58 protein-coding genes and 1 pseudogene (1 of these 59 running past the window's edge) are annotated in these 57671 nt (G+C 46.8%); 31 read left to right on the top strand and 28 right to left on the bottom strand.

What is annotated here, in order from left to right; all coding sequences use genetic code 11:
- Both feoB and E5342_RS00305 read left to right on the top strand, forming a co-directional pair.
- Positions 1–1216, top strand: partial view of a ferrous iron transport protein B gene (feoB, locus tag E5342_RS00315; protein ID WP_135958559.1) — the end only. The gene continues 1274 nt to the left of window position 1, outside the view; 1216 of the gene's 2490 nt are visible here — the last part of the coding sequence; its start codon lies off the left edge, out of view; it ends in the stop codon at positions 1214–1216.
- Between the two features lie 251 nt (positions 1217–1467).
- Positions 1468–2712 carry a metallophosphoesterase family protein gene (locus tag E5342_RS00305; RefSeq protein WP_121734756.1) on the top strand — a complete coding sequence of 415 codons (1245 nt, stop codon included), beginning with the start codon at positions 1468–1470 and terminating at the stop codon, positions 2710–2712.
- A gap of 3 nt (positions 2713–2715) precedes the next feature.
- Here the strand turns inward: E5342_RS00305 and E5342_RS00300 are convergent, their stop codons facing one another.
- A complete protein-coding gene (locus E5342_RS00300; protein ID WP_121734757.1) occupies positions 2716–4032 on the bottom strand; it encodes a UDP-glucose dehydrogenase family protein in 1317 nt (438 codons plus the stop codon).
- A gap of 236 nt (positions 4033–4268) precedes the next feature.
- Here E5342_RS00300 and E5342_RS00295 point away from each other — a divergent pair, with 236 nt between their 5' ends.
- The 6 genes from E5342_RS00295 to E5342_RS00270 all read left to right on the top strand — a co-directional run bounded on the left by E5342_RS00295 (position 4269) and on the right by E5342_RS00270 (position 12390).
- A complete protein-coding gene (locus E5342_RS00295) occupies positions 4269–6089 on the top strand; it encodes an aminotransferase class I/II-fold pyridoxal phosphate-dependent enzyme (protein ID WP_121734758.1) in 1821 nt (606 codons plus the stop codon).
- Between the two features lie 4 nt (positions 6090–6093).
- Positions 6094–7206 (top strand): NAD/NADP octopine/nopaline dehydrogenase family protein, encoded by a 1113-nt coding sequence (locus tag E5342_RS00290; RefSeq protein ID WP_135958558.1) that lies wholly within the window; start codon positions 6094–6096, stop codon positions 7204–7206.
- Between the two features lie 9 nt (positions 7207–7215).
- On the top strand, positions 7216–8478 hold the full coding sequence (locus E5342_RS00285) for an oligosaccharide flippase family protein (protein ID WP_135958557.1): 1263 nt from the start codon (positions 7216–7218) through the stop codon (positions 8476–8478).
- Positions 8479–9207: 729 nt separating this feature from the next.
- Positions 9208–10113, top strand: a complete 906-nt coding sequence (locus E5342_RS00280) for an O-antigen ligase domain-containing protein (protein ID WP_236651329.1) — start codon at positions 9208–9210, stop codon at positions 10111–10113.
- Complete coding sequence (locus tag E5342_RS00275) at positions 10091–11314, top strand: glycosyltransferase family 4 protein (RefSeq protein ID WP_135958556.1); 1224 nt, start codon at positions 10091–10093, stop codon at positions 11312–11314. The genes E5342_RS00280 and E5342_RS00275 overlap by 23 nt, the downstream gene beginning before the upstream one ends.
- Entirely contained in the window at positions 11311–12390 is a 1080-nt protein-coding gene (locus E5342_RS00270) for a glycosyltransferase family 4 protein (RefSeq protein ID WP_135958555.1), read from the top strand. Before E5342_RS00275 ends, E5342_RS00270 begins: the two co-directional genes overlap by 4 nt.
- Positions 12391–12433: 43 nt before the next feature.
- On the opposite strand, the gene E5342_RS00265 is transcribed toward E5342_RS00270, so the two are convergent.
- Genes E5342_RS00265 through E5342_RS00255 form a run of 3 tightly spaced genes read right to left on the bottom strand, consistent with a single transcriptional unit; the run spans position 12434 to position 15728 of the window.
- Positions 12434–13297 (bottom strand): LicD family protein, encoded by an 864-nt coding sequence (locus tag E5342_RS00265; protein WP_121734763.1) that lies wholly within the window; start codon positions 13295–13297, stop codon positions 12434–12436.
- 6 nt (positions 13298–13303) lie between these two features.
- Complete coding sequence (locus E5342_RS00260) at positions 13304–14917, bottom strand: GumC family protein (protein ID WP_135958554.1); 1614 nt, start codon at positions 14915–14917, stop codon at positions 13304–13306.
- 7 nt (positions 14918–14924) lie between these two features.
- Entirely contained in the window at positions 14925–15728 is an 804-nt protein-coding gene (locus E5342_RS00255; RefSeq protein ID WP_121734765.1) for a polysaccharide biosynthesis/export family protein, read from the bottom strand.
- A gap of 196 nt (positions 15729–15924) precedes the next feature.
- Between E5342_RS00255 and E5342_RS00250 the strand changes: the two genes are divergently transcribed.
- Positions 15925–16764 (top strand): CvfB family protein, encoded by an 840-nt coding sequence (locus E5342_RS00250; RefSeq protein WP_121734766.1) that lies wholly within the window; start codon positions 15925–15927, stop codon positions 16762–16764.
- A 95-nt stretch (positions 16765–16859) separates the two neighbouring features.
- Here the strand turns inward: E5342_RS00250 and lepA are convergent, their stop codons facing one another.
- Entirely contained in the window at positions 16860–18647 is a 1788-nt protein-coding gene (gene lepA, locus E5342_RS00245; RefSeq protein ID WP_121734767.1) for a translation elongation factor 4, read from the bottom strand.
- 86 nt (positions 18648–18733) lie between these two features.
- Here lepA and E5342_RS00240 point away from each other — a divergent pair, with 86 nt between their 5' ends.
- The 6 genes from E5342_RS00240 to E5342_RS00215 all read left to right on the top strand — a co-directional run bounded on the left by E5342_RS00240 (position 18734) and on the right by E5342_RS00215 (position 28048).
- Positions 18734–20932, top strand: coding sequence for a tetratricopeptide repeat protein (locus E5342_RS00240; RefSeq protein ID WP_121734768.1), 2199 nt, complete (start codon positions 18734–18736; stop codon positions 20930–20932).
- Between the two features lie 43 nt (positions 20933–20975).
- Positions 20976–21497, top strand: a complete 522-nt coding sequence (locus tag E5342_RS00235) for a GNAT family N-acetyltransferase (RefSeq protein WP_135958553.1) — start codon at positions 20976–20978, stop codon at positions 21495–21497.
- Positions 21498–21787: 290 nt separating this feature from the next.
- Entirely contained in the window at positions 21788–23476 is a 1689-nt protein-coding gene (ettA, locus tag E5342_RS00230; protein ID WP_121734770.1) for an energy-dependent translational throttle protein EttA, read from the top strand.
- Between the two features lie 26 nt (positions 23477–23502).
- Entirely contained in the window at positions 23503–24156 is a 654-nt protein-coding gene (locus tag E5342_RS00225) for a 3-keto-disaccharide hydrolase (protein ID WP_121734771.1), read from the top strand.
- Between the two features lie 130 nt (positions 24157–24286).
- Positions 24287–25567: a serine hydroxymethyltransferase gene (glyA, locus tag E5342_RS00220; RefSeq protein ID WP_135958552.1), complete on the top strand. Its 1281-nt coding sequence runs from the start codon at positions 24287–24289 to the stop codon at positions 25565–25567.
- 129 nt (positions 25568–25696) lie between these two features.
- A complete protein-coding gene (locus E5342_RS00215) occupies positions 25697–28048 on the top strand; it encodes a family 20 glycosylhydrolase (protein ID WP_135958551.1) in 2352 nt (783 codons plus the stop codon).
- A 119-nt stretch (positions 28049–28167) separates the two neighbouring features.
- Here E5342_RS00215 and E5342_RS00210 read toward each other — a convergent pair whose 3' ends face one another.
- Positions 28168–30657, bottom strand: a complete 2490-nt coding sequence (locus tag E5342_RS00210; protein ID WP_135958550.1) for an alpha-L-arabinofuranosidase C-terminal domain-containing protein — start codon at positions 30655–30657, stop codon at positions 28168–28170.
- A gap of 622 nt (positions 30658–31279) precedes the next feature.
- Here E5342_RS00210 and E5342_RS00205 point away from each other — a divergent pair.
- From E5342_RS00205 to E5342_RS00195, 3 genes are read left to right on the top strand one after another with little or no spacing between them, the layout of a single operon-like run.
- Complete coding sequence (locus E5342_RS00205; RefSeq protein WP_121734773.1) at positions 31280–31684, top strand: hypothetical protein; 405 nt, start codon at positions 31280–31282, stop codon at positions 31682–31684.
- 11 nt (positions 31685–31695) lie between these two features.
- Positions 31696–33159 carry a replicative DNA helicase gene (locus E5342_RS00200; RefSeq protein ID WP_121734774.1) on the top strand — a complete coding sequence of 488 codons (1464 nt, stop codon included), beginning with the start codon at positions 31696–31698 and terminating at the stop codon, positions 33157–33159.
- Positions 33153–34871 (top strand): DNA primase, encoded by a 1719-nt coding sequence (locus tag E5342_RS00195; protein ID WP_135958549.1) that lies wholly within the window; start codon positions 33153–33155, stop codon positions 34869–34871. The genes E5342_RS00200 and E5342_RS00195 overlap by 7 nt, the downstream gene beginning before the upstream one ends.
- A gap of 236 nt (positions 34872–35107) precedes the next feature.
- Here the strand turns inward: E5342_RS00195 and E5342_RS00190 are convergent, their stop codons facing one another.
- Positions 35108–35353 carry a DUF6722 family protein gene (locus E5342_RS00190; RefSeq protein WP_121734776.1) on the bottom strand — a complete coding sequence of 82 codons (246 nt, stop codon included), beginning with the start codon at positions 35351–35353 and terminating at the stop codon, positions 35108–35110.
- A gap of 198 nt (positions 35354–35551) precedes the next feature.
- Between E5342_RS00190 and E5342_RS00185 the strand changes: the two genes are divergently transcribed.
- Entirely contained in the window at positions 35552–35992 is a 441-nt protein-coding gene (locus E5342_RS00185; protein WP_135958548.1) for an HU family DNA-binding protein, read from the top strand.
- 55 nt (positions 35993–36047) lie between these two features.
- Here the strand turns inward: E5342_RS00185 and E5342_RS00180 are convergent, their stop codons facing one another.
- Positions 36048–36272: a DUF4248 domain-containing protein gene (locus E5342_RS00180; RefSeq protein ID WP_005856539.1), complete on the bottom strand. Its 225-nt coding sequence runs from the start codon at positions 36270–36272 to the stop codon at positions 36048–36050.
- Between the two features lie 91 nt (positions 36273–36363).
- On the opposite strand from E5342_RS00180, the gene E5342_RS00175 reads away from it, so the two are divergent.
- The 4 genes from E5342_RS00175 to E5342_RS00155 all read left to right on the top strand — a co-directional run bounded on the left by E5342_RS00175 (position 36364) and on the right by E5342_RS00155 (position 39388).
- Positions 36364–36831 (top strand): glucosaminidase domain-containing protein, encoded by a 468-nt coding sequence (locus tag E5342_RS00175; RefSeq protein WP_121734778.1) that lies wholly within the window; start codon positions 36364–36366, stop codon positions 36829–36831.
- 515 nt (positions 36832–37346) lie between these two features.
- The gene (locus E5342_RS00165; RefSeq protein ID WP_121734780.1) at positions 37347–38480 is read left to right on the top strand and encodes a hybrid sensor histidine kinase/response regulator; all 1134 of its coding nucleotides are present in this window, start codon (positions 37347–37349) and stop codon (positions 38478–38480) included.
- Between the two features lie 43 nt (positions 38481–38523).
- Positions 38524–38856 carry a 6-pyruvoyl trahydropterin synthase family protein gene (locus tag E5342_RS00160; protein ID WP_121734781.1) on the top strand — a complete coding sequence of 111 codons (333 nt, stop codon included), beginning with the start codon at positions 38524–38526 and terminating at the stop codon, positions 38854–38856.
- Complete coding sequence (locus E5342_RS00155) at positions 38843–39388, top strand: 7-carboxy-7-deazaguanine synthase QueE (protein ID WP_121734782.1); 546 nt, start codon at positions 38843–38845, stop codon at positions 39386–39388. The genes E5342_RS00160 and E5342_RS00155 overlap by 14 nt, the downstream gene beginning before the upstream one ends.
- A gap of 36 nt (positions 39389–39424) precedes the next feature.
- Here E5342_RS00155 and E5342_RS00150 read toward each other — a convergent pair whose 3' ends face one another.
- The 3 genes from E5342_RS00150 to E5342_RS00140 form a co-directional block, all read right to left on the bottom strand.
- Positions 39425–40771: a dihydroorotase gene (locus E5342_RS00150; protein WP_135958547.1), complete on the bottom strand. Its 1347-nt coding sequence runs from the start codon at positions 40769–40771 to the stop codon at positions 39425–39427.
- A 37-nt stretch (positions 40772–40808) separates the two neighbouring features.
- Positions 40809–41561 (bottom strand): polyprenol monophosphomannose synthase, encoded by a 753-nt coding sequence (locus E5342_RS00145; RefSeq protein WP_121734784.1) that lies wholly within the window; start codon positions 41559–41561, stop codon positions 40809–40811.
- A 71-nt stretch (positions 41562–41632) separates the two neighbouring features.
- Complete coding sequence (locus tag E5342_RS00140; protein ID WP_246867029.1) at positions 41633–41935, bottom strand: hypothetical protein; 303 nt, start codon at positions 41933–41935, stop codon at positions 41633–41635.
- A 143-nt stretch (positions 41936–42078) separates the two neighbouring features.
- On the opposite strand from E5342_RS00140, the gene E5342_RS00135 reads away from it, so the two are divergent.
- The 3 genes from E5342_RS00135 (at position 42079) to E5342_RS00125 (ending at position 43116) form a co-directional block, all read left to right on the top strand.
- Positions 42079–42567: a hypothetical protein gene (locus E5342_RS00135; protein ID WP_135958546.1), complete on the top strand. Its 489-nt coding sequence runs from the start codon at positions 42079–42081 to the stop codon at positions 42565–42567.
- Positions 42568–42632: 65 nt separating this feature from the next.
- On the top strand, positions 42633–42866 hold the full coding sequence (locus E5342_RS00130) for a helix-turn-helix domain-containing protein (protein ID WP_157133602.1): 234 nt from the start codon (positions 42633–42635) through the stop codon (positions 42864–42866).
- A 7-nt stretch (positions 42867–42873) separates the two neighbouring features.
- Complete coding sequence (locus E5342_RS00125) at positions 42874–43116, top strand: DUF2442 domain-containing protein (protein ID WP_070104082.1); 243 nt, start codon at positions 42874–42876, stop codon at positions 43114–43116.
- Positions 43117–43260: 144 nt separating this feature from the next.
- Here E5342_RS00125 and E5342_RS00120 read toward each other — a convergent pair whose 3' ends face one another.
- The 11 genes from E5342_RS00120 to E5342_RS00070 form a co-directional block, all read right to left on the bottom strand.
- A complete protein-coding gene (locus tag E5342_RS00120; protein ID WP_008780367.1) occupies positions 43261–43530 on the bottom strand; it encodes a hypothetical protein in 270 nt (89 codons plus the stop codon).
- Positions 43509–44027: a hypothetical protein gene (locus tag E5342_RS00115; protein ID WP_057316556.1), complete on the bottom strand. Its 519-nt coding sequence runs from the start codon at positions 44025–44027 to the stop codon at positions 43509–43511. The genes E5342_RS00120 and E5342_RS00115 overlap by 22 nt, the downstream gene beginning before the upstream one ends.
- Before the next feature lie 66 nt (positions 44028–44093).
- Entirely contained in the window at positions 44094–44621 is a 528-nt protein-coding gene (locus E5342_RS00110; RefSeq protein WP_057316558.1) for a hypothetical protein, read from the bottom strand.
- A gap of 4 nt (positions 44622–44625) precedes the next feature.
- A complete protein-coding gene (locus E5342_RS00105) occupies positions 44626–45012 on the bottom strand; it encodes a hypothetical protein (RefSeq protein ID WP_057316560.1) in 387 nt (128 codons plus the stop codon).
- Positions 45013–45014: 2 nt separating this feature from the next.
- Complete coding sequence (locus E5342_RS00100) at positions 45015–45497, bottom strand: HK97 gp10 family phage protein (RefSeq protein WP_135958545.1); 483 nt, start codon at positions 45495–45497, stop codon at positions 45015–45017.
- A gap of 3 nt (positions 45498–45500) precedes the next feature.
- Positions 45501–45800: a hypothetical protein gene (locus E5342_RS00095; RefSeq protein ID WP_135958544.1), complete on the bottom strand. Its 300-nt coding sequence runs from the start codon at positions 45798–45800 to the stop codon at positions 45501–45503.
- Positions 45794–46132, bottom strand: coding sequence for a hypothetical protein (locus tag E5342_RS00090; protein ID WP_135958543.1), 339 nt, complete (start codon positions 46130–46132; stop codon positions 45794–45796). Before E5342_RS00090 ends, E5342_RS00095 begins: the two co-directional genes overlap by 7 nt.
- 5 nt (positions 46133–46137) lie before the next feature.
- Positions 46138–47322: a major capsid protein gene (locus tag E5342_RS00085; RefSeq protein WP_057316565.1), complete on the bottom strand. Its 1185-nt coding sequence runs from the start codon at positions 47320–47322 to the stop codon at positions 46138–46140.
- Between the two features lie 18 nt (positions 47323–47340).
- Positions 47341–47943 carry a hypothetical protein gene (locus tag E5342_RS00080; RefSeq protein WP_135958542.1) on the bottom strand — a complete coding sequence of 201 codons (603 nt, stop codon included), beginning with the start codon at positions 47941–47943 and terminating at the stop codon, positions 47341–47343.
- A gap of 20 nt (positions 47944–47963) precedes the next feature.
- Positions 47964–48650 (bottom strand): hypothetical protein, encoded by a 687-nt coding sequence (locus E5342_RS00075; protein ID WP_135958541.1) that lies wholly within the window; start codon positions 48648–48650, stop codon positions 47964–47966.
- 222 nt (positions 48651–48872) lie between these two features.
- The gene (locus E5342_RS00070; protein ID WP_135958540.1) at positions 48873–49370 is read right to left on the bottom strand and encodes a hypothetical protein; all 498 of its coding nucleotides are present in this window, start codon (positions 49368–49370) and stop codon (positions 48873–48875) included.
- A 505-nt stretch (positions 49371–49875) separates the two neighbouring features.
- Between E5342_RS00070 and E5342_RS00065 the strand changes: the two genes are divergently transcribed.
- Together E5342_RS00065 and E5342_RS00060 are read left to right on the top strand one after the other, a co-directional pair.
- On the top strand, positions 49876–50112 hold the full coding sequence (locus E5342_RS00065) for a hypothetical protein (protein WP_135958539.1): 237 nt from the start codon (positions 49876–49878) through the stop codon (positions 50110–50112).
- A 167-nt stretch (positions 50113–50279) separates the two neighbouring features.
- Complete coding sequence (locus E5342_RS00060; protein ID WP_008780355.1) at positions 50280–50831, top strand: phage antirepressor N-terminal domain-containing protein; 552 nt, start codon at positions 50280–50282, stop codon at positions 50829–50831.
- 107 nt (positions 50832–50938) lie between these two features.
- Here E5342_RS00060 and E5342_RS00055 read toward each other — a convergent pair whose 3' ends face one another.
- The 6 genes and pseudogenes from E5342_RS00055 to E5342_RS19540 form a co-directional block, all read right to left on the bottom strand.
- Positions 50939–51982 carry a hypothetical protein gene (locus E5342_RS00055; RefSeq protein WP_246867028.1) on the bottom strand — a complete coding sequence of 348 codons (1044 nt, stop codon included), beginning with the start codon at positions 51980–51982 and terminating at the stop codon, positions 50939–50941.
- 57 nt (positions 51983–52039) lie between these two features.
- Positions 52040–52522 carry a DUF7258 domain-containing protein gene (locus E5342_RS00050; RefSeq protein ID WP_135958538.1) on the bottom strand — a complete coding sequence of 161 codons (483 nt, stop codon included), beginning with the start codon at positions 52520–52522 and terminating at the stop codon, positions 52040–52042.
- Between the two features lie 25 nt (positions 52523–52547).
- Positions 52548–52751, bottom strand: coding sequence for a DUF3873 domain-containing protein (locus E5342_RS00045; RefSeq protein WP_010799829.1), 204 nt, complete (start codon positions 52749–52751; stop codon positions 52548–52550).
- A gap of 19 nt (positions 52752–52770) precedes the next feature.
- Entirely contained in the window at positions 52771–52983 is a 213-nt protein-coding gene (locus E5342_RS00040; RefSeq protein ID WP_135958537.1) for a hypothetical protein, read from the bottom strand.
- Positions 52984–53039: 56 nt separating this feature from the next.
- Complete coding sequence (locus tag E5342_RS00035) at positions 53040–53573, bottom strand: antirestriction protein ArdA (RefSeq protein ID WP_135958536.1); 534 nt, start codon at positions 53571–53573, stop codon at positions 53040–53042.
- 671 nt (positions 53574–54244) lie between these two features.
- Positions 54245–54460: pseudogene (locus E5342_RS19540) on the bottom strand (tyrosine-type recombinase/integrase); the annotation flags it as partial.
- Positions 54461–54739: 279 nt separating this feature from the next.
- Here E5342_RS19540 and E5342_RS00015 point away from each other — a divergent pair.
- Genes E5342_RS00015 through E5342_RS00005 form a run of 3 tightly spaced genes read left to right on the top strand, consistent with a single transcriptional unit; the run spans position 54740 to position 57601 of the window.
- Entirely contained in the window at positions 54740–55969 is a 1230-nt protein-coding gene (locus E5342_RS00015) for a site-specific integrase (RefSeq protein ID WP_135958534.1), read from the top strand.
- A 15-nt stretch (positions 55970–55984) separates the two neighbouring features.
- Complete coding sequence (locus E5342_RS00010; RefSeq protein ID WP_135958533.1) at positions 55985–57205, top strand: site-specific integrase; 1221 nt, start codon at positions 55985–55987, stop codon at positions 57203–57205.
- 21 nt (positions 57206–57226) lie between these two features.
- Complete coding sequence (locus E5342_RS00005; RefSeq protein ID WP_135958532.1) at positions 57227–57601, top strand: hypothetical protein; 375 nt, start codon at positions 57227–57229, stop codon at positions 57599–57601.
- The last annotated feature ends 70 nt before the right edge of the window (positions 57602–57671 follow it).

Raw genomic sequence — 57671 nt, 5'->3', positions numbered from 1 at the left:
TCCGATGGAATGGATAGAGGCATTGGTCGAGGAGATCAGTAATTTCGTGCGCAGCTATATGTCGGAAGGACCTTTGAAAGATCTTCTGGTGGATGGTATCATCGGTGGCGTAGGAGGTGTTATCGTGTTCCTGCCAAATATCTTGATACTGTATATGTTCATATCATTTATGGAAGACTCCGGATATATGGCACGTGCGGCCTTTATCATGGACAAAATCATGCATAAGATGGGACTACACGGAAAATCTTTCATCCCCCTAGTGATGGGATTCGGTTGTAATGTACCCGCTATCATGGCCTCCCGCACGATAGAGAGCCGCAATAGCCGGATGATAACAATGTTGGTTAATCCGTTGATGAGCTGTAGTGCCCGCCTACCGGTTTATGTATTGTTGACCGGGGCGTTTTTCCCAAAGAACGCCAGCTTTGTATTATTAGCTTTATATGTATCTGGAATCTTGCTGGCAGTCATCATGGCTCGTCTTTTCAAACGCTTCCTATTTAACGAAGAGGATGTCCCTTTCGTAATGGAACTCCCCCCCTATCGGATGCCTACCGGCAAATCCATCATGATCCATATGTGGGAGAAAGCGAAACAATACTTGCACAAGATGGGAGGTATCATCTTAGTCGCTTCTATCATCATTTGGTTCTTTGGATATTTCCCCAGACATTCGGAAAGCGGGGATCAGTTTGACCGCCAAATAGCGGAAATCGAAAATACAGAATTGGATTCTCAAGAGAAAACGGATACGATAGAAAAGTTAGAACACTTGAAGACAATCGACCATCAGCAGAATTCGTATATCGGACGTATCGGCCAAACAATTCAACCGATCTTGGCTCCTTTAGGATTCGACTGGAAAATGAGTGTAAGCTTACTTACCGGTATGGCAGCGAAAGAAGTTGTTGTCAGCACGCTGAGCGTATTATACACAGGGAATGCCGATGATGATAGCCAAGCGTTGTCGGAGCGTTTGAAACAAGACCGTAACGCAGAAGATAATTTGATATTCACACCGCTCATAGCGATTAGCTTAATGCTTTTTGTCTTGATTTATTTTCCGTGTATAGCCACTATATCGGCTATTGTCAACGAGTCTGGCTCATGGAAATGGGGTATATTCGTTATCGTATATACTTGTGTCCTAGCATGGACCGTTTCTTTCATCGTTTATCAAACGGGAAATTTCTTTGTGGGTTTATTCAGCTAAGAACTTTCATCTGTCTTATTTAGTTAATATATAGAAGGTAAATTTATAGGTATGTGGCAAGATATAGCAATTTGCGTTATTGGTATCTCGGTTATCGGATATATCGCATATAAGGTTTATCGAATGCTTACGAAGCCAAAATCCAGTGATCCTTGCAGCGGTTGTAGTGGGTGTTCGTTGAAAAAAAAGTTTAGAATGAAAGAATAACAAAATATTTCCTATATTTGCGTTATTCTAATACACCATAGATTATGAATAACAAGGCCTTACAAATATATACTCTTTTTATCCTACTGATCTTATCAGCAGGCTGTAAAGATGGTTGGAAAAACCTCAACTTGCGTAGCGGGGAGAATGAATCTTTTTATTGGGAAAATAATAAGCTTGCAGCTCAGAGGCTAGCAAAAATCATGTACAATAAAACAGATAGTGGAAGTTATGAACGTTTTAAGATCGTCCATATTTCGGATTCCCATTTATCCTCTTGGTCTCCGAGCAATAATTACGAGTTACCGATAAATTTAAGGCAATCTATCCAATTTGCAAATCAACAAGAATTACAAATCAATGCGATAACCGCTACTGGGGATTTTATTTCTATTGATAAGAAAAAGGAAGCGAAAGAATATATGCGTTCATTTCTTCATTACCTTTATGACGAAAATCATATCCCCACTTTTATTTGTACAGGGAACCACGACAGTAATTCCGAAGAAGAGGTAGGTAACACTTTCTTATACAAAAATGAAATCAATGAATTATTATTCAGTAACAGTAACTATTCGATGAACCGAAACAGTTCTGAGAATTATTATTACTCAGATCTGCCAAACCCTCAAGGAGGAACAATCCGCTTCATTGCCCTTGATATGTTAGACCAACCAGCATCCCAATATAATACCTTATCTTACGCATATTTCTCACAGAAACAAATAGACTGGCTTATAAACACTGCATTGAAAAATGGTATGACAGACCATCATAGCGTTATTATCTTAACTCATTATCCATTTCAACGCCGTAGTGTAAATAACGATACCTATTTATGTGATGGGGATTACGTCCATGCGTGGAATATGATTCCCGAAATCATCGAAGCTTTTCGTACTCGTTCCTCATTAGAAAAAATATATCCAAATCAAATCGACCTAGCCTCCATCAATGTCAAGGCAGATTTCAGTGATCGCAAAGGAGAATTTATCTGCTATCTAGGTGGACATATCCACTGCAATGCCTATTTTGACGTGACTGGATTAGAAAATGAAAGTACAAAACTTGTTCCGCAAAAAATGATCCTTTGTACCAATCAAGCTCCAAGTGAAAAAGGATTGATATACAATAAGGTTATACGAGAAGAGGATAGCCTATCAAGTAACAGTTTTTGTATTTATGCTGTAGACACAAAAGAAAAGAAGATTTACATCACCTACTTCGGTGCCTATAAACCTTCTAATGATCGTAACTATCCGGAGATTCATACAATCTCATATAATTAAAATTTATCGACCTATACAATGATAGGTAAAGCCGGCTTCCTCTAACTCTGTCTTATCATAAATATTGCGTCCGTCTAAAATTAAAGGCGTGGACATCAATTTCTTAATAACAGACCAAGAGGGCATACGAAACTCTTTCCATTCCGTAACAAGCAACAGTGCGTCTGCATCTATCACAGTCTCATAAATATCTTTACCGTATGAAATCATCCCAGCGGGTAAACGTCTTTGAGCCTCGGGAATAGCAACCGGATCATAAGCAGAAACTATACATCCCGCTTCTTTCAACTTTTTGATTAAGATTAGTGAAGGAGCCTCTCGCATATCATCCGTTTCCGGTTTAAATGCCAATCCCCATAAAGCGATTCGCTTACCTTGTATATCTCCTCTAAAATGTTTCATTAATTTACGGAACAATATCGATTTCTGCTCCTCATTTACGATTTCCACCGCTTCTAGGATACGCATTTGATAACCACTATTAGCTGCGGTCTTCACAAGCGCCTTTACGTCTTTTGGAAAACAAGATCCACCATAACCACAACCCGCATATAAAAAACGGCTACCTATACGGGCATCCGTACCAATACCTTTACGCACCATATTCACATCTGCCCCCACGATCTCGCACAGATTAGCGATATCATTCATAAAGCTAATACGAGTCGCAAGCATAGCGTTCGCCGCATATTTCGTCATTTCAGCGGAAGGGACATCCATAAAAATTACCCGGAAATTATTTAACAAGAACGGACGGTATAATTTCGACATCAACTTTTGGGCACGTTCAGACTCAACCCCGACAACAACTCGGTCCGGACTCATAAAATCCTTGATAGCCGCACCTTCTTTCAAGAATTCCGGATTAGAAGCGATATCAAATTCAATACTCACATCCCGCAAAGCTTGTTCCTCTTTAATCGCTTTCTTGATCTTCTGGGCAGTACCTACCGGAACCGTACTTTTCGTAACAACCAAGATATATTTATTCATATAGCGTCCTACCGTACGGGCAACCTCAAGCACATACTTCAAGTCTGCGCTACCATCTTCATCGGGAGGTGTACCAACCGCACAAAACAACACCTCGACCTCATTCAAACATTCTTTTAAATCAGTCATAAAATGAAGACGACCTGCTTGGAAATTGCGTGCCACCATCTCGTCTAGCCCCGGTTCATAGATAGGAACTACGCCTTTTTTTAAATTCTCAATCTTTGCCTTATCCACGTCCACACAAAAGACCTCAGTCCCCATTTCCGCAAAACAAGTACCCGTTACCAGCCCGACATAGCCTGTACCTACAATCGCTATTTTCATTTATATCTATTACTTATGTTTCACACGTACTTTAAAGAGATACAAAAGTACGATTAATCCAAGAATTATACATAACTTTGACGACATTTTAATGAAAGGATAAAAAAGGACGGTACTTCATACAATAAAACAAGGTTTAAACGTTCTTTTAAAAGAAAAAGTATCCGGCTCAATAATTAGGATGTGTTTTGCAGCGTTTACTGCAGCCGGTGCATCTTTAAAACAAAAAGATTTTTATGCAAGCGATAATATTAGCAGCAGGAATGGGTAAACGCCTTGGCGAATTGACCAGGGAGAACACAAAGTGCATGATCAAGGTACACGAGCAAACCCTGATCGAACGCATGATAAAACAATTAAGTGAGCTGGGTATAAGCCGTATCATACTTGTCATTGGATACAAGGGAGACAAAGTAAGAGCCTTGATAGGCGACAGGATCGATAATACACCTATCTTATATATCGAGAATCAGGTATATGACAAGACTAACAATATATACTCTCTTTATCTGGCGAAAAATTATTTGGTAGAACAAGAAACTCTCCTCCTTGAATCAGACTTGATCTTTGCGGATGATATCCTTAAAAAATTGGTGGCCGACCCCAATCCTAACGTTGCGGTTGTAACCAAATACCAAAGCTGGATGGACGGAACAGTGGTCACCTTGGACGAAGAGAATAATATCCTGAACTTCATCTCCAAGAAAGCGTTCGAGTTCAACCACCAAGATACCTATTACAAGACTGTAAATATTTACAAATTCAGTAAGGAATTTTCCACGAACAAGTACGTGCCTTTTCTGGAAGCCTACTGCAAAGCTTTAGGTAATAAAGAGTACTACGAGCAAGTGCTGAAAGTAATTTCTCTATTAAACAAACCGGATCTCAAAGCTTTGAATATAGGTTCGGAAAAATGGTACGAGATTGACGATCAGCAAGATTTGCATAATGCAGAAGCTCTGTTTTCTGAAGGAAAACAAGCGTTAACCTTATACAGCAAACGGTTTGGTGGATATTGGCGTTTCCCTATGTTACTGGATTTCTGCTACTTAGTAAACCCCTATTTTCCAAATAGCCGCCTTAAAGACGAGATGAGGGTTAATTTCGATACGCTATTGGCCGAATATCCCTCAGGAATGCAAGTGAACGCACTATTAGCCGCCCGTTATGCGGAAATCTCACCAGAGCAAATCATCGTAGGGAATGGAGCGGCAGAATTGATCAGTTGCTTCTTGAGAACCTCACCAGCAAAAGGTAAGACCGGAGTGATCCTGCCTACTTTCGAAGAATATCCAAACAGGCTGGATCCTAAAGAACTGGAATATTTCACTCCCAACAATCGAGATTTTTCTTATACGGCTTCTGATGTCATTTCTTATTTCAGCAAGAAATCCATCAAGCAGCTCTTGATAATTAATCCAGATAATCCATCAGGTAATCTACTGTCTAAAGCCGAATTGATCTCCTTGATCGAATGGAGCAAGTCAAACAATATAAGGATCATTATTGATGAATCGTTCCTCGACTTCGCCAAACCAGACAATAAACTCTCTCTACTAAACAAGGAGATATTGGATGCGAATCCTCACTTAATCACAATAAAAAGCATATCCAAGTCGTATGGAGTACCAGGGTTGAGGCTCGGATTTCTTGCATCTGGCGACAAGGAATTGATCTGTTCATTGAAGAAGGAGATCTCGATTTGGAATATAAACTCCTTCGCCGAGTTTTACATGCAGATTTTCATAAAACACAAGGAAGATTACGAAAAGGCATGCATCAAGTTCCAAAAAGAAAGGGAACGTTTTCTCTCTAGGCTGAAGGAAGTATCTTTCCTGAGGGTAATCCCTTCGGCTGCCAATTATTTCCTTTGTGAGGTAATTGACTACTATACAACCGAAGAACTTTGTAGTTTTCTATTGGAGAGAAGCAATATCCTCATAAAAAATTGCGCAACAAAAGCCGGATTCAAAGGGATGCAGTACGTCCGGATAGCCATTCGCAACCAAGAGGAGAATGATCGGTTAGTAGAGGCTTTATTACAACTAAACAAGTAAATATATGCGTAATTATCATACTGTATGTATTTGTGGAGGAGGAGGCTTAGGGCATACTTTAGCCGCAAAAATCAGCAAGAATGGTTATCAAGTCCATCTATTGACCGGACATCCTGCACGATGGTCTAAGCACATCCTTGTAGAGGATTGCAATCAAGTCACCATAAATGGAGAGATAACTCAAATATCTGATCGACCTGAAGAAGTAATCCCCTCTGCGGACATCATCCTTTTATGTGTTCCCGGTTACCTCATTCAGCAAACACTCCACGCCATCGCCCCTTACGTGAGCCCTGGTACAGAGATAGGATCCGTCATTAGCAGTGGCGGCTTTTTCTGGATGGCCTGCCATGAGCTTGGCAAAGAACAACGGCTATTCGGTTTCCAACGAGTACCCTATATCAGCAGGGTAAGGGAATACGGACGGAGCGCAGAACTGAAAGGATACAAATCAATGTTAAAAATAGGAGGAAACAGCAATAGCGACCTGGAGGAGTTGACCTCTTTTTTCTCAAAAGCATTAGAAACTCCGACAATCGCATTGGGACATTACCTGGAAGCCACGTTGACAAACAGTAACCCCCTATTGCATCCATCCCGCATCTATGGAATGCTATCACCGTTCGACACAGATACTTACGACAAAGAATTCCTATTCTACGAGGAATGGGATGATAGAAGTTCTGAAGTCTTGATCGAATGCGATTCCGAATTCCAACGGATCCTTTCACGGCTCCCCATCCACCAAGAAGAGATTCCCTCATTGCTCCAATACTACGAATCGGAAGATGTAACGTCACTGACAAGGAAGATCCGATCAATCGAGGCGTTCAAAGGAATCAAGATGGCAATGGTAGCCCAAGGAGACAGATTCAAGGTTGATTATACAAATCGTTACTTTACGGAAGACATACCCTTTGGCTTGCTCATCATCAAATCTTTGGGAAACTTGCTAAAGGAAGATACCCCCATGATTGACCAAGTGATCCTTTGGATACAAGAACGAATGAGAAAACAATACCTCATCGCCGGAACATTGAAAGGCAAGGATATAGGAGAATCGGGAGTTATTCAAAATTTCAATATAAACACACTTGATGACTTATATAATCTTTAATATATAAGAATGGATATAAAGAAGAGATTCAAGAATCCTATGGTCATAAACTTCATCTCCTTGGTTTTGCTCCAAGGAGTGAATTATCTATTGCCCCTATTATCTTTTCCTTACTTATTCAGGGTGCTGGGGGTGGAAAGGTATGGACTAGCTACCTTTGGCTACTCATTGATGCAATATTTTGTCATGTTTACGGACTTTGGTTTTAATTTGTCCGCCACCAAATACATCTCCGAACACAGGAGCGACCTACAGAAGATCAATACCTATCTGAACAGTGCCATGATCGGACGTTTCATCCTATGCGTCATCAGCTTCCTGTTTTTATTAGCCTTGGTCTCGTGTGTCGACAAATTCAAGATAGACTCCTCCCTCTATCTGCTGTATTTCGGCATCATCCTTGGCAACGTCATGTTTCCCATGTGGTTCTTCCAAGGCATGGAAAACATGAAATACATCACCGTGTTCAATATCGTGGCAAAATCGCTCAGCTTCATTCCCTTTTTTATTTTCATACGAAAGCCGGAAGATTACCTATACGTACCGATATGTTATAGTACCGGATTCATACTCGCAGGACTCGTAAGCCTATATATCATATATGTAAAGATGAAAATGCGCTGGTACATCACCTCGTCCAGCCAAATTAAGAATGCACTGAAAGAAAGTTCCACTTATTTTCTTTCCCGACTGTCCACTTCCTTGTTCACTACCAGCAACTCTTTCTTGCTTGGATTAGTGGGCGGAAACACCGCTGTCGGATATTATTCGGCCGCCGAGAAACTATACCAAGCCTACAACCAATTACTATCCCCCTTCACAGGTGTATTGTTTCCGCACATAGCAAAAAGCCGCAATGTATCCTTCTTCAAGAAAATATTCTACTGGATTACATTTGCAAACTTTTTTTGCGTGACTGCCGCCCTCTTCTTATCTACTTATATGTTACAGATCGTTTACGGTACAGCCGATTCAAATATCTTAGAAGTTTTCCGCACGTTATTGTGCGCATGTTTTGTCACGATGCCCTCCATGCTCCTAGGCTATCCTTTCTTGGCAGCCATGGGATATCCGTTATATACGAACTACACGGTTATGGCCACTTCGGCTGTCCACATCACAGGATTAGCCATTCTCTACATTATGGGAATGATCTCTCCCATTACAGTAGCCATGATGGTAGTATTGTCCGAGACGCTTCTCATCCTTTTTCGTATTAAAGGTGTATGTAAATTCAAGCTTTTCAAAAACACAAAAAATTCTGACACTTGACATCCTTATTGAATAGAAAAAGCCTGTATTCAGAGAATATATACTTAGCAAAGTAAGATATCTTGTCCATTCTTAAAATCACCTGTCATTTTTCGGGCAGTTAAACAATTTCACTTGTCAATAAACTCACGACTCTCCTGGCTTACTTGTCACACACTGATAAAACCTACAGAAAAGCTTGTCATCAAAGGAAGCCCGAATATATAGAGTGATCCATATCGGACAAATAGTAAAGACCAATCTTCAAGCGTTTTTCAACATAGAAAAAAGCAAATAAATGCAAAAAGGATAACAATACATGGTTAATTCCAAGAATAAATTATAACTTTGTTTTTTAATAAAACATATACAAGTTACTCAGCGTATTCTTATTAAAGCATGATACAATATTTGATTAATAAACACTTTTTCAATCTGCTTATTTTAACCTTGACTTTTGGTATATTATTATACGATGCCATTGGTTTTGATTATACAGATGAAATTTGTGCCTTATTCCTATTTATCCTCTTTAGCATATATCTATTTTCCACATCGGACTGGAACTTTAACAAGGGTTTCTTAACAACCATTGGTATATTCTTATTCTACTTTTGCTACTCTTTATACATTGGTAGTAATACAAAAACGGCAATCATATCAGATATGTTAATTCAGATAAAGCCTTATCTCGCTTTTTTCTGTGTATATTCAATGATGCCAAGATTCAGTGATTCCCAAAAAAATATCATGAAATCTATTTGTCTTATATTTTGGCTTCTGCTACTTTCAATAGGATTAGGAACAATTGTTAAACCAAGAATTTTGTTTAACCTAATGGGACATCCCACTTATTATGCCGCAGCCGTAATATGTGTTTCTTTTTGTTATTTATATTGTAGTAAATTCACCAATCTAGAAAAAATCACATTCATCGCTTTATTATCTATAGGTTTAATCTCTAGTAGATCTAAATTCTATGGTTTTTTTGCTCTTACAGCATTTATCACATTCTATTTTTCTAATATCAAACAATTTAAATTAGATGCCAAAAACATAACGATCCTATTATTTATGATCATCGCAATTTTGTTCGTTGCTAAGGAAAAAATATATTTCTATTTCTATCAAACTTTAACAAGTGAGGTGGACAAAGATATGATCGCCCGCTATGTCCTATATACAACTGCCCCACAAATATTAATTGATTATTTCCCGTTCGGTAGCGGGTTTGCCAGCTTCGGGACATTTTCTTCGGGAGTATATTATTCAAATATCTATTCGAAATATGGAATTGACGGGGTATGGGGCATGAGTAAAGATTTTTACAATTATATAGCAGATACTTATTACCCCTCTTTAGCCCAATTCGGTATTGTAGGGATTATCTTATACATCACGTTTTGGGTTTATATTTTAACGAAGGCGATAAAATTTCATAAGAAGACTTATAACATGAAGTGTTTATCTATGGTATTGATGATCATTGGTTTCTTTATCATTGAAGGTACTACCGACTCAACATTTACAACGCATAGAGGCTTTTTTGTCCTTATGTTATTAGGTTTAATATTATCAGATTTGAAGAACGGAGTGACAGATGAAATTCATCCAAATACAAAAGAGTTACAAGATGAAAATACTTCAGATAAATAAATATTTTTTCAAAAAGGGAGGTGCTGAAACCGTCTTTTTCAACACAATCCAGCTCCTCGAGAGACATGGGCACACAGTTATCCCATTCAGTCTTAAGAATAAGAAGAACGAACCTTCTCCTTATGAGTCGTATTTTGTAGACTATCCTGAACTATCGGAGTCTTCTCTACCAAAAAAAATAAAGAATTTACCGGCTTTCATCTATAATAAAGAAGCCGCACGTAAATTAGAGAAGTTGATCCAAAAGGAAAAACCGGATGTAGCGCACATACATCTGATGTTTAATAGTATGTCTGTATCGATCTTACCAATCCTCAAGAAATACAATATTCCTATTATCATGAGTGTCCACGACTATCGTTTAGTCTGTCCTGCATACACATTCACAGATGGAAAAAGGAATTTTTGTGAGCGTTGTAAGACCGGGAATTACTACAATTGCATAACACACAAATGCTCAAAAGGTAACCTCATCAACAGTTTCATGTTGAGTATGGATAGTTATTTCCGATCAAAATTCTATTCTCCGATCGATTACATCAATCGATTTATATTTGTCAGCAAATTCTCGATGAATAAGCATATTCAAGTAGAGAACCGATTCAAGGATAAATGTACCTATTTGTACAATTTTACCCCGAAGGTAAAAGATTACAGCTCAACAAAAGGAGATTATATCTTTTTCTTTGGAAGAATATCCGAGGAAAAGGGTATCCTCACCTTATTGAATGCGATCGAGCAAGTTCCTGATATAAAATTAAAATTAGCCGGAACCGGACCTTTATTGGAGCAACTAAAGTCTCAAAGCCCTCCAAACGCAGAGTTTCTAGGATTCAAACAAGGAGAAGAACTGCGGGAACTTATCCACAAAGCCTCTTTTGTTGTAGTCTCATCCGAATGCTATGAGAATAACCCGATGACAATCATTGAATCCTATATGATAGGAACTCCTGTCATTGGCAGTAATTTGGGAGGAATACCAGAGCTGATTATTGAAAACAAAACCGGATATACATTCAAGCCAAAATCATCCGATGATCTAAAAGAAACGATTACAAAGGCTTGTTCTATATCTGAGGAAGAATATGCGAGAATGTCGGATGAGGCACAGAAATTCGCGATGGATAACTTCTCGGAAGAAAACCATTATCAAAGACTCATCAAAAACTATCAACTCATTATCGATCAGAATAAGCGATGAAAAATGTTTATGTATTTGGAACAAGAGGTTTTCCAAATGTACAAGGAGGCGTAGAGAAACATTGTGAGCAACTTTATCCGGAACTGACTTCTAAATATAACATTTCTATATTCAGGAGGATTCCATTCTTAAAGAAAAATGCGGAAAAAGTATATAAAGGTATCCAATTCATAGATCTACCTTCTACACGTATAAAAGGGTTTGAGCCTTTTTTCCATTCATTCTTGTGCACCATATATTGTATTGTTAAGAGACCGGATATCGTACATATCCATAACATTGGTCCCGGAATGTTCATACCACTCCTTAAACTCGCTGGGTTAAAAGTTGTCCTTACGTATCATAGCGCAAACTATGAACATAAGAAATGGAATTACATATCCCGAAAAATATTAAAATTCAGCGAATGGATAGCTGTTAATGGTTCCACTGCCGTAATCTTTGTCAATAAAAAGCAAATGTGTCTTTTCAATGATAAAATTCAGCGTAAATCCACTTATATTCCGAATGGAGTATATCGCAAGCAACTAGCGACAAGGACTGATTATATAGAGAAACTAGGGTTACAACCTCAAAAATACATTTTAGCAGTTGGACGTATTACACAGGAGAAAGGATTTGATTATCTCATTGATAGCTACGTACGATCTTTACCTCATGACTTCAAGCTCGTTTTAGCTGGAGGAGTAGACCATAGCTCCTCCTATTCGTCCGAGATCAGTAAAAGAGCCCAAAAACAGAATGTAATCATGCCCGGATATGTGGATGGAGAATTTCTAAGGCAATTATACTCCCATGCCAGACTCTTTGTATTACCTTCTTATAATGAAGGCTTCCCATTAGTGCTTTTAGAAGCTATGAGTTATCATCTACCTATATTGGCAAGTGATATACCCGCTAATAAACTACTTGAGCTAAATCCAGGGGACTATTTCAAAACAGGGAGTGCTTTGGATTTATCTAAGCACATAAAACAAAAACTGGCTCAAGAATTTACCAGAGTAGACTATCCACTCCACGAGTATACGTGGCAGAATGTCAGCGACAAAGTAACTACAATCTTTGACAAGATATAAAAATATCCCTCAAAATACTATTTAGTTATTTTGAGGGATATTTCTATATAATCGGCTTTATTTCATGAGCATGTTGCGCAGCCAAACGCAGCTTCTCAGGAGGTGGAGTCATATAATTAGGGCCATATAATGTCGTTAAATATACATCAGGTCTATGAGGCGCAAAAAACTTTGAATCCTCAAAGTCTATCTCTACCACAGGAAAGATATCGTCAAATCGAAGATATCTTTTCCACAAGGTATCAAAACCATGACCAAGGCGACAGTCTGTACCTAATCCCCGATTCTTATCAATGAGCTTCTTCGCTAATTTCATATATTGAAGAACCAGTTTATGGAATACAGGATGAAAAAAAGCCAATATTTTTTTATCAATAGACTCATCCTTGAAATATATCGCATCCAAGCTCTTGCATATAAACGTATTATAGGCCTTCACCATTTTCTCAAACACAAAGGGTAATTTTTGCTTATGATAACGATCCATAGGAAATATATCTATAAACAATCCCTTTTCGCACTCTTCATCCTCATATCCCGGAGATAATATAAAGCTTTTCTTGTCCCTTACCTTACAAGGTAAAGGCAAATAATGGTAATGAGGATCAGTCTCTCTGGTCTGCAACATCATATCTTCTGGAAACTCATTCACAGCAATCTTTACAAAACGCTCATAATCTTCACGAATCATACAGATATCCAAATCATCATCCCAAGGAATGAAACCTTTATGGCGAACCGCACCTAACAAGGTACCCGAACACATCCAATAAGAAATATCATGCTTTCGACATATATAATCAATAATCTTAAGCATCCTCAACATCACTAATTGCGCTTGACGCAATACGGTTTCTCCTTCTTGACGATTGTCAGGATATAGTTTCGAGAAATCAACTACACTCATAAGATACTACTTAGAACCTTTACTTTGCTTTTTATATTCTTGGATAAGAAGAGACGATTGCTTTCTTACAAATAAATAAGATATAGGTATCACCAATGTTAGTACCAGCATTCCTATAAGCGCAAATAACTTACGAGGGCCTACAGGCTTACTCTTCACATAGGCAGGATCAATCACCCGAGCCTTATCTCTTGTCTGACCTAAGATAAGAGCGGTCTCCTCTCGCTTCTGAAGCAATATCAAATAAACGCCTTGAATAATTTCCTGCCTACGTTTCAACTCTATAAACTGTCTTTCCGCAACTGGATAATCATTCATCTTTTTATATATTTCTTGTTCTTTCGCTTTTACATCCTTTATTGATAACTGCATACCTTTTTGAGCGTTACCAATGGTTTTTATAACACTACCTCGTAATTTATCAGCTTGCTCAGTCAAAGTTCCAACCAAGGGGTTATTGATACTAGAATTCTGAATTACCCGGGCACGTTCTAACAAAACTTCATTATAGCTAGTTAACGCACTTCCTTTCTCTCCTTCTTGAGCAGACAATAAGACAGGAACCAAATTATATTTATTCGTAGGATCCTTCACGAATTCATCCATCATATTGATGATATTGGATTGAGCCTCCAATTCTATCAACTTTGTTTGTAGTTCTTTCATTTGCTCTACATAGAATTGAACATCATGTTCAATATCCATCAATCGGTTCTTACTTTTATATTCTTCAATCTGACTTTCGACAGCGGCAAGTTCCGCTACAATATTCTCAATCCTCCCATCTAAGAAAACCAAAGATTTACGAGCCTCTCCTTTTTTATACGCCTCAGCTTCCTTGTTATAGATCGCAATTAATGTATCTAGCATATCTGTACCCCGATTCTTTTCGTAATCAGTGCAACTCAACTCTATTACGTTTGAGGTCTTGGAGCTTTCTTCTATTAAAAATTCTTTTTCCAAATCCTCTGCGACCCAACCCGCAGGATTATATGTGATATCGAGCTTTACAGAGGTGATATTTTTTTTTTCCGGCGCAAAGTCCAATGTGAAGTTTCCCATCGGTAACTCAATGGAAGCAGGCAATGATGGGAAACTAAAATATTTCTTTTTCATATTAACAGACTCCGCAGAAACCTCTGCCTTTCCATTTTTTACGGAAACCGAGAACTCCACAGCTTCAGCCAAACGGGCGTTTGTAGCAGAATCGGCAACCATCTTTAAAGGAGATTCATCATATAAACGATAGCCCAAAGAAAATGGTTCACAATAATCCACATTCACGCCTAATTTCAGAACCATATCCCGAAGCATTTTATTAGAAGTCAATGTCATTAGTTCATCATCTATATTAACGACACCACCAGAAACAGATCCCAGCCCAAAAGATTTCATCAATCCGGCGGCCTCTCCTAATCCAAAGCCACCTCCTCCAAGGTCTTTATCTTCCTGTATTTGGATACGGGCCATCATCTCATATGTACGAGGGTAATAAATCAGATATAAAACCGCAGGTATTATAGAAAACAAGAATACCCCTAAAAATAATTTCCAATGCAATAGATATCTTACGATAATACTTTTAAGTCCGATTGTTTCGTTGTCTTTCACTTCCATCATCTAATTATTATTTAGTAATAGCCAATATAACAGTCGTTATCACAGATACAGCGCTCAAGATTGAGGAGAACACGGTTATACTATATTGTTGGGCCTGACTGTAACGGGCGTTTCTCTTCTTCGCATTATTCGGTTCTACATAAACAACATCATTTTGTTGAAGATAATAATAGGGGGAAGTAAATATATCCGGCTCAGTAATATCCAAACGAGCGAACTCCTTCTCCCCATTATTGTCTCGTATAACCAAGATGTTCTTACGGTTCGCGTTAATTGTCAAATCACCGACTTGGCCTATAGCATCTAAAATTGAAAGACGATCATTTTTCACGGAAATCGCACCGGGCCGAGAGACCTCACCCATCATCGTGACCTTATAATTTACAATCTGTACATTAACCAAGGCATCTTTCACATAAGGGGAGATCATTTCTTGCATTTTATCACTGAGTTGTTGCTTGGTCAATCCCACCACGCAGATCTTTCCCAAAACAGGGAAATTTATGTCACCATCCCGATCAACCAAATACGTCCTTAATTGGCCAGAAGAAACCGTCGTAGTCTCACCTTGAGTCGCATAGGCATATACAGGGGGATTAAAGGGAGTAACAACAGTCGGATCCCATGCCGTAACGGTTATCGTAAGCAAGTCATCAGGGCAAATCTTCGAGGTATAAGCTTGATTCATCTTACTTACCTGTTCGGGGGTTAAGGCATCCACTCCTTGGAAATAAGCGACATCTTTAGGAACAGAACAAGCCCCTAACAATAAGACAAAGCATGCCACTACTGATACTAATTTTACTCTCATAATCTTTGTTTTCTTCAAATAAGGTACAAATATACGTTTTTTAGTTTGAACATGAGGTCTCAAAAGGACCACAAGTATAAAGATACTTCTATAACGATGCAATTGTCTAGATATTGCTGCATGCCAAATCAAAATTATAGTTGTTTTACCGCTTTTTTCATGATTATTGCGTAAGTTTGTGACAAAACAAAAATATATGGTTGAGATAGGAAAATATAACACGCTGAAAATAGTGAAAGACCTGGACTTCGGGGTTTATTTGGATGGCGGTAACGGGGTGGAGATATTGTTGCCGAATCGTTACGTACCTAAAGACGTGAAGCCCGGGGATGAGATCGAGGTGTTTATTTATCATGATAACGAAGGGAGGTTGATCGCTACTACCGCACGTCCTCTGGCAACGGTCGGGGAGTTCCAGTTCATGGAAGTAAAAGACGTGAATAATGCCGGCGCATTTTTGGAATGGGGAATCATGAAAGATTTGCTCGTTCCTTTCAAGGAGCAGAAAATGCCGATGAGAGAGGGGAAATGGTACTTGGTCTATGTCCGGTTGGATCATGTGACAGGACGTATCATGGCATCCGCACGTATCGAGAAGTTCTTGAACAATATCCCTATCGATTACGAGCAGAATCAAGAGGTTCGGTTATTGGTAGCCGATGAGACGGATCTTGGCTATAAAGTGATCATCAATAACCAGCATTGGGGATTGATCTATTATAATGAGGTATTCCAGCGTCTTGAGAAGGGCGAGCACCTGAAAGGCTATATAAAAGAGATACGTGAGGATGACAAGATAGACGTGAGCCTAACGCCGCAAGGCTACCAAAAGGTAGAAGGGATCGCTGGCGTCATTCTGGAAGCAATGAAAACACAGGGGGGATACATCCCGGTACACGACAAGAGCGATCCGGACGTGATCTATTCCTTATTCCGCTGTAGCAAGAAAGCTTTCAAACAAGCGATCGGGGCACTCTATAAGCAACATCTTATCATGCTGGAAGATGGCGGGATACGGCTCGTGAATAAGAAGTGACCCATTTATATAAAAAAGTCAATGGAATCTGTTACAGAATCCATTGACTTTTCTTTATAAATCCATTGAGTTAGTGAATGGATTCCTTTGACTTTCTAATCCAGCTTCAATACGGCCAAGAACGCTTTTTGCGGAACTTCTACCGTACCGATCTGCTTCATTCGTTTCTTTCCCTCTTTCTGTTTTTCCAGCAATTTACGCTTACGGGAGATATCGCCTCCATAACATTTCGCCGTCACGTCTTTACGGACAGCCTTGATCGTCTCACGAGCGATGATCTTAGCGCCTATCGCCGCTTGGATAGCGATATCGAATTGCTGGCGGGGGATCAACTCTTTCAGCTTCTCACACATACGACGTCCGAAAGTAACGCTATTATCCACGTGTGTCAATGTAGACAAGGCGTCTACCGGCTCACCGTTCAACAGGATATCTAATTTAACTAATTTGCTCGGACGGAAATCATGCAAATGGTAATCGAAAGAAGCATACCCTTTTGAAATACTCTTCAACTTATCATAGAAATCAATTACGATCTCGCCCAACGGCAAGTCATAATGAATCTCGACGCGATCACCAGAAATATATTCTTGCTTAAGCAGGACGCCACGCTTACCCAAACAAAGAGTCATGATCGGACCGATATAAGTAGTGTTCGTGATCACGGAAGCACGGATAAACGGTTCGTCTATATGATCAATCAAGGTCGGGTCCGGCAAGCCTCCCGGATTATGCACCTCGATCTCCTCCCCTTTCTTTGTATGCACGATATAAGAAACGTTCGGTACAGTGGTTATCACATCCATATTGAACTCACGATCCAAACGCTCCTGAACAATCTCCATATGCAACAAGCCCAAGAAACCGCAACGGAACCCAAACCCCAGCGCGGCGGAACTCTCCGGCTGGAAAGTCAAGGAAGCGTCGTTCAACTGCAATTTCTCCAATGACGCACGAAGATTCTCGAAATCCTCGCTATCGATCGGATAGACACCGGCGAAGACCATCGGCTTCACCTCCTCAAAACCGGCGATCGCGTCTTTAGCCGGGCGAGACACATGAGTGATTGTATCACCGACACGCACCTCCCGGGACGTCTTGATGCCGGAAATGATATATCCTACGTCTCCCGTCCGGATCTCCTCACGGGGGCACATATCTAATTTCAATATACCAACCTCGTCGGCGTCATACTCTTTTCCCGTAGCGACAAACTTCACATGGTCACCTTTACGGATCACGCCGTTTACCACCTTGAAGTAAGCGATAATGCCACGGAACGGATTAAATACGGAGTCAAAAATCAGGCACTGCAACGGAGCCTCCGGGTCACCTTTCGGAGCTGGGACCTTCTCCACGATCGTATTCAAGATCTCAGTCACTCCCTCACCTGTCTTTCCGCTCGCCCGTAAGATATCCTCACGAGGACAGCCTAACAGTTCCACGATCTGGTCCTCGACCTCCTCCGGCATGGCGCTAGGCAGGTCAATCTTGTTCATCACCGGAATAATCTCTAAGTCATTCTCTATCGCCATATACAGGTTAGAGATGGTTTGCGCCTGAATACCTTGGGCCGCGTCCACGATCAACAACGCACCCTCGCAAGCGGCGATAGAGCGGGAAACCTCATACGAGAAGTCCACGTGCCCCGGAGTATCGATCAGGTTCAGTATATATTCTTCACCCTTATAATTATACTTCATCTGGATCGCATGGCTCTTGATCGTAATACCACGCTCACGCTCCAAATCCATATCATCAAGGACTTGAGCTTGCATGTCTTTACCTTCTACTGTCTTGGTATACTCAAGCAAACGGTCTGCCAAGGTACTTTTCCCATGGTCAATATGAGCAATAATACAGAAATTGCGGATATTCTTCATCTGCTAAATTTATTTTTAGGTACGCGAAGATAGGAAATTTAGCCTAAATACTATACTTTTGGCATACCATTTGTTGTTAATAGTATATGACAATACAAGAAATAAATAAAGCATACAACCGAATTATCGGTTCATTAGACGAAAAAGAGCTAAAGAACGCGTTCGATTTTCTCCAAAGTCTAATAGCGGGAATACGTGAGTACTCATTCCAAGACAGGTTGAACGAGCTACAAGATACTTATAAATATATGTTGCGATACCGGATCGAGGGGGCTAAAGATCCGATGCAAGACCAAATATACAACAACTTGATCGCATCCAGCTATGAGTTCGCGGATATAGTGAAGCACAAGGCCTTATCAGTAGATTCGCCTCTCTCCTATTATAGTCGTAGACGAATGATGCAAAAGGAGCTTACTAACTATGGCCAGCTCCACGAGATTTTGAGAAACGCTTCTCTGGCGAAGATAGAGACTCCGACCGGAACCATTACGGAGCAGCAGCAAATCGAATCTGCCACGATCCTATTATTCAATAAGATCTGGACCTCGAATCCGCTCAACAAGGAAGAAACAGCCTCTATCAGAAGCCTATTGAACGACCAAGAGTTGCCTTTTATCATCGGTAGCCAAATCGTATCGGCATTAATGCTGGGGTTGCAAGCCGCTTTCGATAAGGAGAAACTGCTATTATTATTTGATGCGGCCAATCTCCAAGAAGACGAGATTCGTTACCGTGCGTTGATCGGGATTCTCCTGACGCTCTATACCTATAGAAAACGTACGGCGTTATATCCGCAGATAGCGGATCGGCTAGCGGCTTTATCTGAGGGATTCCCTAATTTCACGAAAGCGATCCGCACGATTACCCTCCGTTTTATCCTAGCCCGTGAGACGGAGAAGATCACCCGTAAGCTACAAGACGAGATCATTCCGGAGATGATCAAGCTAGGCCCCAAAATCAGTCAAAAGATAAACTTGAAGGATATCACTCCAGAAAATCTCGGAAACGAGATGAATCCTGAGTGGAAAAATATGTTATCGAACAGTTCCCTAGGGAAGAAGATGGAGGAGTTCAGCGAACTACAACAAGAAGGAGCGGACGTAATGCACTCTACTTTCGTGCACCTAAAGCATTTCCCCTTTTTCCGGGAACTGGGTAACTGGTTCATGCCATTCACGACCGAGCATTCCGCTTTCGGCAATCAGTTGAGCAAGAATCAAACGGAAAAGGATATGCTAGATTCCATGACTCTTGCGGCATTCATGTGTAATTCCGATAAATATTCCTTATATTTCAGCATGATGCAATTGCCGGATCAAGCCCGTCAAATGATGATGGGACAGTTTGGTAGTCAAGCCTCCGAGATGATTCAGCAAACCAAGGAGGAATTGATAAGTAAACGGGGAAAACTGGAAATCATATCCAGACAATACATACAGGATTTGTATCGTTTCTTCAAACTTTATCCGGGACATCTGGATTTTGATGACATATTTACATCTGCGCTAGACTTTCATAACCTGCCAATTTTGCAGCCTTACGTCAGTGACGAGGAAAGTCTGACAACTATCGCGGAGTATTACCTCCGGAAGAATTACTTCCTCGATGCGCTCACGATCTACAATCGTTTATCCAACGCAAATCAAGAAAGTGACATCTTATTCCAGAAAATCGGTTATTGCAAACAAATGAATGGCGATATACAAGGCGCTTTGGAGGCTTATTTACATGCTGATCTTATCAATCCGGACAGTAAATGGGTTATTCGCCGGATCGCCGGTTGTTACCGTACCTTAAAGCAACCGGAAGAAGCGTTGAAATACTATCATCGTTACGAGGCTTTCAATCCGAATGATTTATCGATCCAAATATGTATCGGCCACTGCCACCTTGAACTCAAGGACTACAATGAGGCGCTGAAATATTATTTCAAGGTAGATTATCTGGACAATAAAAGCACGAAGGCTTGGCGTCCGATCGCTTGGTGTTCTTTCTTGACCGGTAAATACGATCAGGCCCGTAATTATTACAAAAAGATCATGGATAATCAACCCAACACCCAAGATTTCTTGAATGCGGGACATACGGAATGGGCATTGCAGAATATCAAGGGAGCGCTTGCTTTTTATAAAAAAGCCGTGGAGAAAGAGTCCGGTGATTTCTCGAAGTTCCAAGAGCAGTTCAATCAAGATATCCCCGATCTTCTTGTAGCGGGAATCGAGGAGGCGGAAGTGCCGTTGATGATGGATCAACTCCGGTACTCCTTGAGCAATATATTCTAAATCCAGCCATCCAACAATTTGAGAAGATAAAAAGAAATATCGCATGAAAGAGATGATACTAGAGACAAAACGACTCCTATTAAGGGAATTAAAACAAGATGATTTTGATGATATCTGTAAGCTTTTACAAGATCCGATCGTAATGTACGCCTACGAGGGAGCGTTCAGTAAAAAAGAGGTACAAGAATGGCTTGACAAGCAATTAAGGAGGTATCAAAACGATGGTTTTGGCTTATGGGGGATGATAGAGAAAGGCAGCGGAGAGCTTATCGGCCAATGTGGTCTCACCTATCAAGAATTCAACGGTCAACAGGTTCCGGAGATCGGTTATTTGCTTAGGGCGGAATACTGGCATAAAGGTTATGCTACCGAGGCCGCCATAGCTTGTAAGGAATACGCCTTCAATATTCTTAGCTTCGACAAAGTGTACTCCATCATACGGGACACAAATATCCCCTCTCAAAAAGTAGCATTAAGAAACGATATGAGGGAAATCGCGAATTTCATAAAACATTATCGCAATATTGATATGCTTCATTTAGTATTCTGCGTGAATAAGTTATAGTTATCAAGCGGAAAGAAAGGGTTATGAGCCTACTCCCCCAATATCCTTGAAATTCATTTTTTATCATCATGCCAAAGCCTTAGGGGGTACAACTTAGGTTACAAACGCTTTTCTGTCATCTTTTGGCTGTTCATCGTCTGCCTAAAACTACGATTTAAGGATACGACTTTCTTTTGATAGCGGTTGCCCTGCCTATGATCTTTGTCAATTTGTAAAATAAAAGATATTTACGTAGATTTGTACACCATTATTTTAAGTTAAGGAATCAATTAACACACAAAAAAAATTATATGGCAGACGATAAGAAGATTATTTTCTCGATGGTAGGCGTGAACAAGATCTTTCCGCCTCAAAAACAGGTTTTAAAGAATATATATCTGTCCTTTTTCTATGGGGCGAAGATCGGAATCATCGGATTGAATGGTTCCGGTAAATCTACGTTGCTGAAGATTATCGCCGGTATCGATAAGGATTATCAGGGAGAGGTGGTCTTCTCCCCCGGGTATTCCGTAGGGTATCTGGAGCAGGACCCTAAGTTGGAGCCGGGCAAGACCGTGAAGGAGATCGTGCAGGAAGGCGTGCAGGAGATCGTGGACACCTTGAAGGAATATGAGGAGGTGAACGAGCGATTCGGCGATCCGGAGGTGCTGGAAGACCCGGATAAGATGGATGCCTTGATCAACCGCCAGGCGGAGTTGCAGGACAAGATCGACGCTACGGACGCATGGAACCTCGACAGCCGCCTGGAACGTGCCATGGACGCTTTGCGTTGTCCGCCGGAGGATCAGGTGGTGGATACGTTGTCCGGAGGCGAGCGTCGCCGGGTGGCCCTTTGCCGATTGCTGCTCCAGCAGCCGGACGTATTGCTGTTGGATGAGCCGACCAACCACTTGGACGCCGAGTCGATCGACTGGCTGGAGCAACACCTGCAACAATATGCCGGTACCGTTATCTGCATCACGCACGACCGTTACTTCCTAGACCACGTGGCCGGATGGATCCTTGAGCTGGATCGTGGCGAGGGCATCCCTTGGAAAGGCAATTACTCCTCTTGGCTAGACCAGAAAACGAAGCGTATGGCTCAGGAAGAGAAGCAAGCCAGCAAGCGTCGTAAGACCTTGGAGCGCGAGCTGGAATGGATCAATATGGCGCCGAAGGCACGTCATGCCAAAGGCAAGGCTCGCCTGAACTCGTACGAGGCCCTCTTGAACGAGGACCAGAAGGAGCGTGAGGCTAAGCTGGAGATCTTCATCCCGAACGGCCCTCGCTTGGGCAATAAGGTGATCGAGGCACAGCACGTGGCGAAGGCGTTCGGCGATAAGCTGCTGTTCGATGATTTGAACTTCATGCTTCCCCCGAACGGTATCGTGGGAGTCATCGGGCCAAACGGTGCCGGTAAGACTACCTTATTTAAGATGATCATGGGCATGGAAAGCATCGACAAGGGGACCTTCGAGGTGGGCGAGACCGTACAAGTAGGTTACGCCGACCAGACCCATAAGGATATAGACCCGAAAAAGACCGTTTACCAAGTCGTATCCGGCGGACAAGAATTCATCCGTATGGGCGGCAAGGAGGTGAACGCACGCGCTTACCTGTCTAAATTCAATTTCGCGGGAGCGGATCAAGAGAAGCTATGCGGCGTACTCTCCGGAGGAGAGCGTAACCGCCTGCATCTGGCGCTGACGCTGAAAGCGGACGCCAACGTATTGCTGCTCGACGAGCCTACCAACGATATCGACGTGAACACGCTGCGTGCCTTGGAGGAGGGCCTGGAGAACTTCGCCGGTTGCGCCGTAGTCGTCTCTCACGACCGTTGGTTCTTGGACCGTATCTGTACGCATATCCTGTCGTTCGAGGGCGATTCCAACGTGGTCTTCTACGAAGGGACCTATTCCGAGTACGAGGAATACAAACGTAAGACCTTGGGCGACGCCGAGCCGAAACGGGTACGCTATCGCAAACTAATCGTTGATTAATCATACTATAAATAGAGTTTAATGCCATGAAAAAAAGAATGCTATCTTTGGCTGTATTAGCCGCTTCCCTCTTCTGTCTCCCCAATGGGGCGAACGCGCAGAAGACCAAGAAACTGTTCAACGGGAAAGACCTGTCTAACTGGAATTTCGTAGTCGACAAAAACTCCGTCCCCGCCGATCAGGTCTATTCCGTACGCGACGGTAAGATCTTCATCACCGGCCAGCCTTTCGGCTATATGTACACCAAGGAGAAATACAGCGACTATAAATTGCACGTGGAATGGCGTTGGCCGAATGGGGATTCCAACGCCAACAGCGGTATCTTCTTACACATCGTAGATTTCCAGAATCCCTTCCCGAACAGTATCGAATGCAACCTGCAAGCCGGGAGGGCCGGATTGTTCGTATTGCTGGGAGGCTCCGACCTTGTCGAGTACCAGCAACGCCCGGGAGAGGAACGTCCCTTCTTCCCTGTCGTAAAGAACGTGAACCCGTCTAGCGAGAAACCCGCCGGAGAGTGGAACGAGGCGAACATCTTCGTGAAAGACGGCGTCATCACCGTTTACATCAACGGCGTATACCAGAACACCGGAACCAACAAGGTGAAGGAAGGCCATATCGGGCTACAGAGCGAGGGTAAGGAGGTTGAGTTCAGAAACGTAACCCTCACCAAGTGGTAAGCGGAACCGCTTCCGGCGCATCCGTAATAATTAAACGGAATCTTTTAAATAGTATTAAATAATATAGTACTTTCGCGAGGATTCCTTTTCAATGAGGAACATATCATTGCAATAACCAATTTAAGAGGTAATGAAAAGAGACAACATCATTTTTGACATTATCGAGAAGGAGCACCAACGCCAATTGAAAGGCATTGAGTTGATCGCTTCCGAGAACTTTGTCAGCGACCAGGTCATGCAGGCCATGGGAAGCTGTCTGACCAACAAATACGCCGAGGGATATCCCGGCAAGCGTTATTATGGGGGTTGCGAGGTAGTAGACCAAAGCGAGACGATCGCTATCGAACGGTTGAAAAAGCTATTCAACGCCGAATGGGCCAACGTGCAGCCTCACTCCGGGGCGCAGGCCAACGCAGCCGTATTCTTCGCCGTATTGAATCCGGGCGACACGTTCCTCGGGTTGAACCTGTCGCATGGCGGACACCTGTCCCACGGTTCACCCGTAAATAGCTCCGGCGTTCTCTATCACGCTACCGAATATAATGTAAAGGAAGATACCGGACGGGTGGACTACGACCAGATGGAGGAAGTAGCCCTTCGCAAGAAACCGAAATTGATCGTTGGCGGCGGTTCCGCTTATTCCCGTGACTGGGATTACAAACGTATGCGCGAGATTGCCGACAAGGTAGGCGCCTTATTGATGATCGATATGGCTCACCCGGCAGGCCTGATCGCCGCCGGTTTGTTGAACAACCCGCTGGAGTACGCTCACATCGTAACGTCTACGACGCATAAGACCCTGCGGGGTCCTCGCGGCGGTATCATCCTGCTGGGTAAGGATTTCGAGAACCCTTGGGGAAAGAAGACACCGAAAGGCGAGATCAAGAAGATGTCTCAGTTGTTGGACTCCGCCGTATTCCCGGGTATCCAGGGCGGTCCGCTGGAGCATGTGATTGCGGCCAAGGCCGTAGCCTTCGGAGAGGCTTTGGAGCCGGAATACAAGACGTACCAAGCACAGGTGAAAGCGAACGCCGCCGCTATGGCCAAGGCCTTCACGGACAAAGGGTACAAGATCATCTCCGGCGGTACGGACAACCACAGCATGCTGATCGACCTGCGCACGAAGTTCCCCGACCTGACCGGCAAGGTGGCCGAGAAAGCCTTGGTAGCCGCCGACATCACGGTGAACAAGAACATGGTTCCGTTCGACAGCCGCTCGGCCTTCCAGACCTCCGGTATCCGTGTGGGTACGCCCGCTATCACGACCCGTGGCGCTAAAGAGCCGCTTATGGGCGAGATCGTGGAACTGATCGACACCGTATTGGCCGCTCCCGAATGCGATAAGACCATCGGCGCCGTTCGCGAGAAGGTGAACGGTATCATGAAGGAATATCCTATCTTCGCGTGGTAAATAGGAAATTGAGAATTGAGAATCGAAAAGGATGCCAAACGGCATCTTATCTTCAACTCTCAATTCTCTTTTTAAACTCTCAAAAACATCTAAACAATATTCAATTTTCAACTTTCAATTTTTAATTCTATGAAAAAGCTCCTTGCTACAATCTGCGCCGGCGCCGTGCTGGGCCTGATGGCCTCGTGTGATGATGCTCCCGGTGAAGCGAAAGCTTACAACCAAGGTATCAACATCATCCCGACACCGGTCAGCCTTACGCAGAACGAGGGAAACTTCAAGCTAAACAAAAACACGAGGATCTACGCTTCCACCCCGGAGGCGAAAACCGTAGCCGAGTTCTTCGCGGCTAAAATGAACACGGCGACAGGCTACCAGATAGCTACCGCCGACAAAGAGACCTCCGACGGTATCTCGTTGGTTATCGACGGTGCTCTGGACGTAAACGACGAGGGATACACGCTCGACGTAGCCGACAGCGGCGTCCGTATCAAGGCCAAGACCCCTCAAGGTCTTTTCTACGGTATGCAATCGTTCCTGCAATTGCTGCCCGCCGAGATCGAAAGCCCTTCCGCCGTGAAAGGTATCGCATGGACCGCTCCGGCCGTATCTATCAAGGACGAGCCTCGATTCGGCTACCGCGGTATCATGCTCGACCCCTGCCGCCATTTCATCCCGGTAGAGAATATCAAGAAGCAGCTGGACGTATTGGCCTTGTTCAAGATCAACCGCATGCATTGGCACCTGACCGACGACCAAGGATGGCGTATCGAGATCAAGAAGTACCCGAAACTGACCGGGATCGGCTCTAAGCGCATCGATGGCGAGGGCACCGAGTACGGAGGCTTCTATACCCAAGAGGAGGTGAAGGATATCGTTCGATACGCGGCGGATCGTTTCATCACGATCGTTCCCGAGATAGAGCTTCCGGGACACGAGATGGCCGCTATCGCCGCCTATCCGGAGCTGTCTTGCGAGGGTAAGCAGGGTACTCCCCGTATCATCTGGGGCGTGGAAGACATCGTATTATGCGCCGGCAAGGAAGAGCCCTTCCAGTTCTTCGAGGACGTGATCGCCGAGGTAGCCCCCCTATTCCCGGGCGAGTATTTCCATATCGGAGGCGATGAGTGCCCGAAGACGAGCTGGGAGAAATGCCCGCTTTGCCAGGCCCGTATCCGCAAGGAAGGCTTGAAAGGCGACAAGGAGCATACGGCCGAGGAGAAATTGCAGAGCTATTTCGTGCAACGCATGGAGAAGGTCGTAAACAAGCACGGCAAGAAGATGATCGGATGGGACGAGATCCTCGAGGGAGGTCTGGCTCCATCGGCCACGGTAATGTCTTGGCGAGGTGAGGAAGGCGGTATCGCCGCCGCTAGCATGAACCACGAGGTAATCATGACCCCCAGCAGCGAGGGCATGTATATCGACCAGTTCCAAGGCGACTACAAGATCAGCCCGGTATCTATCGGAGGACTGACCACGGCGGAGCGGGTCTACAAGTACAACCCCGTGCCCGACACGCTGGCGGCCGCCGGCAAAGGGCATTTCATCAAGGGCGTGCAATGCAACGTATGGAGCGAGTACCTTTATAACACGGACATCATGGAGTACCGTATCTATCCTCGTATCCTAGCCCTCTCCGAGATCGCTTGGAGCCCGCTGGACCGGAAGGATTACAAGGACTTCGAACGCCGTCTGGACAACGCTCAGGTCCGCCTGGACGGACACGGTATCAACTACTACATCCCGCAGCCCGAGCAGCCGAACGGTTCTTGCGACTTCGTGGCTTTCACGGACAAGGCTACCCTGACATTCACCACGAACCGCCCGATGAAGATGGTCTACACGCTGGATGGTACCGAACCTACCCCGGAATCTACCGTATATACGGCTCCTTTCGACATCACCGAGACTACGACCGTGAAGATCGCTTCCCTGTTGCCTTCCGGCAAGATGGGTAAGCCTCGCACGATCCTCGTGGAGAAACAAGCGCCGGCTCCCGCCAAGGAGGTAGCCAAGACGACCCCGGGCCTCAATATGGAGGTATTCGATGGCATGTACCTGAGCGTAAAGGATCTGGAGGCCGCTCAGAAGACCGGTAAGAAACAGGCCATCAAGACGACCCGTGAGCTGACCAACCAAGTGCCCGCCCCCGAGTCCATGCGAGGCGTGAAGCAATACGCCGCCATCGCTACCGGCTACGTAGACATCCCCGAGGATGGCGTTTATTACATCTCTTCCGATCTGGAGGAGGTATGGATCGACGGCAAATTGATGGTCAACAACGGTGGCGAGGTAAAACGCTTCTCCCGTCATGACACCTCCGCCGCCTTGGCAAAGGGCTTGCACGAGATCAAGCTGGTATTCCTCGGGCACATCATCGGAGGCTGGCCATCCAACTGGAACGACGGCAGCGTAAAACTCCGTAAATCGGATGCCGAGAAATTCACCCCGATCACGGCCGATATGCTGAGCCATTGATCCTGATATAGATTAAACACAGTAGTGCCTTATCATGGACACTACTGTTCCATTCCAGACACTACCGTATTCCATCCTAAACACTACTCTGTTTAGTCGCGAACACGGTAGTGTTTTTTTTATTCGATCCTTAGTCTCAAGATCGTCACGGAATTAGGCGGGAAATTATAGATAAGCGGGCCGCTTACCGGGAATACGACAGGCTCGGTGACAGGCACTACGGCATCCGGGTTCTCGAACGTATTACGAGCCTCCGGTTCCCCCCTCAATTGGATCAGCTCCGCCTCGCCCAGGATATTCACCCCCTCGATACGCAAAGAGGTCTTCTCCTCGTGGCGGGTCGTATTCACGACCTTCAGGTAAATCATCCGGTTCTCCTTGTCGACGGTAGCCACGGATACCAACGACGGGATCGGACGCATATCCACCTCATGCAGCAATACGCCGTCCACATAGCAACGGACGCGCTCGTACTCGCACGTCATGCGAACCGTATACCACCGGTTACTCTCAAAAGGGAACCGCACGGGAGAGACCAAGCTATCCCTCACGTCGCCTACCTGATGGTACAGCTCGCTCGTTCCCGCCCCGATCGTCAGGGCGATATAATCCGCCTGCTCGTCCGTCCGCCCGTTGTCGCGGAGGCGAAGCTGTATCTGCCCGCTACCTTTCGTACGCCGGACGGTAGCCGTATATTCATAGGCGTAGCTCGTAGAATCGCCGAACAATACCCGATTCCACCGGTTGGCCTCCGGCACCAACGTACCAGCCTGCGGGACCCTCCATCCCCCGCTCGCCACGGAGATATCCGATACGGGCACGCCGTCGATCCGCACGTCCTCGAACTCATAGCTATTGTCGAACATCTCGACACCCGCCCGGCCCGTACGCGCTTGCGGCTTCTCGTAGGTATCCACGATCGTCTTCAGCACCTCGTCCCCCCGGTGGCGGGCAAACATCTTTAATAAATGATAGGAAGGAGAGACCACCGCCTGATGGGTGTTGAAGGAGATCAACGGATGGCGCTGGTTCTCGAACCCGGCGTTGCCCAATACGGGGGCATACGCCAAGCGGCGTACCATATCCGGGTTCTCCTCCGCCCCGACCAAGAAACAGGCCTCGGCCACCGCCGCCCGGAGCGTACCGGCCAAGGGCCGCTCCGTCGTCCCGAACTCCCCGATAAACACCGCCGGCAGACGCCGGGAATACCGGTCGCTATCAAACCGGCCGGAGTTCGAGAGGAAGAAATGCTCCCCGGCGTAATAATGGGAATCCACCCACTCGCCACGGCCCCGCTTCGCGAGGGGCGAACTGCTGATAACGGTAATCTCCGGATAGGCCTCCTTGATCGCCTCGCGGAAAAGCTCGAAGCGCCTGGAATACTCCCCGCCATAGTTCTCGCTGCCGATCTCTACATACTTCAGGTTGAAAGGTTCCGGATGCCCGTTCCTCGCACGCAGGGCACCCAGGTGGGAGCCCGCCGGGGCGTTCGCGTAGGCGATAGCGTCCAAGGCGTCTCCCGTGAGCTTATCCATCGCCGTGATATCCTCGTAGCGGGGCCGGCGACTTTGGCTCGTGATCCCGCTATTGATAACGTAGATAGGCTCCGCCCCCATATCCTCGCACATTTGCAAGTACTCGTGGTAGCCCATGCCGTTCGTCGTGCCATAGGCCCATACGTTCCAGAAATGCCTACGCTCCGAGATATCGCCCAGCGTCTCCCTCCAGACAGGATACGTGCCCGCCGTATACCCCTCCGCGAAACTGCCTCCGGGGAAACGGACAAAACGAGGGGCCAAGGAATCGACCAGCGCCGCCAAGTCCGGCCGCAGCCCGTTCTTCCGTCCCTTCCACGTATCCTTTGGGAAGAGGGATACCACATCCAGCCAGAACACGGCGGCGGTATCCGCCGTGATCGTCAAGACAGCGTTCGGCGCGTCCTCCGTAGCCGTAAACGTATGCCTGTATCGTTTCCACTCGTACAGCGGCGCTACCTGAAACACGTCGCTCAAGACCTTATCAGCCATCGAGTCCTCCAAGGCCACCCGGATGGTACGGGGCTGCGCATTCGCCCCCTTGGCGAAAAACGAGAGATCGTATCGTTCCCCCTTGCGGATCGGTATCCCCCGGTATCCCTCGGCTATCACGCCTCCGCGCCCCGGCTCGCCGGAAGCCGCCACGTCCACGAGCAACGACCGCCGGTTCTTATCATTCACCAGCTCCTTCATATCCGGGTATATCCGCGTGTTGGCGGCAACCCGCCTCCATCCCGGCACGGAATCCTCCCGCATGAAAGGGATCGCCCAGCCATTCGGGGTAATCAAGACGTTCCGGGCGGCGTCGTAAGGGCAGTTCAACGGCGGTACGCCATCCTCGAAGCTCCGGTTCCGGATCAGCTCCGCGTACAGCCCCCCATCGATCCCGTGGTTGATCTCCTCCATGGTCAAGCCATACAGATCCGGGTTCACGGGAACCGCCAGGCCATCCACCTCCACGGTTATCGCGGAGAGCACCGGCATCTCCGGCCGGCAAGAGGACAAGCCCATCCCGGCAATAGCGCCAACCAATAAACGAACAACATCAAAACCTATATATTTCCTCCAACGCATCTTCGAATACTCATCTTTATGTATGATGAGTACAAATTTAATCAAAAAATCGTAAGGATGATCACGCCAACCGAAATATTCTCGCAACCATTCAAAAAACAGAAAGGGATAATACCCTAAATATTAGCATTGATAATCACTTAAAATAGCGTTCGTCATACGGCACATTACCCCTTCCTAAATTTAGCGATTTATTTCCAATAAAAAGAATAAAAAAACATATTTATAAACATATTATTTCAAGCGGAAAATAAGTTGCATTTATCAAATATTATGCCGATCTTCGCAGAAACATTTTTCAATTAATAAACCATCACAATCTACATAAAAAAGAGTGGGACATCCCTTCCGTTACGATTTACGTCCATTGTGAAAAAACATTCGAAGTAAAATGAATCCAAAAGAAAAGCGGCAACGAAACGTTGCCTATTCATTATCTCTTTATAAGAGAATTTATATTTATATATATAGCCGTGCGAATATCAGTGCGAAAAACAGTGACGGTTTTGAGCCAAACGCAAACAAATCAATTCTTTATCGATGCGAAAGTAAGTGCGAGAATCAGTGCGAGTCCAAACATGAGTACAAACACGCCCTCTCACGGGCATAACCATATCATACCATGAGTAAATTTTTCACGCCGGATGAGATCCGTAGAAAAGGATACATCCGCTATCCGAAAATCTTCCTTGACCTGTTGCTAAGAGACTACAACAAGGGCCCCAAGAACTCCGTAGCCACCGGAATCATGCTATACCTGTACAGCAGGGCGGCATACAGCGCGTACCAGCACCAGTGGCAAGGCATGCAGTTCACGATCCACAAGGGACAGTGTATCGTAAAGATACCGGAGCTTGCCAACAGGCTCGGCTGCAGCGTCTACGCCATCCGGAAGGGGCTGGACTTCCTCGTACAGAAGAACGTCGTCGTCAAGAGGAAACTCCCCAGGGGGCTGGCGGTGGAGATCGTCGGCTACCAAGACTTCCTCTTCAAAGGCGATCATGCCGAACCTGACAACCAAGAATAACACGAACCGACATGAAACACCAACAATCAAAAACATCCGCCCCCGCCGGACTTCCCGCCAGCCTCACGCTGCCCGAAGAGCGGAAAGCGGAGAAAGCCCTGCTCTTCGGGCTGCTGGCCTCACGCAAGAGCCTTCCCGAGATCGCCTTCAGGATAACGCCCGAGATGTTCACCCACCCGGATATCGCCCTGGCCATAGAGGCCTACCTCAACCTGCACGGGAAGGGGGAAGGAACGGATATACTCTCGGTGGAGAAAGAGATACGGAGGCTCTCGCCGGAGAGGGCCGGGCAACTGCCCGACCTCTTCGAGCTGGCCCGGCAAGACGGCTACATGGAGGTAGGCGGAGAGTTCGTCCGGCAGCATTGCCGGCACGTAAGGGAGGCTTTCGTGGCAAGGCGGCTTATCCTGAGGTGCCACGAGCTGGCGCATAAGGCGGCGGCCGACGACCGAGATACGCAAAAGCTGATATCGGAACTGGGAACGGTGGCCGACGAGCTGGGCGAGCAACTCTCCCTCACCCACGAGATACCGGACATGCCTACCGCCACCGCCGAGGCCATGGCACGGGTACGGGAGATTCGCGAGCGGGTAGCCCGGGGCGGTACGGCGGGCATACACACCGGGCTGGGGGGACTGGACAGGCTTATGGGAGGGTTGCGGGCAGGCTCGCTCCACGTGTTCGCCGCCCGCCCGGGCATGGGAAAGACGGCCTTCGCCCTTTTCATGGCGGTGAACGCCGCCAAGCAAGGGATACCGGTTTGCATCTACAGCCTGGAGATGTCGAGGGAACAGCTGATCTTCAGGATGCTGGGCCAGATAGCCGGCGTGGAGCCTTCGAAGATCACCAAGGGAACCGCCACCGAGGAGGAGATGAGAGCCTTGGAGGAGGCGAGCCGGCAGCTGAAAGAACTGCCGATATGCATCAACCAACGCTCGGACATCCAGATAGACGAGATACGCTGCGACATCTCCCTCAGGAGGCGGCAAGGGAAATGCTCCCTCGCCATCATCGATTACTTGCAGCTGGTAAACCGGGACGACAAGGGGAAGACCCCGAACGAGGCCATCTCGAACATCACCCGCAAGGCCAAGATCACGGCGATGGACGAGGAGATACCGATCGTGCTGCTCTGCCAGCTGAACCGCAATTGCGAGACGAGGGGGGCCTACTCCTTCAGGCACCAGCTATCCGACCTCAGAGACTCCGGCTCTATCGAGCAGGACGCCGATACGGTGTCCTTCATCAGCCGCCTCGCCGTGGTGAACATACACGAGGACCCGGATACGCACCTGCCCACCCGGGGGCGGGGCACGATCCTGCTGGCCAAGAACCGCCAAGGCGAGCTGGGACACGTGCGCTTCATGCACAACGAGGGCGTGACCTCCTTCTGGGACGACACCGAGCCGGCGCGCGTCCGCAAGACCCGGGCGGCGGAGCCTAAAACGAAAGGAAAGGGCCTCTTCGAATGCTGACGGGCGATACGCTGCGCAAGGTGCGGGAGACGGCCCGCATCGACGAGGTAGCCTCCGGTTACCTCACGCTACACCGCTCGGGGAAGGACTTCGTGGCGCTGTGCCCGTTCCACGACGAGCGGCATCCCTCCTTCCGCGTCTCCCCCGCGAGGAACATCGGGAAGTGCTTCAGCTGCGGCGAGGCGGCGGACCCGATACGGCTCATAAGGCACATGGAGGGATGCGGCTTCGAGGAGGCGGTGCGCCTGCTGGCAAGCAGGTACGGCATCGAGGTGGAGGAGACCGCCGGAACCCGTGACCGCCGGCGGGACGAGCGGGAAGCGCTGCTGCGGGCGAACGAGGCTTTCGCCGGCCGCCTATTGCCGGGCCACCCCGTAGGCACGGCACGCACGGAAGCGGATCGCCAAGGGCTGGAAGAGACCTACCGCGGCTTCGGCGTGGGGCTTTGCCCGCCCGACGCCCCCCCGGCGTTCCGCCCCTTCCTCGGCCGACTCGTCTTCCCGGTACACACCACCGGGGGGCAGGTGGCCGGGTTCGCCGGACGGAGCCTTGCCCCGTCGGAGAAGGGGCGGAAATACGTCAACTCCCCCGACAGTCCCGCCTACCACAAGGGGCATATCCTCTACGGCCTGCACAAGGCGGTGAAAGCCATACGCTCCGAGGGGCGCATCCTGCTTTGCGAGGGATACAAGGACGTGCTCGCCTTCCACGCCTCCGGCATACGGTACGCCGTGGGACTATGCGGCACGGCGCTCACCGAGGAGCATGTCCGGACGATACGGAGGCTGGCCGGGCGGGTGACGCTCTCCCTCGACCCCGACCGGGCGGGACGGCAGAACACGGTCCGGTGCGCCCATACGCTCCTGTCCGCAGGGTGCGCCGTCAGCCTGCTTCCCCTGCCCGACGGCATGGACCCGGACGAGGTGTACCGCCGGAAAGGGAGCGGCGAGCTGGCACGCCTGGCACGGGAGGATACCCTCGATTACCTCTCCTACCGCATCCGCCAAGCGGCCTCCCGCCCCCGCACGGACACCGCCGCCATCAACGGGACGCTGGGCGAGATCGGCCTCCTCTCTTCCCCGCTGGCCGTATACCGAAGACTTGGGGAGCTATCCGGGGCGACGGGTATACCGACGGAGGTACTGCGGCAGGAAATCTCCGTCGCCACAGGCCCGAAAAACGTACCGGTACCGATGCCGAAGAAGGAAGCCGCAGGCCTCACGCCTGCCCTGCCACGAGAAAGGGCGTTACTGCGTTTTTGCCTCACGCACCACGGCCGGATGTTCTACGACCCCGACGGAAACGGGATTTCCCTGCCCGCATGGGTCTCCGGCGAACTGGCGGACAACGAGCTTCCCCTGGAGGACCCGGAGCACGCACGCTTGCTCCACCTCCTCGCCGAGGGCAAGCATCCGGACGGGATAGCGGACGAGCGGCTCTCCGCCCTTGTCCTCTCCCTCCGGGCCTCCGCGCCGCAGGACATGGAGCCGGTGCCTAACGAACAGCTTCCCGGCGAGACCCGCTTCCAAGTGCTCCTCTACGGCGAGTCCTTCGCACGCCGGAAGCTAGCCCGGGCCTTGGAGTCCGTCCGCACGGCGACGACACCCGAAGAGCGCCTGCGCCTACAAGCCACGCTCGAGGGACACTTCGCCCTGAGCGACCGCATCGCCCGGGAATTGCAAAGCCAAAGTATCCTGCCGGAGGGGATATAGGGGGGAGACAAAAAAAACACTACCGTGTTTGGCCCCGGACACTATTGTGCCGGGAAGCCAACACAGTAGTATCCGGGGCGAAACACAGTAGTGTCCGGACCGTAAATACGATAGCCCTTTTATTTCATGCTATCCAACCAACGCTTGCCGGATGGCGTGTACATCCAAACGATAAACACCACAAGTATCAATAGCATTACCCCGAAAAGAAATGTCAATGGATTCATAGCTCTTTATTATTTCAAGATTTTATTACCACAGAAAGCTAACCCGACAGAGAGCAAGATCCCTACCATGAACATTCCAATCATACTTATCTTTATCTTTTCCGATTGGAATAACATAGCTATTCCACCCAGCACCAATGCCGTGAACGTCAGTTTTGACAAATCGTAAAAATATTTGCCCAACGTCTCACGCTGGCACTTCGCCCGTTCACGGGACTCACCTCTCACGTCTCGCCGCTTGTCTTTCTCTTTCATACCGTAAATTTTTCATGTCAACCGAATTTTGATTGGGCAAACATACGCTTATTTCGTTAGAAAACCAAGCGTTATTCACTCAAAATCCACCTCTTTACCCCCATTCACCCGACCTCGCCCCCCTTCGTCCCCGTTGGCCGGAATCCCGCCGGCGGCATGTCGTACCTTTACGACGTAATCAAAAAAACACCAGACATTATGCCGATCAAGTACCGATTAGTCTTACGAAAAGACATGACCAAGGGAGCCGCCGCCGACTCCAAATTGTATTACGCCGTGAACAAGTCCACCGGCACCTGCGATTTCGAGGAGCTGTGCGACCAGATCGCCGACCGCAGCACCGCCTCCCGGGGCGACGTGCACGTCGTGATGGACGGCCTGCTCTACGTCCTCAAGCAACGCCTCCAGAAAGGGGAGACCATCCAGCTGGGCGATCTCGGGCACTTCCAAGCCGTGATCGGCAGCAAGGGCACCAAGCTGGAGGCCGATTTCAACACCTCCCTCATCAAACGCCCCCGCATCGTCTTCCGCCCGAGCGTGGTATTGAAAAACACCACGAACCTGATGAAGTTCGAGAAGATCGTGCCCGACGCACCCGCGCCGGGAGAAGGCGAGAGCGAATCCCCGGACGAAATCTGAGAAATCGAGAATTGAGAATTCAATCTCCCCCAACTAATTCTCAATTCTCAATTCCCTAGGGTTCCCCAAGGTGCGACACGATGCACTCCCGCTGGCGGGGCGACAAGATCCGTTGGCGGGGATGCCATCCGCACTCCTCCAGCCGCTCCATCAACTTCCCGCTGACACGTATCCACCGGGATAGCTTGTCCGAGGCTTTCTTCTTCGACAATAAGGGAAAATAACTCATCGCTATATCACAAAAATAATAGGCGCCCACACCGGTCTCCCGCTTTTCCATACTGATGTTGTTTATTTATTAACTTATTCAAAGATAGTAATTTAATATCAATTTTCCAAGAAAAATCAAACCATAATCCATCATATATATCATGAAACAAGCCTATATCTCCGCCCACCTCGCCGACGCCCGCTCCGCCGCTGCCCGCTTCCACCTGAACCCCATCGTCCTCCTTGCCCAAGCCGCCCTGGAAAGCGGCTGGGGCACCTCCCGCCTAGCCCGTGAGGCCAACAACCATTTCGGCATCACCGGCTACGGGGCGAGCAACGCCTTCTGGCACGGGGGCCGCGTCACCGCCCGGTACAAACGGGGCGAGCTGCTGTTCCGCCGCTACGACTCGGCACGCAACTCCTACCTCGACTTCGCCCGCCTCCTCGTCCGCTCCTACCCGCAAGCCGCCGCCATGAGCCGTTTCCCCGCCGACTACGCCAAGGCCATCGCCTACAGCCCCTACATCAGCGAGCTGAACGGCGACAACCGGGAACGCTACCGGGAGACGCTGGTACAGCTCTGCCGCGAGATCGAACCGATTTGCTCATCCCTAATAAACCACAATTGATATGAACAAGATACGACAAATACTAGCCTTCGTCCGCATCCTGCTGGGTTTCTTGCTAAACCTAGGATCTAACACGCCTAAAAAACAACCGCCCCATGACACGACCGACAACCCCGCCGGGCCCACGCCCCCCCTTCCCCCACTTCCGCCTGCTCGCCTTGGCCAGCCTCTTCCTGCTGGCGGCGCTCTCCCTCCTGCTGGACATGCGGGAGGCGGCGCTGGCGGCCATCGGGGCGATACTCTCGCTCTCGTCCACCCCTCGCCCGGCCCCTTAAACCTGCTGGGCTGGGGGCTGATACTCCTGGCGGCGCTGGGTTCGCTGGGAAAGATATGGCCCCCTTAGGCGAGAAAATCCCCCCCGAGGCACGGGCGCACGGGAAAAGCCAAACAAGGCCCGGGATAAAAAATTAGAAAAATAGATGGACAAATAGTAGTTATATGTCGACTTTAATTAATACTTTCGCGCCATTCAGATTATTTGAATATCAAGAAAATCGGAACACTATTTAGATACAATGGATAAATTGGCCTCAGAGTATAAAGTTCTTATCGTAGATGATGTCCCCATGAACGTCATGCTGGTACAAGCCGTACTGAAGAAAGAGGGATACACGCTCTTGACTTGCGACAACGGGATAAAAGCGCTACGCATAGCTAACGAGAAACACCCAAATCTGATATTACTCGATATCATGATGCCCGAGATGGACGGATATGAGGTCCTCCAGCATCTGAAAAGCAATCCCGAGACTACGGATATACCCGTGATTATCATGTCCGCCCTAAGCGATATGCAAAGCATCGTGAAAGGCTACCAATTGGGCGCCACCGAATACGTCACGAAGCCTTTCCAACGGGAGGAGCTGGTGAAGAGGGTGGCCCACCGCTACGAGCTTTACAGCATCAAGCGCATCAAGGCCGAGCTGGAGCACACGATCGAGTCCAGGGATACGCTATACTCCGTTATCGCCAATGACCTGCGTTCCCCGCTAGGCTCGTTGAAAATGATGAATAACGCTATCCTGACGATGGTGGACAAGGAACGGGTAGGCGACGAGGCGTACGAGATGATCCAGATGATGAACAAGACCTCCGAGGAAGTCTTCCTCCTGCTGGACAACCTGCTGAAATGGGCCAAGAGCCGCTTGAACAAGCAACGCCTGTATAAGCAACAGACCGACATAAACAGTATCATCAACAGCACCGCCAAGACGTATATCCCGATGGCGGCGCAAAAAGGCGTGAAGATTATCTTGGAGAACCCGGATAAAGAGCTGGTAGGCCGAGTCGATATCGATATGCTCAAGACGATTATCCGCAACCTGGTCTCTAACGCCATGAAGTTTAGTTTCGAGGGGGGTACGATCACCGTATCCTCACGCTCCGAGGGGGATCTCGTGACCGTTAGGGTGAAAGATACCGGCAAGGGCATCAAGAAAGAGGATCAAGACAAGCTCCTGAAACAAGACTCGCATTTCACGACCTACGGGACGAAGAACGAGAAAGGCTCCGGCCTGGGATTGATGCTTTGCAAGGACTTCGTGGAACTTCATGGAGGAAAGCTTTGGTTCGAGTCCGAGGGCGAGGGCAAAGGGACGACCTTCCTGTTCTCGATGAAAGCGCTGAACCAAGAGGATGTGCCGAGGTGACATCAGGTACAGTATTATTTATCGTATAAACATTAAGTACAGTATGTATACCGTAATTAAACGCATGGAGATCTCCGCTTCCCACAGCTTGAGATTGTCCTACCCCAGCAAATGCGAGAATCTGCATGGTCACAATTGGATGATCACGGTCTATTGCCGCTCCAAGGAATTAAACGCCGATGGCATGGTGGTCGATTTCAGTCATATCAAGAGAGCGGTGAAATCCCTGTTGGACCACCAGAACCTGAACGATATCCTGCCTTTCAACCCGACGGCGGAGAACATAGCCTTTTGGGTATACGAGCAGATCCCGTCTTGTTTCAAGGTAGAGGTAAAAGAGTCTGAGGGTAATACGGCGATCTATGAGGAAGATTAACGAGATATTCTATAGCTTGCAAGGCGAGGGGTTCCATACGGGGACTCCCGCCGTATTCGTCCGCTTCTCTGGTTGCAACCTGAGATGTGGCTTCTGCGACACCCGCCACGAGGAGGGCGTGATGATGACGGACGAGGAGATCGTGGAGAAGGTATCTTCCTTTCCCGCACGGATGGTGATCCTGACGGGAGGAGAACCTAGCCTCTGGATCGACAAGTCGCTCATATCCCGCTTGCGTGAGGCGGGGAAACAGGTCTGTATCGAGACCAACGGCACACGCCCCCTGCCCGACGGCATCGACTGGGTGACTTGCTCGCCCAAGGAGAACGCCCCGGTGGTATTGGAAAGGATCGACGAGATAAAGGTGGTTTATACCGGGCAAGACCTGTCCGCCTATGCGGAAATGCCCGCACGGTACCATTTCCTGCAACCCTGCTCCTGCCGGAACACGGAAGAAGTAGTGGATTACATCCTCCGGCATCCCCGGTGGAGGCTAAGCCTGCAAACCCATAAACTGATCGATATCCGATAGATAGGATGAGACGGGGCATCTCCCCCGTCTCCATTACTATAGATAACGGACTTCCTTACCCCTCACGGCGTCGTTCACCTCGCCGTCGCCATAGGCCAACTCGCCATTCACGAAAGTCTTCCATACGCCATGGTGGAACGTATAGCCCTCGAAAGGAGACCAGCCGCATTTGTACAAGATATTCTCCTTCGATACCGTCCAAGTCCGCTCCGGATCGATCAATACGATATCGGCGTAGTACCCGGGACGGATGTATCCCCTCCTATCGATACGAAACAGCTCCGCCGGCATATGCGCCATCTTTTCGACCACCTTCTCGTACGTGAAACGGCCTTCCATCGCCAGCTCCAACATCGTGATCAAGGAGTGCTGGATAAGCGGTCCTCCGGAAGCCGCCTTCAGGCAAGAGCCTCGCTTCTCCTCCGGCAGGTGCGGGGCATGGTCGGTAGCCACGATATCGATCGTATTGTTATTGACCGCCTCACGCAGCGCCGCGCGATCCTCGATCGTCTTGATAGCGGGATTCCACTTGATACGATTACCGAACCTAGCGTAGTCGCCGTCATGAAACCACAGATGGTGCACGCAGACCTCGCCGGTTATCTTTTTCTCGCTCAAGGGAAGACGGTTACTGAGCAACGATAATTCCTTCTCCGTGGAGAGATGCAGGATATGCAAACGGGAATCCAAGCGGGTAGCCAGTTCAACCGCCTCGGCCGAGCATTGGTAGCAGGCCTCCTCGCTACGGATCTTGCTATGGAAAGAGATATCCAGATCCTCGCCATGCAGGTTCGTGTAATACCGGATATTACGCCGGATCACCTCCTCTTTCTCCGCATGGATGGCGATCAGCATACCGGCCTCGCCGAAGATACGCTCCAACGAGTCTTTCTTGTCCACCAGCATATTTCCCGTAGACGAGCCGAGGAAGAGTTTCAGTCCCGGCACACGGCTACGATCCAGCCTGCGGATCTCGTCCATATTATCGTTTGTCCCACCGAAGAAGAAGGAGTAATTCGCACGGGAGACCTCGGCGGCACGGTTGAATTTCCATTCCAGGTCGGCGATCGTCGTGGTCTGCGGCTTCGTGTTCGGCATGTCCATGAAGGTCGTCACGCCACCGGCCACGGCCGCACGGCTCTCGGTCCCGATATCCCCCTTATGGGTAAGCCCGGGGTCCCGGAAATGCACCTGATCGTCGATGACGCCCGGTATCAACCATTTCCTCGTAGCGTCGATCACTTGGTTCGCCTCGGCACGCACGTTCCCGGGAACCTCCCCCTCGAACACCGCCGCAATCTTATCCCCCTCCACCAGCACCGAGCCGATAAAAGAACGGCCCTCGTTGATGATTCTCGGATTCTGGATTATTATTTTATTCATCTTTCTTATCCTATTATAAATTGTCAAACTCTGTTTCTCATTGGGCATGGCTCGCATGTTTCCTCGGATACTTCCTGAAGAAACTCCACCATTTCAATTGAAGGACGCCGAATAAAGCCTCCCCGAATATCGAAGAGTTCATCTTGGAGACACCCAAGGCACGGTTGATAAAGATGATCGGCACCTCCACGAGCTTGAAGCCGCACTTATAAGCCGTAAACTTCATCTCCACCTGAAAGGCGTATCCCTTGAAATGAACACGGTCCAGATCGATCGTCTCCAGTACCTCACGACGGTAACATTTAAAGCCCGCCGTCGTATCCTGTATCTTCATGCCCGTGACGATACGGACATACACCGAGGCGAAATAAGACATCAACACACGCCCCAACGGCCAGTTCACCACATTCACCCCGTTGCAATACCTCGACCCGATGGCCACGTCGGCACCCTGCCCGGTACAAGCGGCGTATAATTTCGGCAGGTCATTGGGATTATGGCTGAAATCGGCGTCCATCTCGAAAATAAAATCATATTTATGCTCGATAGCCCATTTGAAACCCCGGATATAAGCGGTACCCAGCCCCAGCTTCCCTTTACGCTCCACAATGAAAAGACGCTCAGGGAACTCCTTCTGCAGGCCTTTCACGATAGCCGCCGTCCCATCCGGAGAACCATCATCGATCACCAAGATATGAAACGCTTTCTCCAGCCCAAACACGGCACGAACGATATTCTCAATATTCTCCTTCTCGTTGTATGTAGGAATAATGACGATACTGTCTGACATATACTTTAATCAATTAATTTTCAACTCATTATATATACGACTGTAAACTATTTGTAAATTACCCTCCAAAGTTACATATTTTTTCCGTGTAAATCTATCATCCAGTCAGGCCATTCATCCGTCACCTGCGTGGAAATGGTCGCTACTTCCAGCATGTTCTTGCGGAACTCCTTCTCGAAGTCGTATGAGCTCTTCGCGGCCTTGGCGAACGCCGTCGCCGCACTGATACCGATACCACCGAATACGTCAAAAGAGGTGATCTCACCGGCCAAGGTCTTGATAATCCCTATAGCCTCCCGTTTCCCTTCGTATAAACCGGAGTTGTCGATACCAATAGCCATAAATAAGGCTCCGTCCCTATTTCTGATTCCCATAATGCGTTTATGGTAAAATATAGGATAGCCTTTCATGTGAGACTGTCAACCGTTAAAAATTCACTTATAAGTTATCTTTTTCGACATTTTCTTTTGCCTTGTCGCTTTTTCTTCGTTCTTTTGTAAAAAGAAAAAAATTCATCGTGGAACTTGAGATTGTCAAAATAAAGCAACTGTCGGGAAAGAAGACTCAAATATATTCTGTCATTCTCAATCAAGAGGCTCAGAGCGTTTTTGAACAATTTCTTCAGAACAACTATTCTGAATATCCAACCGAAATAGAAGATATCGTATCTAAATTGAAAATTATGGCTACAAAAACTGGGGCAGCCGAACATTTTTTCAAGCTAAACGAAGGGAAACCCGGTGATGGTGTCTGCGCCCTATTTGATAGTCCTGATAAAAAATTAAGAATCTATTGTATTCGATTTGCTAACGTTGCTATCGTTGTTGGAGGTGGAGGATACAAACCCAAAAACATTAGAGCTTATCAAGAAAGTTCTTCCTTAAAAAAAGAAGCTGAAACAGTGGTTCGAATATCCAGAATCATATCAGAAGCCATCAAAAACAAGGATATACATCTCGATGATAACGGTTTTTTCTTAGGTAATTTAAAATTGAAGGAGGAATAAATATGAACAATACATCTATTTTGGATACAGTACTTGGCAATATAGACACGAAAAGAGCCAAGAACATGGAAAGACGTATGATGCTTGCCGTAAAAATAGCAGAAGGTATCAAAAGGAAAGGTCTATCCCAAAAGGAATTTGCCGAGAAAATGTGTAAACGTCCCTCTGAGATATCCAAATGGTTAAGAGGTGACCACAACTTTACAACCAGCACTCTTTTTGATATTGAAGATGTTTTGAATATCCATCTTATAGATATCAACGAATATTCTCATGCAGCTTGTCCGGCCTCGATATAATAAAAAAATGAATGGAACACCCCCTGCGGGAGTAACAATGATTAATGCACACGGTATCCTCCTTTTCGTAGGAGGGAAGGAATATTATCTATCGTATGACAGATACCCTTGGTTCAGAAATGCAAAAGTATCGGATGTATTGGACGTGACCATACCGGACGAGGATTCGTTGCGTTGGGACGCAATTGATGTGGATCTTGAGATTGACAGCATAATCCATCCGGAGCGTTACCCAATTACTTTTCGCTAGAAGACACCGCTCTGGTTATCGAGCAGACACTCTGAAGATCTTGACACATTTACAGAGAACAAAAACCGACCAGCCTCACGGTTCGTCGGTTTTTTTACAACCAAAATCACTATGACAAACGTTCTCTACGCAAAGTAATATATATCATACCGGGCTCATTCTTCGAACCCTTTTCTTTTTTCCCGTATCGAAATCGATTACCTCGACCCACTCGCCATGATTATCCCCGGATTCATCATCGTCCACGAGCAGTGATTTGTTCCGGTCGTTCACCAAGTAACCATGTTCCCGTAGCATGGACATGACAAGCGCCAGATCGCTGTCCAATGTCCGCTCATGCGTATACCCGAACGCCTCGTTACATAGTACAAGGAACATGAAGCTACTTTGCGTCACCGGCTCCGACCTACCCAAGTCTCGTTGTTTTCTTGAAGGGCTATTATCTCCTCTTCGCTTAACGGGCTCACAGCTTCCAATGCTATGATAGTACGAGAAAAAGGGTTACAACCCAGACGAAAGAGAATAGCGTTCAAAAGGATATACAGGTCTTCCCATGTACAATTATCCTTCAATACCTCCCGGAACCAAGCGGGCATGTCCCCTTTCTTGTTATGGATACCCAAACATACGATCTCAAAGATCAACTCGTCATATTTCGCCATCAACTCCGACAGTACACTATCAAACGTAACATCCTTATGAGCCACGATAGCATCCTTGTCCGCCTTGTCAATCCGCAAGAGTAACGGCCGTATCCTAAACCCGGTCCTTACCGTGATCGGGGTGATAACGATACTATCACCAACGTTCTTACCCGCCGGGATCGTCTCCGGCTTGAACTCGAAAGGAATCACGACTGACCGACTTGTCACCACGTCGCTCTCAATCTGTAGTGCTCGCTTTACGCTCATGATTTTCCTCTAAAATATAAGAGCCCCGGCAAAAACCGAGGCTCTAGACAACCTAAACAAAAAACATCATTCCGTGTCTTCCGATACGGCCTTCACCGCCCTGCTATACGGGGACGCTTGTTTGCCAGCCGCAGATACCGGTGTCATGATCGTGGCCTTTACCAATAAGAGATCGCAATTCTCCTTATCCGGGGCTTGGCTGATCTTCCCGAACACAGAGCACTTGACAAAGACATATTCCGTGAACTTACCTTGGTACGGTAGGCTCTGTAGCCTGATCGTCTTCAATATCGAGGGCGTAGACAAGGGAGCCTCCCATTTATCACCGGAAACGGTTCCCCCGCAAAACATTTTCATCTCGTCGCTCGTAGGAGAAGGGATAGTGAACTCTATACTGGAAGGATCTCCTTTCCGACTCACCACCGCCCAAGGATCCTCATGTCCCATGGACGTAAAACTAAGCTCCTTGGCATCCGAGAAATTGAACGTCACCGTATCCACGTCAACGCATTGGGTGAACTCGGTACCGGCCACGCCATCCCCGGGTTCCGCAACTCCTAAATACGCCACATCCAGCGCTAAACTTCTTTCCATATCACTAATCTAATTCTGTTATAACCTCTAATCTAATATTCGTACAATCGAAGCCATCCTTGGCCTCGCCCATAGGCTCAGACCAGACGATCCGAGATTTCCAATACATCCCCAACGGCGGCTTGATATCCCGCAACACGAACCTCACGCCTCGTACGGTCTCTATCATCAACTGTCGATCCGATACGCCTTTCGAGGGTCTCTTGACGAAGATATTGATATTTATCGATCCCTTGTTGACATAATCTTTCCCATTCAAGGCCAGAGAGCGGATCGTGATATGATTTCTTTTCTCGCCATCGCCGGATTGATCCTTATACAGGATAAAGCCCGTACTCGCCGGCTCAACCGCATTATATACAATATCCACTATATCAAACTGATCTGCCATGTTCAATATCCTTTCTCAGCGAGTTTATCAAATAACGTTCGACTCTGTTTCTTGATCCAATCCTCGGCATGTTCCGTGGCAACGGAGATAACATCCAGATTTTCGATTGCTTCCACATACTTGGCATAAGGCATAGCGGCTACACCTATCAATACCCAGCCATTCTTATAAAGGGGTAATAATTCTGATACGAGCCTTTTAGCCTCTCTCAATCCCGTATGTTTATCGGTACCTTTCTCATCTGACAACTCGTAGTTCTCGGTCAATATATCGCCATCCTTAACGATCACATAGCCGATTGAACTACGAAGATTGCCGGTATGATCCTGATAGTTCCCTTTTTTTCGAGCGATCTTCACGAACTCTTCCCCGGCACGTTGCAATAACTTGTATATCCGCTCTTCCGCCCGATCCACATAGTAATCGAACCAACGCCCTACTTCCCTATCACTCCACATTGGAGTCAAACCACCTTTCCTTGCCATAAGCTACACATAGATTACAGAGTGAGTCTGAAACGGTTCCCAGCTAATGATATCCACATCGAGAGCGATACTGTCAATCCGGATATGCTTCGCGTTTTCCACAGGACGGGCTTTGGTCGAGAACTCACCGTGTACGATAAATTCCTTCCCATCAGCATTCCGCTTCAACTGCTGTCCACTATTGGACGGGTAGTATTGCCCTGTAACCTCTATTTCCGTCGGTTTACCGGCAACCCATTCCCCTTTGACTAATTGGCAGGATTGAATCGTCACTATCGCTGTATGTGAATATCGCTTTACCATCTGTTTCTCGCCCTTCCTTTGGGTACCTCGATCTTATTGCCTATCAGTTCCGCTTTCTCAGGTTCTCCTCCCTCCCGGTATAGTCGTTTCGCCGTAGCGTCATACCATGCACGGGGATACGTGATAGAGAGCTTGTTTTCCGTGAAGTCCGGCAGACCGCCGACCATGGAATAAAGGTCGGCGGCCACCAGCTTTTGTTTTCGGATATCGATCGTCTTACTATCTTCTGTACCTTCAAAACCGCGTCCCGGCAAAACGACGTTATCCAAAAGATCTTCACAGTCAGCCAGACCGGGATAAGCGAGTATCGTATCTCGAATCGTCTTAGCCATGATTGTTATTCTCCGTTTTCAGTATCCTGAATCGTTTGATCCTCCGGTTCGACGGTTTCACCCAAGAATGTCGCCGGGATATCATCCGTACCCTCGGTATCCTCGGAAGCGTTCCAATCCTTCCCATCCACTTTCATGATGAACATGGCATCCGGATCATTCACGACAGGAATAGCGTTCGCTTCCGCTTTCGTCCATTCCTTGAACGGTTCCAGCTCAGACCATTTGGTTACCAAGATCCAATCCTGCTTAACCATGAGAGCGATTTTCTGCAAGGTAGCGGAAGACTCGGCGGCGATCGGCCCATGCTGAATGTCACCCACCTTCAAATCCTCCAAGAAGCATACACGCTTACGCTCCCAAGGATTGATCGTCTTACGACGATGGGCACTATCCTCGATACGGACAGCCGGGTTCACGGTAATGATCTTCACCGGGATCTCCTGCTCGGCCAGATACTCGTTGATGAGATTCTTTGTCACCAATATCTTGGAGGACGAATTAACCCATGCCTTTAACGTGTCGAACGTGGATTTCTGTTTCTTTAGCAAAGAGAAATCAGCCACATGCATTACAACGTAACGGATCGTCACCCCTTCGGCAGAAGCGGCCACAACCGTATCCTCAATATCCTGCAATCCATTGGCCGTTGTAGCGTTACTCCAGTCCGTAGTAGATTTACGCTGGTTCTTCTTCGGCATACCGCAACCGACAAACTCAGCCGTAACGACACCGCCATTGTTCTTTGCCGACAAATGGAAACCCGCACGGCTCATGAGCTGCATACACCACCATTCGAAACGGGCACGAACGGAGTTATACACGAAATCCTGATCCTTGAAACCCAGATTCAACAATGCCAACTGGTCCGCGTCACCTTGCGCGTCACGTTCCAATTGCTTGTACTCGTTGTAATCGCTCTCGTTCATGCCACGCTTGACGGCTGTCTTCGGGATATCGCCGGACAGCTTGCTGATCACCTCACGGGTCTTCTGCGGTGCGGAAGCGTCGAAAGAGATCACGTCTGCCATTACCGGAGCGCCTTTCTCACCGGTCAGAGTCTCCCACTTCAACGAGGTCTTTCTTTTCACCCCGAAGAAGTTCGGGAAGACAACCGGTTTCACATGACGGGTATTCAAACGGGCCGCCATGTTCTTTTTATTCACTTGCTTAATTAAACTTCTTTCCATATATCTGATTTTAATGGATTACACAAAACGGATAAACGACATTAATACCTTCAAGTCCTTATCTACCGGGAACGGCATACAGGATTCGTTTACCGTACCTCTTACCAATAACCCGGACTGCTGGTTGGCAACAGTCAAGTCGACTTTATTCATCGTGACAACCAATTCGCCATCATAAGGCAACTTGGCGGCTTTCGCAGCCTGTTTGTCTTTAGCCTGAACCAATACCTGACCTTTTGCGGCAGCACCGATAGTCGCTTCCAACGTGATCGTATCAAACTCCGCATTACTCTTATCAATAACCGTGATCTTATCGGACGCGCCTGTCAAAGCTCCACCAATCGTCACGAAGTCACCCACACCAAACAGATGATTCTTGGACACCTTATAAGTAGTTTCATTGCCAGCATCGGAAGCCATCGCCGTCTTCAATACATGATACAGCCCCGTTTCCGGATCTTTCACCACGATCACGATCGGAGGAAGCTCGTCCAACGACTTGCCATTGAACAAAGCGTTCCGCAAATCCCGGCGGTCAATCGTCCCACCGCCGATCACATCCTCAATAATCTTTTCAATTCCGGGAGGATACTGGAATTCTCTTTCTCTTTTTCTGTACATAACGTTACACTTTTCTTGGATTATTCAATACCCAGGTTCACCACACCGGGATTATTTGCGCTCTTGTCGGCATCCTGATCCATCAGCTTCGCCCAATCCGCCTCGGAACGCTCCGGAAGATTCATGGAACCGGGAGCGTAATCACCACGGGCCACGGCATCATCGATCGCCTTTTGCTGGATTTCGGTAAACTCTTCGGAAAGCGCCTTGATTTGATCCTCGATAGAGGTTTCCGAAGCCAAGTCCACACGTCCCAGCCAGTTATCCGGAAGACCAGCATCTTTCAACTGCTTACGGACTGTTTCTTTCTTAGCCTCGTTTGCCGAATTGGTAATGGAATCGCCCACCTTCTTAGCCATATCATCGACGCTCTTCCTCATACTTTCCAGATAAGCTTTCAGTTCCGGGCTAAGATCCTTCAACAGCTCTTCTTCCGTTTTCTTGTTCTTATCCGGATCTTCTACCGGTTTACCATCCTTCAACCCATGCTTGGCTTCATAAGCGGCGACAGCGGCCGTTTCAGCCGTAGTCTTAGCTTCATTCTCCGCTTCTTGGATTGCCGGAAGAATATTATCCTTGAACAGGTCCACGAAAGCCTCCATCCCCTCGGCTTTCTCAATCTTGAACGTCTTTTGAATACGTTCCGCATACTTCTCCGGCACGCCTTTTGTCTTACATGCCGCCTTGATTAAATCTAAAATTGTCATAAGAGTTTTCTGTTTAAAATATAAGGGAGAGAAAGAAAATTCCGGGTATAAAAAAAGCCCACCGGACAACCGGCAGGCTTCATTTCAATTATTCCTATAAGAATCTATCTTGTCAAATTATGTGATTGGATCTAAGCCATTGTTTGCCAGAAGGCGTAAGGCAATAGATCAAAAATGCGGCACAAGGTATGCCTATCACGGCGAATCCAATTATAGCTCCCATTACTTATTAGTTGTATCTATAATGAATCTCTTTAGTGCATCAACATATACCAAATGTTCCTGTCTTGCTATCAAATGAATATAAATATCCCTGTCCGCTCTCAATTCAATAGGGATATTTACAATATCTGATACTTCGTTCGATCTTATATATCTTTCAAACATCTTTGAAAACAAACGACTTCTAAATCTTTGTGGAGTTATGGTTTTATCCCGTCTCGCAATCTCATGCATATCATCACAATAGAAATACAAAATCATATTTTTGTTTTCTGCAAAAACCTCTCCTATGACGTTTGATATCTTAAAAAGAACCTCGGCACCTGTAGAACTTTCCCCTTTTATACTGCTGAGTGTCGCTTCTACGATCTCAATACAACATCCTTCGCTTACAAATAAATCCCTGACTTCGTCTGGTATGATGCTATATTCAATAGGAGAAAGCGTTACCCTATATTCATCCCCGGATTTGGAAAGAATAGAAACAGAAAAATCCATCTGCTAAAACTATGCTTTTATTTTAATGACAAAATCTTTTTTGTTTCGCAACTCTTCCAAATTTTCTCTTTTTCTTTCTCTTAGTTTGTCTACGAACCTCAATAGACCTTTTGAGGGACGATCTATAACAAACAATTCTTGCGTGTGAGAAGATAATTTGTTCATGATTCGTATATTATGTTTGTATTTTACTTTGCAAATATAATTATTATAGCGCAACAAACAATTATTACAACATCAAAAACAATATTTTTTTCTTTTTTCTTGCATAATTGAAAATAAGTGTTCACCTTTACGGTGTCCTAATTTATCAGCGTGGCGGGTGACTGCCGAACATAATTTTTGTGTCGGCATTTTTTATGCCCATACATGAACGTATTATAAAGTATAACGGTTTCGTACCCCCATGATACGGCTTAATGGCCGTAACTGCCGCGCTGGTGTAGGACAATGGGACAGGCGAAACCGTTTTTGTCTATCCACTTATAACAAACAATGTTGTATTATGTCCAAACAGCGTAACATTGATTTGTCGGGGAATAATAGTACCCAACAACCAACGGCCCAACCCTCCGAAATGGGCAAGTACTCCACTCCAGAACTGCAAGCCGCATTCAATACCGGTCGAGAGATAGGAAGAACCGAAGGAATGCTATACTACATCAAACATGCTTCCGAAAATATGCAAAAGGAAGCTGAGAAGCTAAGTGCAAAATTACAAATGCAAAGAGCGAAAGTATAGAAGGTGTCATCAACTGCCACAGGAAAAAGTTTTTCTGATTTATATATTATCTCAGAAAGACGTTACGTGGCAGTTACGTCAGTAGGAAATTTAGAGGGCATCGGGTGTATTCTGTAAACTGCCACTTTACTACAGAATCCCCTTTGCCCTCGCCTTTTTTCGGAAATATGAAAAATTCATCATTTAACGCAAAAGAAATTGCAAAAGTAAACAATGTGGCTATCATGGCAAGTAATGATCCAAGACAACTAGTTCCTATCAAACCTATTTGTGATGCTCTTGGCATAGATGCCAAAGCTCAACGTAATAGAATTGATCGTGATGAAATATTAAATTCAACCGGGGTCATCATGACCTCGGTTGCAGCAGACGGGAAAGAACGTGAGATGTATTGTATTCCCCTTCGATATGTCTTTGGTTGGTTATTTTCAATCGACACAAACCGTGTTGATGAAGAAGCAAGACCCTCAGTCATTAAGTACAAAATGCAGTGCTACGATGTATTATATGATCATTTCTCCTCTTACGCCAGCTTCGTCAACCAGAAACAGAAACGACAGGCTGAGGATTGGGCACGTATTCAGATCTTGAAGAAAGAATTCCATGAAGCCAAAAATAAGCTAGCCAAAGCCACAAAACAAATGAATATGACCGTGGACTACTCATTTGAGCAATGGAAGGCTAACGGGAAACAGCTTATTCTTGACTTTGACGATTAAAATTCCTAAATCGTTAGACAATTAGGAGATTATTTATATTTTTGCAAAAAGAGTAGTCTGATAGATTCAGCCGTGGATTGTAGTTCCACGTGTGATGGTCTATCGGGCTACTTCTTTTTTATACCAGTCAAAACCTTATCACTATCCGATATACTATAAAGGACCGCTTTTCCTGTTATATCTTCTCTTACAATAATCCAACTTTTCTCACCTTTCAAGTCAATTTCAAAGACATGAGAATATTTGATCATAGGATTATCCTTGTGGTATTCGGTATACCCCTTGTAATCCGAACCGGCGAATACCGCTCCTATATTTTTAATCAATTCGTTTTTCTCTTTCTTGAACTTATGAGGCTGATTCAAGAACTCTTTAATAGACTTTCCTGTCATTTTAACTTGTATCGGAAAATCTTTATGAGAGAATGAGCTATTTAACAAAGACTGTTTAGCCCAATTTTGTAGTTCTTTTGCCCTATCTTTTGAATATTGAATTGAAATACTATCTTTTTCTACTTTTCTATCACTAAGCAACCATTCCGCGAACTCCTCATGATCCATCATAATCGGCGTAGATATGCAAATACAAAACGGATGCCATCCTGTAAACTTGAAATCTTTCGAATATTGCCCCGCCTTTGCATCACACACAGGACACAGGCCATGATTCGATGGTGAACGTTCCACCTCTATACCGGTCACGAAGTCCATATTCTGCCAACGCTCGTAGTCGGCAGTACGAAACGCTTTATTTGTTTCCGTCGCAGCCAAGCGAAGAGCATTTTTATAAGACGAGCGATAAACACCCTGCCCCGGATGATAATCTTTCATCGGCTGGGATGGGACCAATTTGCCATTCGCGTCCCTTACACGGCGGAAACGACGGTTGGGTTCGTTTAGTAATTGCCGTATATCTTGGCTGATCAACGCTGCCGGACGACCAGAGGACAAACCCGAAGAAAGATAATGTTCCAGATTATCCATAGCTCCGTCCGTTATATCCCAGACACGGGAGGATATGGTTTTACCAAATTCATCCTTACGTTTCAACAGGGTATTCAGCGCATCTGCACTTCTGGAAAACATCTTATCCTTCAACGTACTGGATATGGCCATATCCTTGTTAGGGAACAGGGCGGGTTTCTTTGCCACTTTATTTCCCGGCACTCACGAAAGAAAGTGGCGGCGGCAAACAGCCGCCGTTCTCTATCAACTGGTTTTAAGGCTCTTTATGGACGTGTATTTCTCTAACCACACCTTTACCTGCTCCATGTTGTATTCGCCCGTGATGATTGCCGTATGGTCGTCTATGGCTACAAACCGGACACTCTCGTAGCTGTTTACCCAGCCTTGCAGTGAACAGACACCCCACGTTGCAACATCTTCAAAAACATTGCGGTCTATTTGGCTGATTGGCTCGCCGAAAACTACCGTCATTATCTGAAAGTCCGGTTTGTCCTCTAACAGTTGCAAATGGTGCAGCGTGCCGAACTCGTCAGTTTTACGCCCCCACGCCCACACATCATTATACAAATCATCGCCCCACTGGTGCGGATGGTCGAAACGGACTTTGACCGCTGTGGAATGCGGGTCGTCTTGGATGCCCTCAATAACCCCCGTTACCATTAAGCCCGTAAAAATGCACTCGCAACGCCTGCCGATAAGCTCCTTGTTTACTTCTGTCGTTTTCATATCCCTAAAATTACTTATTACTCTGTTACTTTTTCGCTATCCACTCGTCACGCCTGCGGCGGCACTCGTCCAGCGTTTTGGCTACTGTGCTGAAAAGTTCGCCGTCCGTGTGGCGGTAGTCATATTGAAAATAAATCTGTCCCCTGAAAGCCCCTAAACAGCATTTCACGAACTTTTCTTCTCCCGGTGTTTGGGTGATGCTTACCCCGTTTTTGTTAAGTGACTGCATGATGTTCTATTTTTTATGGTTATAATATCAGTAAGAAAAGCAACGATAGGAAAAGCAGAGCTACGCCCAGCGCATAAAGGGCTGAAAGGCAGACACGGAACAGGAAACAGGCGGCACGAAATACGATATACGCCGTTATCGCCGTGCCTGCTCCGGCTACGCTGGTAAACCGCCATGCAAGGCAGCACAGGAACGCCCGCCAAAGGATTTTATAAATGCTTTTCCGTTTCATCGCTTGGTTATTTTTAGCGGGCAGGGCTTTGACACCCCGCCCGGATTGGTATTTGATTATGCCGCACGGAACACAAAACCGTCATCAAACCAGTAATCGCACATAAACAGGTCACGGGCGAACTTTTCATAATCGAAATAGGTCTTTGCGAACTCCGGCAGGTCGTAACATTCCTCGATAATTTCATAGGCGAAATCTTCTTCATCGTCATATTGTCCCCGATACTCGTCCCGGAAATCACGTACAAGGTCGTCCGCATCTTCCTCGCTCAAATCATGGCTTTTATAGTTGCACCACACGAAAAAGGCTTCCTGCTCGGTGTCGCTCAAATCCTCCACCGCATCACGCAGGGAAAAGAAGTTTTCAGAAATCCAGCTTTCGCCGATTAAGCCCTCCGGCACGTTCTCCCAGTCCTGAAACATATATTCCGCATCTTCCTCGTCCTTGTGAAGTTCCCGGCAGGCTTCGTAAAATTCTTCCTTGTCCGAATAGTCCGAAAGGTCGAGCCATGCGCCGGACAATGAACCGTTGTTATACTTGGCGTAAGTGCCTACATAAACTTTTGCTTCCGATAATACCTTTGCTTCCATATTGCTGTAATTTTTAAGTTTTTGATTTTATGCGGATTTGAGAGGTGAGGGAGTTGAAGTTTCACTGAACTTTTTTCCTGTTTCCCGTAAATCCGACTTTTTTTTTATGCGTCTTCCGGTCGGGTCGGTCGTTTTCGTTTCACATAGGCTGGTTTGTGAAGGGGTCTTGATATGCAAATTTTTCCGACAAAAATTTTTTCCGACCAACGGGAAGCTGGAACAATTTTTTTCGATGAAACCCAATTTGCAGAGCCAAAAGCCCCCGTAGCTACCTTTGCCTATTGAAATGATAAAAACGACTGTCCCGGCTGGGGGACTGCATAATGAGGAAGATTTACAGATAGGGAAACAGGGGAAAAGTGCTTGTTCCCTTTCGTCTTTTAGGGAACACTCCATGCGGGCGGGAAAGGCAAGGGTATGGCAAGTTCACCTTGCGGTACGCTTGTGCGGGTTTCCAACGGCTCTTTTCACGAAAATCAGTCAGCCATGCCACGCACGGCTGGCGTTTCGGGGAATGTGCCAGTGGAAAAGGGAATAAAAAATGCGGGTAGTCGGTGGACTGCCCGCAAGGTGAAAGAATGTAAAATACTCGGATATAACTTATTAGGTGGTATTTCGTTACCGAAATCGTTACCTGTTTTGTTACCAACGGTATATAGGTAACTGAAAATTTACATGGCGACTTCCTTGTAAATCTTCTCGATGCCGACAAACTTCTTGTCAAGCCCTTGCATATCGCTGCCTATTTTGCTGTTGGTGATGCGGGCGTAAATTTGGGTCGTTTCGATATTGGTGTGTCCCAGCATCTTGGACACCGTTTCAATAGGTACGCCCTTTGACAACGTGGTAGTCGTTGCGAACGTGTGACGTGCAAGGTGAAAAGTGATAGGCTATGCAAAGAAACACAGAGAGGTAAAGATTAAACGTAAGTCGTTTGAAATGAACGGTATTTCAGCATTCTGCCAAGTAGAGAAAATGCAAACGGCAACGGAATATTGAGGTTGTTCAGTTACCAAACCGTTAGCCGGGCAGTTACCGAAACAGGAATAGGTAACGGCAGGCAATGAAAAGAAACCCTCACCGTTTTATTTGCGCTCATACACAGTGTTTTGCATATCAAGGAACGCTTATACGGCAAGTAATTTTGCACTAAAAAATATAAGCGTATGAAAGTAGAAAAATTCAAGGTGCTGCTCTACCTCAAAAAGAGCGGACTGGACAAGTCGGGCAAGGCTCCCATCATGGGACGCATAACCGTGAACCGCACGATGGCGCAGTTCGGATCTAAGCTGTCCTGCACTCCCGAACTGTGGAATCCCCGTGAAAGCCGTCTGAACGGCAAGAGCAAGGAAGCGGTGGAAACCAATGCCAGGATTGAAAAACTGCTGTTGGCGGTGAACAACGCTTTCAACAGCCTTGTGAGTCGTAAAGTGGATTTTGAAGCCACCGATGTGAAGAATCATTTTCAAGGCAGCATGGAAACACAGATGACTCTCATGAAAATGACGGATGTTGTCTGTGACGACCTCAAAGCCCGTATCGGCATAGACCGCGCGAAAGGAACTTATCCCGGCTATCACTATATGCGTCTGACCCTCGGAGAGTTCATCGAGCATCAGTACAAGGTCAAGGACCTGTCATTCGGGCAACTGACGGAACAGTTCATCCACGACTATCAAGCATTCGCTATGGAAAACAAGGGATATGCGATAGATACCGTCCGCCATCATCTTGCCATCCTGAAGAAGATATGCCGTCTGGCTTATAAGAAGGGGTATGCCGACAGGAGCCATTTCCAGCATTTTACCTTGCCGAAGAAGACTGAAACGACACCACGGGCATTAAGCCGTGAATCGTTTGAGAAAATCCGGGATGTGGAAATACCTGCTTACCGCAAATCCCACATGCTGGCAAGGGATATGTTTCTCTTCGGATGCTATACCGGAGTCTCTTATGCAGATGTCGTTTCAATTACACATACCAATTTATATACGGATAAGGACGGGGCTTTGTGGCTGAAATACCGCAGAAAGAAGAACGAACTCCGTGCCAGCGTAAAACTATTGCCCGAAGCTATTGCGCTTATCAATAAGTACCATAGTGAGGACAGGGAAACCTTGTTTCCTTTACTTCGCTGGTCAAATCTCAGAAGGCACATGAAAGCGTTGGCGGCATTGTCAGGAATCAAGGATGACTTGTGCTACCATCAGGCCCGCCATAGCTTTGCCTCGTTGATAACGCTTGAAGCAGGCGTTCCGATAGAGACCATCAGCAGGATGTTGGGACACTCCGATATCTCCACCACTCAGGTATATGCCCGTGTAAGCCCGAAAAAACTATTTGAGGACATGGACAAGTTCATTAAAGCGACCGAAGATTTCAAACTCACTCTTTAACACTTAAAGAATAATATGCGAAGTACATTTTCATTATTACCCTACATCAACCGCAGCAAGGTAAAGGCTGACGGTACGACCGCCGTATTGTGTCGTATAACCATTGACGGCAAACAGACCGTCATCAGTCCCGGAATTTATTGCAGACCGGAAGACTGGAACGGCAGGAAGAACGAGATAAAGTCCGCAAGGGAGAACAACCGTTTACGGGAATACCTGCGCCTGATGGAAGAAGCCTACTTAGAGATACTGAAATCGCAAGGTGTGGTCAGTGCGGAGATGCTGAAGAACCATATCACCTTGAACAACATCCATCCGACGACCCTCCTGCAAATGGGGGAATGGGAAAAGGAGCGTTTGAAGAAACATTCCGAGGAAATAGACTCAACTTCTTCCTATCGGAGTTCAATGTATTACCAGAAGTACCTGACAAATTATCTCATGTCTTTGGGCAAGAAAGACATAGGCCTTGAAGAAGTCACGGAAGACTTCGGCAAAGCCTACAAAGCGTTTTTGAAGAGATGCAAGAATTTCGGGGCTTCCCAAACCAACCATTGCCTGCGTTGGTTGAACCGCCTGCTGTATCTGGCAGTCGATAAGGAGATTATCCGCGTGAACCCTTGTGAGGAAATGGAATATGAAACCAAACCGGAGGCAAGGCACAGGTATATCAGCCGTGAGGAGTTCAAGAAGATACTTTCCACCCCGATGTATGACAAGCGGATGGAACTGGCAAGACGGGCTTTCATCTTTTCGACCCTTACCGGACTGGCGTATGTGGATATAATGCTCCTGCATCCACATCATATCGGGACGAATGCGGATGGTAGGCGGTACATCCGCATCAACCGCAAGAAGACAAAGATAGAGGCGTTCATTCCACTGCATCCCATAGCGGAGCGGATATTGTCGCTGTATAACACGACTGACGATGAACATCCCGTGTTCCCGCTTCCCAATCGGGATGCCCTGTGGTTTGAGATTCATGAGCTGGGTGTAATCATAGGGAAAGAAGACAACTTGTCCTATCATCAAAGTCGGCATAGCTTCGGTACGTTCCTGATTTCATCGGATATACCTATCGAGAGCATCGCTAAAATGATGGGACATTCCAATATCCGGACGACACAGGGGTATGCACGGATAACCGATGATAAAATCTCCAGAGATATGGACAAGCTGATGGAACGCAGGAAAATACAATCTATCGGCGAAAAGACAGACAACAATAAGTAAACAGTATCAATTCAGTACATTATGGACAGAGGAATAATAACAATCAGTGAAACGGGTGTAGTCATTATGCCGACAGCACCTATATGGATGACACAATTTGAGATAGCCGACCTGTTCGGTGTGTTCTCATGCGATGTCCGCAAGGCGATCCGTTTCATCTACAAGAACAAGGAACTGAACAAACTTGGCACGATGAAGTATCTCAAGCAACCGGATGGTATCAGTTACGATGTCTATAACATTGAAGTGATTATAGCCGTTGCATTCAGGATATGCAGTAAAGAGAGTGTCTTGTTCAGACGGTTTATAATAAATGAAATTAGCACCATTAAGAAAGCTACGACGATTACACTATTAGTTGCCAGCGTCAGAGGTAATAACCGATGGTATAGTTGAGGTTCATCCCGTCAGCCACTCGTTCCCGATGCACGGATGCAAAGGTAGCGTATGGCTTGATGGCAGCGGC

Source organism: Parabacteroides distasonis (genome assembly GCF_004793765.1).
Taxonomy (GTDB): Bacteria; Bacteroidota; Bacteroidia; order Bacteroidales; family Tannerellaceae; genus Parabacteroides; species Parabacteroides distasonis_A.
The sequence above is the reverse complement of the archived record's forward strand: the minus strand, read 5'-3'. Positions and strand labels throughout refer to the sequence as shown.

Excerpts from the sequence above, each read along its gene's own strand:
- E5342_RS00070 (WP_135958540.1), bottom strand. The coding sequence starts at position 49,370 with ATGGATTTTTCTGTTTCTATTCTTTCCAAATCCGGGGATGAATATAGG.
- E5342_RS00050 (WP_135958538.1), bottom strand. The coding sequence starts at position 52,522 with ATGAAAACGACAGAAGTAAACAAGGAGCTTATCGGCAGGCGTTGCGAG.
- E5342_RS00200 (WP_121734774.1), top strand. The coding sequence starts at position 31,696 with ATGAAACACCAACAATCAAAAACATCCGCCCCCGCCGGACTTCCCGCC.
- E5342_RS00195 (WP_135958549.1), top strand. The coding sequence starts at position 33,153 with ATGCTGACGGGCGATACGCTGCGCAAGGTGCGGGAGACGGCCCGCATC.
- E5342_RS00035 (WP_135958536.1), bottom strand. The coding sequence starts at position 53,573 with ATGGAAGCAAAGGTATTATCGGAAGCAAAAGTTTATGTAGGCACTTAC.
- lepA (WP_121734767.1), bottom strand. The coding sequence starts at position 18,647 with ATGAAGAATATCCGCAATTTCTGTATTATTGCTCATATTGACCATGGG.
- E5342_RS00100 (WP_135958545.1), bottom strand. The coding sequence starts at position 45,497 with ATGGCAAGGAAAGGTGGTTTGACTCCAATGTGGAGTGATAGGGAAGTA.
- E5342_RS00160 (WP_121734781.1), top strand. The coding sequence starts at position 38,524 with ATGTATACCGTAATTAAACGCATGGAGATCTCCGCTTCCCACAGCTTG.
- E5342_RS00190 (WP_121734776.1), bottom strand. The coding sequence starts at position 35,353 with ATGAAAGAGAAAGACAAGCGGCGAGACGTGAGAGGTGAGTCCCGTGAA.
- E5342_RS00075 (WP_135958541.1), bottom strand. The coding sequence starts at position 48,650 with ATGACAATTTTAGATTTAATCAAGGCGGCATGTAAGACAAAAGGCGTG.
- E5342_RS00040 (WP_135958537.1), bottom strand. The coding sequence starts at position 52,983 with ATGAAACGGAAAAGCATTTATAAAATCCTTTGGCGGGCGTTCCTGTGC.
- E5342_RS00280 (WP_236651329.1), top strand. The coding sequence starts at position 9,208 with ATGAAATCTATTTGTCTTATATTTTGGCTTCTGCTACTTTCAATAGGA.
- E5342_RS00095 (WP_135958544.1), bottom strand. The coding sequence starts at position 45,800 with ATGGTAAAGCGATATTCACATACAGCGATAGTGACGATTCAATCCTGC.
- glyA (WP_135958552.1), top strand. The coding sequence starts at position 24,287 with ATGAAAAGAGACAACATCATTTTTGACATTATCGAGAAGGAGCACCAA.
- E5342_RS00255 (WP_121734765.1), bottom strand. The coding sequence starts at position 15,728 with ATGAGAGTAAAATTAGTATCAGTAGTGGCATGCTTTGTCTTATTGTTA.
- E5342_RS00145 (WP_121734784.1), bottom strand. The coding sequence starts at position 41,561 with ATGTCAGACAGTATCGTCATTATTCCTACATACAACGAGAAGGAGAAT.
- E5342_RS00215 (WP_135958551.1), top strand. The coding sequence starts at position 25,697 with ATGAAAAAGCTCCTTGCTACAATCTGCGCCGGCGCCGTGCTGGGCCTG.
- E5342_RS00210 (WP_135958550.1), bottom strand. The coding sequence starts at position 30,657 with ATGCGTTGGAGGAAATATATAGGTTTTGATGTTGTTCGTTTATTGGTT.
- E5342_RS00130 (WP_157133602.1), top strand. The coding sequence starts at position 42,633 with ATGGAAAGACGTATGATGCTTGCCGTAAAAATAGCAGAAGGTATCAAA.
- E5342_RS00290 (WP_135958558.1), top strand. The coding sequence starts at position 6,094 with ATGCGTAATTATCATACTGTATGTATTTGTGGAGGAGGAGGCTTAGGG.
- E5342_RS00235 (WP_135958553.1), top strand. The coding sequence starts at position 20,976 with ATGAAAGAGATGATACTAGAGACAAAACGACTCCTATTAAGGGAATTA.
- E5342_RS00270 (WP_135958555.1), top strand. The coding sequence starts at position 11,311 with ATGAAAAATGTTTATGTATTTGGAACAAGAGGTTTTCCAAATGTACAA.
- E5342_RS00300 (WP_121734757.1), bottom strand. The coding sequence starts at position 4,032 with ATGAAAATAGCGATTGTAGGTACAGGCTATGTCGGGCTGGTAACGGGT.
- E5342_RS00010 (WP_135958533.1), top strand. The coding sequence starts at position 55,985 with ATGCGAAGTACATTTTCATTATTACCCTACATCAACCGCAGCAAGGTA.
- E5342_RS00285 (WP_135958557.1), top strand. The coding sequence starts at position 7,216 with ATGGATATAAAGAAGAGATTCAAGAATCCTATGGTCATAAACTTCATC.
- E5342_RS00150 (WP_135958547.1), bottom strand. The coding sequence starts at position 40,771 with ATGAATAAAATAATAATCCAGAATCCGAGAATCATCAACGAGGGCCGT.
- E5342_RS00165 (WP_121734780.1), top strand. The coding sequence starts at position 37,347 with ATGGATAAATTGGCCTCAGAGTATAAAGTTCTTATCGTAGATGATGTC.
- E5342_RS00060 (WP_008780355.1), top strand. The coding sequence starts at position 50,280 with ATGAAAAATTCATCATTTAACGCAAAAGAAATTGCAAAAGTAAACAAT.
- E5342_RS00115 (WP_057316556.1), bottom strand. The coding sequence starts at position 44,027 with ATGAGCGTAAAGCGAGCACTACAGATTGAGAGCGACGTGGTGACAAGT.
- E5342_RS00110 (WP_057316558.1), bottom strand. The coding sequence starts at position 44,621 with ATGGAAAGAAGTTTAGCGCTGGATGTGGCGTATTTAGGAGTTGCGGAA.
- E5342_RS00250 (WP_121734766.1), top strand. The coding sequence starts at position 15,925 with ATGGTTGAGATAGGAAAATATAACACGCTGAAAATAGTGAAAGACCTG.
- E5342_RS00295 (WP_121734758.1), top strand. The coding sequence starts at position 4,269 with ATGCAAGCGATAATATTAGCAGCAGGAATGGGTAAACGCCTTGGCGAA.
- E5342_RS00155 (WP_121734782.1), top strand. The coding sequence starts at position 38,843 with ATGAGGAAGATTAACGAGATATTCTATAGCTTGCAAGGCGAGGGGTTC.
- E5342_RS00015 (WP_135958534.1), top strand. The coding sequence starts at position 54,740 with ATGAAAGTAGAAAAATTCAAGGTGCTGCTCTACCTCAAAAAGAGCGGA.
- E5342_RS00140 (WP_246867029.1), bottom strand. The coding sequence starts at position 41,935 with ATGGGAATCAGAAATAGGGACGGAGCCTTATTTATGGCTATTGGTATC.
- E5342_RS00045 (WP_010799829.1), bottom strand. The coding sequence starts at position 52,751 with ATGCAGTCACTTAACAAAAACGGGGTAAGCATCACCCAAACACCGGGA.
- E5342_RS00175 (WP_121734778.1), top strand. The coding sequence starts at position 36,364 with ATGAAACAAGCCTATATCTCCGCCCACCTCGCCGACGCCCGCTCCGCC.
- ettA (WP_121734770.1), top strand. The coding sequence starts at position 21,788 with ATGGCAGACGATAAGAAGATTATTTTCTCGATGGTAGGCGTGAACAAG.
- E5342_RS00085 (WP_057316565.1), bottom strand. The coding sequence starts at position 47,322 with ATGGAAAGAAGTTTAATTAAGCAAGTGAATAAAAAGAACATGGCGGCC.
- E5342_RS00305 (WP_121734756.1), top strand. The coding sequence starts at position 1,468 with ATGAATAACAAGGCCTTACAAATATATACTCTTTTTATCCTACTGATC.
- E5342_RS00125 (WP_070104082.1), top strand. The coding sequence starts at position 42,874 with ATGAATGGAACACCCCCTGCGGGAGTAACAATGATTAATGCACACGGT.
- E5342_RS00065 (WP_135958539.1), top strand. The coding sequence starts at position 49,876 with ATGTCCAAACAGCGTAACATTGATTTGTCGGGGAATAATAGTACCCAA.
- E5342_RS00080 (WP_135958542.1), bottom strand. The coding sequence starts at position 47,943 with ATGTACAGAAAAAGAGAAAGAGAATTCCAGTATCCTCCCGGAATTGAA.
- E5342_RS00105 (WP_057316560.1), bottom strand. The coding sequence starts at position 45,012 with ATGGCAGATCAGTTTGATATAGTGGATATTGTATATAATGCGGTTGAG.
- E5342_RS00090 (WP_135958543.1), bottom strand. The coding sequence starts at position 46,132 with ATGGCTAAGACGATTCGAGATACGATACTCGCTTATCCCGGTCTGGCT.
- E5342_RS00185 (WP_135958548.1), top strand. The coding sequence starts at position 35,552 with ATGCCGATCAAGTACCGATTAGTCTTACGAAAAGACATGACCAAGGGA.
- E5342_RS00205 (WP_121734773.1), top strand. The coding sequence starts at position 31,280 with ATGAGTAAATTTTTCACGCCGGATGAGATCCGTAGAAAAGGATACATC.
- E5342_RS00005 (WP_135958532.1), top strand. The coding sequence starts at position 57,227 with ATGGACAGAGGAATAATAACAATCAGTGAAACGGGTGTAGTCATTATG.
- E5342_RS00275 (WP_135958556.1), top strand. The coding sequence starts at position 10,091 with ATGAAAATACTTCAGATAAATAAATATTTTTTCAAAAAGGGAGGTGCT.
- E5342_RS00265 (WP_121734763.1), bottom strand. The coding sequence starts at position 13,297 with ATGAGTGTAGTTGATTTCTCGAAACTATATCCTGACAATCGTCAAGAA.
- E5342_RS00225 (WP_121734771.1), top strand. The coding sequence starts at position 23,503 with ATGAAAAAAAGAATGCTATCTTTGGCTGTATTAGCCGCTTCCCTCTTC.
- E5342_RS00260 (WP_135958554.1), bottom strand. The coding sequence starts at position 14,917 with ATGATGGAAGTGAAAGACAACGAAACAATCGGACTTAAAAGTATTATC.
- E5342_RS00180 (WP_005856539.1), bottom strand. The coding sequence starts at position 36,272 with ATGGAAAAGCGGGAGACCGGTGTGGGCGCCTATTATTTTTGTGATATA.
- E5342_RS00240 (WP_121734768.1), top strand. The coding sequence starts at position 18,734 with ATGACAATACAAGAAATAAATAAAGCATACAACCGAATTATCGGTTCA.